The organism is Paenibacillus sp. J22P15, from assembly GCF_056269345.1.
Genome location: NZ_JBWDNT010000001.1, coordinates 922,121 through 979,791 on the forward strand (window position 1 = coordinate 922,121; position 57,671 = coordinate 979,791).

Genomic DNA, 57,671 nt, shown 5'->3' on the forward strand with positions numbered 1-57,671 from the left:
CACGCGACCATCTAACGTCGGGTAAGTATCACCCGTTCTTGTAAAATGAACTTTGATCTTGCTTTCTTTCTCAAGCAAAGTTTTCATCTTCAATGCAACGTTTAGATTGAATTCCTTCTCCCACTTGTTCAATACGCTTTTCGCTCCTGGGTCAGAACCGCCATGTCCAGGATCAATCACAACATCATAAACAGTGTTGGATACTGGAGGTTCAACAGGAACAGAAGGGTCAACAGGAACTTCAGTAAGCGACATCAAACTTAATTGAATTTTGCCAGTCTCCTCACTCATCTCATATCCCGTGTTCTCGTTGATGAGCAGAACTAGACGAGCCGTTGTTGGCGAGTTCGAAAACAATGAATAACGATAGCCTTGCAAGTAAGTGCTGTCTGCTACACTAACCTCTACTTGGCCATTCACAAACTGCGAAGATAAATAGGATGAAAAACCAGCGTTCGGAAAATCAAATACGATACGCTTCGGGTTTTCTAGTACCATTGGCTTGTTCGCTTTGACTTCGCCATCATAATTGATGGTCAAGATGCTGTCGCCTTCATAGGAAACGTTAGTGATCGTACCCTTTGTTTCCGTTGGTACACTCGGATCAACAGGATCTGTCGGCTCTGTGGGTTTCTCGTACATATGTACTTCTTTCTCGACAGATTTCCATTCAACATCCAAACCGAACTGTTCGCCTATAAAGCGCAATGGAACTAATGTTGAGCCCTTAATGATGGAAATTGCGGTATCCATTTTTACCTTTTTGTCATTCACCAGCGCCATATTGTCATTCAAAGTTAGCTTAATGACGTTACTAGCGTGAGTGACTATCGCTGTTTTGGCCTTATTATCCCATACGATATGGTAGCCTAAGCCTTCTGATACCGTCCGGACGGGTACAACCGTCGAATTATTAATAATTTGCGGATTGACATCAGATTTCAATTGCTGACCATTCAAAAAAATCTTTGGGACGACCTCTGCAGCTTGTCCTACAGTGGCGAACAACGTGAAAAAAATCGACATTAACAACAACATGGATAAAAACTTCTTCATTTCCCACCTCGATGACTGAAATTGCCCGCATCGAATGTGTGCATTCGACTTTTACAGACGCAAATATAGACGCAGCTTGTCAGAAAAAGTTGCGTTTAGAGGAAAAAAGAGGACGATTAGCCTACAAGGCTTAATCGTCCTCTCTTTTTGTGTTAATTAAACAAGACGAGCGATATGTTTTTGCTCGTAAGCTGTGATTTTGTCTTCATGTTGAAGAGTCAAACCGATATCGTCAAGCCCTTGCAGTAAAAATTGGCGACGGTGCTCATCAAGCTCAAATGCGATCGTCAGACCATAATCATCGGAAAGCTGTTTGTTTTCCAAATCAACAGTAAGCTTATAACCATCATGTTTTGCTGTGTTTTGGAAGATTTCTTCCACTTGCTCTTCACTGAGCTTGATCGGAAGAATTCCGTTTTTGAAACAGTTGTTATAGAAAATATCCGCATAAGACGGAGCAATAATTACTTTGTAGCCATAATCAAGAATTGCCCAAGGAGCATGCTCACGGGATGAGCCGCAGCCGAAGTTTGCGCGAGAAACGAGAACAGAAGCTCCCTCGTAGCGCGGTTTGTTCGGTTCGAAATCCACATTCACATCGCCATTCTCGTGAAAACGCCATTCAAAGAATAGAAATTGGCCAAAGCCGCTGCGCTCAATGCGCTTCAAAAATTGTTTAGGTATAATTGCATCAGTGTCGACATTGACCCGGTCGACCGGGGCGACGATGCCTATAAGTTGTTTAAACGGTTCCATATCGGATATACCCCTCTCTTGCGTTCAATTCGTATTAAACTACGGATTTAATTTCCCAATCGCGTACATCTGTGAAGTGTCCTTTAATTGCGGCAGCAACTGCCATCGCAGGCGATACAAGGTGCGTACGTCCGCCGCGTCCTTGACGGCCTTCAAAGTTACGGTTAGAAGTCGAAGCGCAGCGCTCGCCTGGTTTCAATACGTCTGGATTCATCGCAAGACACATAGAGCAGCCTGCATCACGCCATTCAAAGCCAGCTTCAGTAAAGATTTGATCCAAGCCTTCTTTCTCAGCTTGAATTTTTACACGGCCTGAGCCTGGAACGACGATAGCAGTTACACGATCGCTAACTTTGTAGCCTCTAGCGATTTCAGCAGCAGCGCGTAAGTCTTCGATACGTCCGTTTGTGCAAGAACCGATAAATACATAATCGATAGCAATTTCGTTCATTGGCGTTCCTGGCTTAAGATCCATATATTCTAGTGCTGCTTCAGCCGCTTTACGCTCATTCTCTGTTGGAAGATCAGCAGGGAATGGAACCATTGCAGTAATGTTAGTACCCATGCCTGGGCTTGTGCCCCAAGTTACTTGCGGGATCAGAGCGTCAACGTCAAAGTGAACGACAGTATCGTACTCTGCACCTTCGTCAGTCGTAAGCTGTTTCCAAGCTTCAACCGCTTCATCGTAGTTAGCAGGCGCATATTGACGGCCGCGAAGATAATTGAATGTTGTTTCATCTGGAGCGATAAGGCCTGCGCGAGCGCCAGCTTCAATCGACATATTACATACAGTCATACGTTCTTCCATTGTCAAGCTGGTGATTGCTTCGCCTGTAAACTCGATTACATAACCTGTTGCGAAATCCGTTCCGTATTGCGCAATAACGCCAAGAATCAAGTCTTTCGCTGTTACGCCTGGTTTACGTGATCCGTTAAAGCGAACCTCGAGCGTTTTTGCTTTCGATTGCTGCAAGCATTGTGTCGCCATAACGTGCTCAACTTCACTCGTACCGATACCGAACGCCAACGCGCCGAATGCACCGTGAGTGGATGTGTGGCTGTCTCCGCAAACGATAGTTTTACCTGGGTGTGTAAGACCAAGCTCTGGTCCCATAACGTGTACGACACCTTGGTCAATACTGTCTAGATCAAATAGCGTTACGCCGAAATCTTTACAGTTTTGCGTAAGTGTATCGATTTGTTGCTTCGAAATCGGATCTGTAATGTTGAAACGATCCTTCGTAGGAACGTTGTGATCCATCGTTGCAAAAGTAAGATCAGGACGACGCACTTTGCGGCCTGATAGACGCAAGCCTTCAAACGCTTGCGGCGATGTTACTTCGTGAACAAGCTGCAAATCGATATAAATAACGCTTGGCTTGCCCTCTTCTTGATGAATGACGTGATTATCCCAAATCTTCTCAAACATTGTCTTTTTCGTCATTATATTCACCCCACCGTTTCATTGAATCTTCTGCTTTTCTTAACTGAATTCACTATACCATTTCTTTCTTCATTGAACCAAGATATAATATCTATAACGTCTATAGGTAATAACTATAATGATAGATTTCTTGCAGAATACACAATAGAAGGGAAAACTAATATGGAATTAAGACAATTGAACTATGTAATTCAAATTGCTTCAGAAAAAAACTTTTCCCGCGCTGCAGAGAAACTTCATATCGCTCAGCCCTCACTTAGCCAGCAGCTTTCTAAGCTTGAGCAGGAGATCGGTGTACTTTTGTTCCGACGTACAACTAATTCTGTTGAGCTGACACAAGCAGGTCAAGTGTTCGTCCACAAATCACAAGCGATCCTCGATGCTGTTGAACAGCTGAAGCAGGAGATGGATGATATGGCTCAAATGCGGCGCGGCCGTCTTGTCGTCGGTACGCTTCCTCTGACAGGCTCACATATTCTGCCTCTTGTATTGCCTGTTTTCGGTGAACAGTACCCGCAAATTGAAGTCGTGCTCGTCGAAGAAACTACAGCTAAGTTGGAGCAGCTTACAGCAAGCGGCGGTACCGATTTAAGTTTGCTTTCGCTGCCTCTCATCGATAACTCTCTTTCTTGTGAACCCTTTTTGGAAGAAGAAATTTGTTTAGCTGTTCCTCCTCATCATCCGCTTGCTCAAAGAGCAGGTGCGGTCGACATTTCAGAGCTCGATAAAGAGCCGTTTATCGGTCTTAAGCGAGGACAAGGCTTCCGTCAAATCACCGTCGAATTATGCGAACAGTCAGGCTTTACACCACAAATCGTATTTGAGAGCAGCAACATGGAGACCATTCAATCCTTAGTTGCCGGCGGAATGGGAATAGCCTTTGTCCCGCAAATGCTGACGCGAGTCAAAGGCTCAGATTTTACTCCTATATATCTCCCGCTGCATCCAAAACCAACGAGAACCTTAGTTGTAGCAAGCCGAAAGGGCCGCTATTTATCTAAAGCAGCTGAAGCTTTCATTCGAACACTAAATCTAACGATGAGTAATTATCGATAATTACGCTTCATAAATAGAAGGTCTGCGATCCTCGAACACTGGGATTTTCGTGCGAACAGCATCAACTACGGATAAATCAATGTCAGCGTACAGGATCGTTTCATCTTCCCCAGCTTCAGCAACCGTCTCTCCCCATGGATCGAGCACGAGCGAGTGACCGAAGAAATGTGCGTCACCGCTCGAACCCATCCTATTGCATGCGACCACAAACATTTGGTTTTCAATTGCGCGTGCCGTCAGAAGTGTACGCCAATGATGAAGACGTGGATGAGGCCATTCTGCAGGAACAAACAGCAGCTTCACTCCATCCAGTGCTAGCTTCCGTGCGAGCTCAGGGAAGCGAATGTCATAACAAATCATCATCCCCGCGCTTGTCCCTTCAATCTCCACCTTGCCGAGCTTATCACCAGCTGCCAAATACTTCTCTTCATCCATAAGTCGGAATAGATGAATTTTTGAATAGTCAGCAACGACATTACCCGAACGATCAAAGACGTACATTGTATTCAATACTTTATCATCCTTATGCTCCGCAATCGATCCTCCGATAATGTGAACTTGATGCTTTCGGCTGAACTCAGACAAGAAAGCTCGAGTACGCTCACCTTCATTGTCTGCAATCGTTTGAATTTCCGTTAAGGCATAACCTGTATTCCACATTTCCGGAAACATAATGACATCCGGTTTGTTCGTTTGACTGACGGCCTCTTCAAGCATGCTTGCAAGCTTAGAGAAATTAGCTTCTGGATTTCCTGCTTCTATATGCATTTGCAGCAGCGCTAGCCGCAAAGATTGAGTCATTTGGTTTTCCTCCTGAAATTGCTTTTTTTCCTAATGATACCGTGTCATGGTTCTGTGTCAAGTTGGGAATCTTAACAACGAGGTATTTAACTATTCAATAAAAAGGAGAAATGTCTGTTATGCTTCCAAAACGATTTGCGGCAATGCTTCTTGCTTGCTGCTCGCTATTCCTGTATGCGCAAATCGCTTCTGCCCATCAAGGGATGAGCGCTCCAACCCCTGAGACAAGCCTTAAGCCGATACAGGTATTCGATGTAGCCGCGGGCAAAGTAACAAATACGATCCCTAATGATGCCAAGTTTCAGGAAATGGCTTCATCATGGATTGGTTCCATCACAAGTCTTGCTCCTCAAATAACAAATGATTCGAGCTGCAGCTATGTTTATCGTGTACCGCTTGAGAAGGCTGTTACCATTAAATCAAATGACGTTTCAGTCTCTACTGATGATCTATTTCTTTTTTACTGCAAGGACAAGCCTCCGCTCTTGCTCGTATTTGATGAGAAACGCAGACCTTATTTGTTCCTCTTCAAGGCTGATATTAAGCCGTTTATTGAAAAGGTGGGCATTCCAGCTGCTTAATCAACAGCTTCTCTTCTCCCCACATTCATGCTACATTAAGGCTATTGCCTAAATAGATAGCGATTTTGTCATGTGGAGTGTGAGGTTATGGAAACGCAAATCGGTCAACACCTTATTCAACCTGCGGAACGGATGAATGGACTTCCGACGCAATTTTTTGCCAAGCTGGTCGCCAAAGCGAATGCGCAAACGGCCAAAGGACGCGATGTAATCAATTTGGGACAAGGCAATCCGGATCAGCCGACTCCTCCCCATATTGTTGCGAAGCTTCAAGAGGCAGCAGCTAATCCGTTATATCATAAGTATCCACCCTTTAGCGGCTACCCTTTTCTCAAAGAAGCAGTAGCGAAACGGTACAAAGAGGATTATAACGTGGATGTAGATCCCGCTACTGAAGTAGCTATCCTTTTCGGAGGAAAAACAGGACTTGTTGAAATTAGCCAGTGCTTGCTTAACCCAGGCGATGTTTGTCTCGTTCCCGATCCAGGTTATCCAGACTATTGGTCAGGTGTTGCGCTTGCAGGAGCCGAGATGGCTTTCATGCCGCTGACAGAGGCTAATAGCTATTTGCCTGATTATGAGGCAATTAATCCTGAACTTGCGGCGCGGGCAAAGCTGATGTTCATGAACTATCCGAATAACCCGACTGGCGCTGTTGCTAATGCTGAGTTTTATGCAAAAACGGTGGAATATGCTGAGAAGCATGGGATCGTTATAGCCAGCGATTTCGCTTATGGCGCAATTGGCTTCGACGGCAATAAACCGATCAGCTTCTTGCAAACACCAGGTGCGAAGGAAGTCGGCGTTGAGTTCTATACACTATCCAAAACCTATAATATGGCTGGCTGGCGTGTTGGCTTTGCCATCGGAAACGCTCAAATCGTCAAGTTAATCAATTTAATGCAGGATCATTACTATTGCAGCCTCTTCGGCGGTATACAAGAAGCTGCCGCACTTGCTTTAACTGGCCCGCAGGATTGCGTAGTTGAATTAAAAAACATGTACGAAAGCCGCCGCGAGGCATTGTTTGCTGCACTCGATCGTATTGGCTGGAAAGCGGCGCGTCCCGGCGGTTCCTTCTTCTGCTGGCTGCCTGTAGCCAAGGGATACACTTCTGAAACATTTGCTGATTTGCTGCTTCAGGAAGCTGATGTTGTCGTCGCACCAGGAGTTGGATTTGGTACACATGGCGAAGGGTTTGTTCGCCTTGCTCTGCTAACGAGTGAAGAGCGACTTCAGGAAGCGATTGAACGGGTTGGAAAACTGAATTTATTTTAGTACAATCCCGCCATTTGCCTTGCTTTACAGCAGCTTATGATCGTGATATGCTTGTAAGAATTGAACATGAAACGTGATGACGGGACAATTAAGCAAGAAGGGTCGCGATCAGAGAGTAAATTCCATGGGCTGCAAGAATTTACCGAAGGCCGCTTGCTGAACCTACCTCCGAGCGGCCGGTGATGAACCGGACAGCGCCTTCTGTTATAGGCTTAAGCTGGATAATTCTATTTAATTAGATTATCAACAAAGGTGGTACCGCGGAAGCTAAGACTTTCGTCCTTTATGGACGGAAGTCTTTTTTGTTGTCACCAAACAAGCATAGGATGGGATTAATGATGACAGAACGAATAGTCGTAAAAATTGGAAGCAGCTCTCTTACCTCAGAAGAAGGCGGTCTGAACCGCGAGCGTATACAATATTTCGCATCAGAGCTGGCTTCCTTACATAAAGAAGGAAATAGTGTGATGCTCGTAACCTCTGGCGCTGTTGCTGCAGGCTTTCGTCAGATCGGTTATGCCGTGAAACCAAAGATCGTACACGAGAAGCAAGCTGCCGCTGCTGTAGGTCAAGCTCTGCTTATGCAAGCCTACCAAGAAGCATTTAGCGGTTATGGAATTGTTGCAGCTCAAATTTTGCTGACACGCGCAGATTTCTCCAATCGTCGCCGTATACAGAATGCTCTAATGACAATAGAAGAGCTGCTGCGGCTCGGAATTATACCAATTATTAATGAAAATGACACAGTAGCAACCGATGAGCTCGTACCGAAATTCGGTGACAACGACAGCTTATCCGCACTAGTTGCAGCGATGACCAAAGCAGCAAAACTTGTTATCATTACCGATATGGACGGCTTATACACGGAGGACCCACGCAAAAACCCGCAAGCGGTCAAAATCGAACGTGTAGACCAAATATCAGAGGATATTATGAAGCTCGCTGGTGGCGCTGGCTCTTCCGTTGGTACTGGCGGCATGCGCTCCAAAATCGAGGCGGCTCGCATCGCAATGCGTGGCGGCGTGCATGCTTTCATCGGCATCGTAAAGCAAGAAGGTGATCTGAGGCTTGCAGTTGAAGGCAACGGCCGAGGAACGTACTTCGATACGAAACTGCACAGTTTATCTATGAAGAAGCAATGGCTTGGCTTTCACTCTATGCCGCTGGGCCGTGCAATCGTGGATGAAGGCGCTGCTCTTGCATTGCTAGAAGGCGGTAAAAGCCTGCTCCCTGCCGGCGTCAAAGAGACTCAAGGGGAATTTCTGCCGGGTGATGTCATCGAGGTTACCAATCAACAAGGCGAGACGATTGGCCGCGGTGTCGTCAACTACGCTGCATGGCAAATTCAAGCGGTAGCCGGTCTAACTACAGAAGAAGTAAAACGCAGAGTTGACGTTTCTCGTATCGAATTCATTCATCGCGATGAATGGATTACATTAAAATAAAAGGAGGCTTCCTGCTATGACCAGTGAAGTCGTAAAAAAAGCAACATTAGCTCAAGAGGCATCTGCCATTATGAATCGTTTAACTACGGAGCAAAAAAATACGGCCCTCAGCCACATGGCTGAAGCATTGCTCGCGGAGACGACTGCTATTATTGCCGCAAATGAACTTGACCTGCAGCGTGGACGCGAGCAAGGCACAAGCCCTTCCCTGCTCGATCGTCTTGCCTTGAATTCTGATCGTGTCGCTTCTATTGCAGAAGGACTTAAGCAAATTGTTGAGCTGCCTGATCCAGTTGGAGAGCTGCTTGAGCATTTCGATCGTCCGAATGGACTTAAAGTAAATAAAATAAGAGTTCCTCTCGGTGTTATTGGCATGATCTACGAAGCTCGTCCGAATGTAACCGTTGATGCAGCTGGCTTGTGTTTAAAAACCGGCAACAGTGTTGTGCTTCGCGGCGGCTCAGCAGCCATCGAGTCCAATCGCAAAATTGTAGAAGTATTACAAAATGCGCTTGCCGCTACAGCGATGCCAGCGGATGCAATTCAACTGATCGAGGATTCAGATCGCGCTTCCGTCAACGAAATGCTTAAACTTAACGGACTGCTGGACGTTGTCATTCCCCGCGGCGGCGCGGCGCTTATTCGCAATGTAGTCGAAAATGCTACCGTACCTGTCATCGAAACGGGCGCTGGTATTTGTCATACGTTCATAGATGCCAGTGCTGACTATAACATGGCAGTCGAGATCGCTTTTAATGCAAAAGTACAACGGCCGTCCGTTTGCAATTCCATGGAAACGCTGCTTGTTCATGAAGCTTTTGCTGAGGCACACCTAACTACCCTTGCTGATCGCTTTATTCAAGCAGGTGTTGAGCTTCGCGGCTGCGAGAGAACAGCAGCCCTTCTGAATGGCATCAACGCTGCATCAGATGAGGACTATAGTACAGAATATAACGACTACATTATGAATATACGCATCGTTCAAACTCTTGACGAGGCCCTTGCACATATCCGCCGCTTCAGTACTAAGCATTCCGAATGTATTGTAACGGAACAGACTGAAAACGCCGAACGATTTATCCAAGATGTGGATGCGGCTGCCGTCTATCATAACGCCTCTACTCGTTTTACGGACGGTTTTGAGTTCGGATTTGGCGCGGAAATAGGCATCAGCACGCAAAAGCTGCACGCTCGCGGTCCAATGGGGCTTCCTGCTTTGACATCGACTAAATATCTTATTTATGGGAATGGTCAAGTAAGGGGTTAATACGAATCCTACACGATTAGAAAAAATCAGAAGGAACAACGGAGGAATGCAACTATGACTCAATTAACACAAACCGCCATCGCTAGCCAGCAGCTTTGCTTCTATGGTGCTGGATCGATGGCTGAGGCTATCGCTAGAGGATTAATAAATAATAAGCTAATTCCAGCAAATCAGATTTCAATGCTTAATCGTCAAAACGCTGAACGTCTAAACGAGCTTAATGAGCGTTATGGCGTACAAACCATCGTACAAGGCTCTACGAATGAAGCTTTTCTTCGTGAAGCAGACATTATATTTCTTGCAATGAAACCAAAAGATGCTGCAGATGCAATTGCTTCAATTAAACCGTATATTTCATCGAAGCAGCTCGTTATCTCTGTCATCGCAGGCTTATCGATTAAGGCAATCGAAAAACTTCTTGGAGGCGCTGCATCCGTTGTACGAGCAATGCCAAATACTTCAAGCTCGATCGGACTCGGAGCGACAGGTATCAGTTATTCGGACAGCGTGTCGGCGCAGCAAAAGGTGCTGACGGAGGCCATTTTCAGCTCAGTCGGCATTAATGCCGTCGTAGTCGAATCGCTCCAGCAAGCTGTTACTGGCGTATCTGGAAGCGGCCCTGCTTATGTCTATTACTTTATGGAAGCAATGATCGAGACAGCAGTCCAATTAGGCTTTTCGCAAACAGCCGCGAAGGATCTTGTCGTTCAGACTGTTCTTGGCGCAGCAGAGATGGTTCGTCATACTGGCGAAGAGCCGGCTGAGCTTCGCCGCAAGGTGACCTCCCCTAATGGCACGACGCAAGCCGCTCTTGAACTGATGGCTGACAATAAATTTTCAGAAACGATTACAAAAGCTATTCATCGCTCTGCTGATCGTGCTGGCGAATTGGGTGAAGCTATCGAGAGGAGCATTGCAGAATGAATGGAGTTTGTATCGCTACATATCGTTCATATGACGATCATGCTGATTTTAATAAAAAGGCCCTTTCGATCGCTGTTGGTTTAACCGTTGGCAGCTGGACGGAGCTTCCTGAAGCGCAAAAGGCGAATATGGAGAAACACCTAGGTAAAGTAGTATCTGTCACTGTCCATGAGCCAGCGAACGTTGCAGCTGGCGAGCGTTACGCCGATATTAAAATTGCTTATCCGGACATTAACTTCAGCCGTGATCTTCCCGCCCTGCTTGTAACTGTGTTTGGAAAGCTGTCAATGGACGGAAAGATCAAGCTTATGGATCTCGATGTGTCCGAAAATTTCGCCTCCGCGTTTCCTGGACCTAAGCTCGGACTAAATGGTGTTCGCGAGCTGCTTGGCGTACATGATCGCCCGTTACTGATGAGCATTTTTAAATCGGTAGTTGGGTATGATCTCGCAAACCTGCAGGATCAATTCTATAAGCAAGCGCTTGGCGGTGTTGACTTAATTAAGGATGATGAGATTTTATTTGAGAATCCACTGACTCCGCTTGAGAAACGTGTGGAAGCATGTATGGACGCAGCTCGCCGGGCAGAAGCAGAAACCGGACAAAAGCTGCTTTATGCTGTCAATTTGACGGGACCTACCTCTTCGCTTGCAGCGAATGCTCGAAAGGCGATTGACGCAGGCGCAAATGCGCTGCTATTCAACGTTCTTGCTTATGGCTATGATGTACTGCATGAGTTAAGCAGTGACAAATCCATTAATGTACCGATCGCAGCACATCCAGCAATGGCCGGAGCCATGTATCCTTCGCCTCACTATGGCATTAGCGCTTCGCTTCTGCTGGGTAAGCTGATGCGCCTTGCAGGTGCCGATCTGGTACTCTTCCCTTCACCTTATGGATCGGTTGTTATGCCGAAGGAAGAGAATTTAGCAGTTAAGGATGCGTTGCTAGAGCCGCTGCATGGACTAAGAACGAGCTTCCCTGTTCCATCTGCTGGTATTCATCCAGGGCTCGTACCTTTAATATTGAAAGATTTCGGTACTGACGTAGTCGTCAATGCCGGCGGCGGCATCCACGGACATGCTATGGGCACTGCTGCTGGCGGACAAGCATTCCGTCAAGCCATTTCAGCCACACTTAACGGAGTACCGCTTCGCGAAGCAGCTGAGCAATCTGGCAATGAAGCGTTGTTGACCGCAATAAACGCATGGGGGATCAAAGAATAATGACAGAAAATATAACAGCTAAGAAACGCATCGTGTTCTGTGATTTCGATGGAACGATTACGGTTAACGACAACATTATTGCAATTATTAAACATTTTAATCCCGAAGGCTGGGAGAAAATTGCCGAGCAAACGATTGCCCAAGAGCTGTCCATCAAAGATGGCGTGGGGCAATTATTCCGTCTTCTTCCCGCTTCATTGCAAAAGGAAGTTGTTTCGTTCAGCATTTCTAATGCTCGCATTCGTGAAGGCTTCTCTGATTTCCTTAACTATTGCAAAGAACAGCAGATCGAATTTTATGTAACAAGCGGCGGAATTGATTTTTTTGTATATCCGATTCTAGAAGCATTTGACATACCGAAAGATCATATTTATTGCAACGGCAGCGATTTTACCGGTGAGCGCATTGAGATCCTATGGCAAAATCCATGCGATGCTCATTGCACTAACGATTGCGGCATGTGCAAAACGACGATCATGCGTCGTTTCCCCAAAGAGCAATACGAGCGGATCATTATTGGTGACAGCGTAACTGACTTCGAGGGTGCAAAGCTTGCTGATGTGGTATACTCCCGCTCCCACTTAACAGTAAAGTGCAATGAGCTCAGACTTCCGCATCATGAATATGAAACCTTCCATGATATTATTAATATTATGAATGCCGAAAGGAAGACATCCAAATGAGTTTTCAACAAATCGCATTAGAAGATAAACAACGTGCCCTATCCGAATTGCGTGACGTCAAGGAGTTGTTCGCCTCGCGCGGCTGGTTTCCTGGCACAAGCGGCAACTTATCGATTCGAGTCGGCGATTTCAACCCCGACGATTTTCAGTTCGCTGTTACCGCAAGCGGTAAGGACAAAACGGTTCATACCCCTGAGGATTATTTATTTGTTGACCAAGACGGCAAGCCGTGTGAAGCAACACGATTGAAGCCTTCGGCTGAAACACTTATTCATTGCGAAATTTATAAACTAACTGGCGCTGGCGCCATTTTTCACGTTCATACCGTTTTCAACAGCGTCATTTCGGAATATTTCTGGGATCGTAAATCTGTGCCTGTCGACGGCGTTGAATTGATCAAAGGATTTAATATTTGGGATGAAGAAGCACAGATCGAAATTCCGATCGTTTCCAACTTCGCGCATATCCCTTCTATCGTTCCTGAGATTACAGAGCGCATCGTAAAGAACATTCCGGGCATTGTGCTGCGCAAGCACGGTATTTATGCTTGGGGAGCTAACGCTTTCGAAGCTAAACGTCATCTGGAAGCGTTCGAATTTATTTTCGAATACGTGTACCGTTTGGAAATGCTGAAGCACGGTAAGGTCTAACTTTACCATCTTCACTGTTACTCGGTGCAGTTACTGAAGGTTTTACTCCCGTTAATTCGAGCAGTATGAGGCGCTTAAAGCTCATATGTTCAAAATAACGGGAGTTTTTCTTGTTCGTTCAGTTCTCTAACTTTACATCTTAGATTCCCTCTATTGCAGTACATTTCCGCCAGCATATTCACGTCTTTGTCTTGACGTTTCACTGATCCAATTCTGGAGCTCACCTTTGCTAATATAAAAATTCTCATCGATTTTTATGTATGGAAACATAACGCCAGAGAAACTCCCCGTGCTATTCAGCTCATATTGCTCAGATTTTATGATTTGATTAACTTCGGTTACAGATAAATGCAAGTAGTCTGCTGCTTCTTCTATTTTTAACAAAGGCTTCTCCAAGCTTACAGTCACATCGGACTGCTCTTTATTAGGCACCACGTTATTATCCAAAAACATACAACCAACTATAAAAGATACACCTAAGATGCAGCTTGCTATTATCATTGATTTACCGTTAGAAATAATTTTCATCCTCCTTTAAATATAGAACACTCATTAATTTCCATAATAATAATAATAATAATAATATACCTGCCCTACTGTTTGCGCTACCACTTCATTTTTAAAGTAGATCCCCGAGGCATCATCGATACCATATCCTATTGGCAAATCTTCATCATATCTTAATGGCATAGTATTATATAGTATTGACATTACCGTAACGTAAACGTTCATAATAGCATGTGGAGGCGGGTCGTTTGAAAGTGCATGAGGCAGCAAAACTGCTCGGTGTAACACCGCGCACACTGCGCTTTTATGAAGAAAAGGGATTGATTACCCCTCATAAAGCAATAGAAAATAAGTACCGCGATTATTCTGAGGAGGATGTTATTCGTCTCCGCTGGATCATTTCGCTGAGAGAATTAGGTTTATCCGTATCTGCTATACAGGACGCGATATCAACTATTCATGAACCAGAAGCTTTCATCCGAACGATTGACGGTGCTCGTGCATTATTGTACGAACAATGGATTACAGCTACGAAAGCGCTTCAAGCGCTTGATGAAACGATATCAGGATGGCAGAGTAAGGGAACTGCTGAACTGACACAAGCCGAACATATAGCTGAAGAGATCAAGCAAAACCGCATCTTGCGAGCTTCATGGAGCGACCAGTGGAATTATGATGAAATCGCGCTTCGGCATGGCTATAATGCTCCTTTCATCACACTCAAAGGTGTTCTGTCTCAAGAGCAATACAATTATGCGCTATTACGGACCGTAGAATGGCTTGATCCAAGGTTTGAAGAGCTGGGCTTAGAGCTTGGAGCCGGGAGCGGAAATCTCTCCATTTTACTTGCTGCAGCGGGTTCAAAGCTAACCGTCATTGAGCAATCGTCAGAAATGCTCTCGATCATTAGAGAAAGACTCCCTGCCGTTGATGCGAAACAAGGCAACTTACTTGCTCTGCCGCTCGTCGCAACCAGCTATTCCTACATTGGGTGCAGCTTCGCAATGCATCACTTAAATCATTCCCAGCAGCTGCTGGCTCTTGAAGAAATGGACCGTGTATTACTCAAGGGCGGGCGAATTGTCATAACGGGACTCATGGATGAGGTAGAGATTAATGGTGAAATACCTGTTTCCTGTGAAATTAATGCCCATTGGCATCCCTCCTCTGCTTCTCAACTTGTTAATTGGTTAAAAGAGAAAGGATATTCTACAGTAACCGATCGTCTTAGTCCCCAAATCGGTTTACTTTATGCAATTAAGCCATAAACGCTTACGTTAAGGCAGCCTTTCCTCAAAAAAAAAGGCTAAGCCGGTTGGCTTAGCCTCTTCCTCCACGAAATTTTTGCGCATGTGCGCGTGCTTCGTCCGCATTTGTTACTCGGTTGCGGGCCCAGTCGATCAGTATTCGATCAATGTATCGCAAACTTAGCTTACCTGCGAATACAGCTTCCTTCAGCGCAAAACGAATAATCTCATCTGTATATCGATCATGATCAAGCCAGCCTGTTATCGTATCGCATTCTAAAGGAGATAACAAGCGTCCAAACTCTTGCTCGAATACAGTAAATATATCCGATGATGGCGCCGCAGGTGCCTTTATCGGTTGACGCTCAGCCTTCCGCGTTTCACGCTTTTGCTCTGCCGTCAGTGCAGCAGCCTTTAACAGCCAGCCCGTCCAGTTGTAACGCTCTGACTGCATTCCTGTACCGCTGTCCACGTAATCATCAATCGTCAAAAAATCATCTTTTATTAGCCGGCCAAGTACTTGACCTATTTCTCTGACGTCTAAACCCATCCGTTCAGCCAATTGCTCAGGCGTAGGGAAATCATTCATGTCTGCTTCCATATAAACCATGATTTGCAACAGCAGCATTGCTTCTGTATCTGACAAATCAAGCTGACGGTATGTACGCAGCAGCATAGCCGATACAAAAACTCCGCCTTCCTGCAGTGCAGCTGCCATACCATGCGAGTAAGCTTTCCATATCTCGTTGTTCAATGCCAGCTGCCTCCTAAACGATTACGCCTGCAATGACGTATTCTTTTGCGTTACGATATTATACGTATCTCGTGCAATGAGAAGCTCCTCATTCGTTGGAACGACCAGTACTTTCACACTGGAACTGTCTGTACTAATCTCCCGAACATCCTTGCGACGTTCCGCATTGCGCTTGTCATCCAGTTCAATGCCAAGGAAGGAAATGCCTTCACATATTGCTTTACGCAGAGCAACAGAATTCTCCCCCACTCCAGCTGTGAAAACAATCGTATCCACACCGTTCATCGCAGCTGCGTATGCGCCGATATATTTTTTGACACGATAAGCGTACATATCAAAAGCAAGTTTCGCGTTTTTGTCGCCTTCCTGCATTGCTTCAGTAACCTCTCGCATATCGCTGCTTATACCGGAAATCGCCAGCATGCCGCTATGTTTGTTCAGCATTGAATTTACTTCGTTTAATGTCAATTCCTCTTTGTTCATTACGAACGGTACTATCGCAGGGTCAATATCTCCGCTTCGCGTACCCATCATTAATCCCTCTAGAGGTGTCATTCCCATACTTGTATCAAAGGATTTCCCATCCAAGATAGCCGTACAGCTAGCGCCGTTACCAATATGGCAAGTAATCATTTTGAGCGATTCGAGCGGCTTCTCCAAATATTCCGCTGCATGTGCACTTACATAAGAATGCGAAGTTCCATGGAAGCCATATCTGCGAACCTTATGGCGGCGATACAGAACAGTAGGAATAGGATATAAATAAGAAGTGTTCGGCATGGACTGGTGGAAAGCTGTATCAAACACAACCACTTGCGGAACATCAGGCAAATTCGTTTCAACCGCGGCGATTCCCATCATATGCGCTGGGTTATGAAGCGGCGCTAAATCAAATAGTCTGCGAATTTCCAGTTTCACCTCTTGTGTTACGAGAACGGAGCTGCTGAATACCTCACCGCCGTGAACAATACGATGCCCGACAGCTTGAATTTCGTTCAAGCTCGTGATTGCTCCGAATTCAGGATTAGTAAGCATATTAATAACCTGCTTAACAGCGGCAACATGATCAAGAATTTCACTGACTTTGCGAACCTCTGGCTTATCAACCGGTTCATGAGTAACAATCGAAGAATCCATTCCGATTCGTTCTACACGTCCGCTTGCAAGCACCGATTCGTCTTGCATATTATAAAGCTGATATTTTAAAGAGGAGCTTCCTGCGTTGATGACTAGTACTTTCATTAAATCCGATCCCCATCCATATCATATTTGAAGAAGCCGATTCCTGACTTGGCTCCAAGATGTCCGGCACGCACCATTTTTTTCAGTACGATCGACGGACGGTATTTCAGCTCGCCATACTCACGGAACATACGTTCAAGAGCTGCCAAGACAGAATCCAGACCAAAGCGATCACACATCTCGAACGGTCCATGTTGGAAGGAATAGCCGATACGCATAGCGCTGTCAATATCCTCAGCTGAGGCAACGCCTTCTTCCAACACATGCAGTGCTTCGTTTATAAATAGGCATATTAGGCGAGTGGTTACATAACCAGGAGATTCAAATACCATGACTCCTTTTTTGTTAATAACCTCTTCCACGAAATGTTTCGTACGTAAGAAGGTATCCTCTGACGTTTTTAAACCCCGAACAATTTCAACAAGATCGATTTTGGATACAGGGTAAATAAAATGTAATCCGATAACACGCTCTGGCTGGTTTGTTACGCTGGCAAGCTCAGTTAAGCTAAGAGTAGATGTATTGCTTGCTAAAATAACATTAGATCCGCAAATTTGATCAATTTTTTCGAAAATAGCTTTTTTCGAATCCAAATCCTCTGTTATCGATTCAATAACAAGCTCACAGCCCGCTAACTTCTCAAAGCTTGTAGATCCCTCTATTTTATTCATAATAAGCTTCTTCTCCGAATTCGTGAGCGCCCACTTCTCAATTTGTTTGTCCAAGCTTAGTTCAATCATTTGTTTACCATAAGCAAGACGCTCGTCCGATTGCTCGATAATAATAACATCCAATCCTTTGGATGCCAGCATTTCCGCGATCCCTTGACCCATCGTGCCTACTCCTACAACTCCAACTGTTTTGATATGCAATTTATTAGCTCCTTTAGTGTGGGGAGAGTCCTTCTTATAATGTTATTAGAAGCATTCTCTGCAAAGATAGTTCATTATTATTATAACGTTTTTCATCAAAAAAAGAAGGCGGACGACGACTCCGCCTTCAAATTGTAATATTGTAAACGCTTCATGCTGCTGTATTGGAAGAAAAGAGCTTTCTAAACTCCTCACCGCTCAATGTTTCCTCACGAAGAAGCGTTTGAAGAGACTTGTTGAACACTTCTCGATTCGTTTCGAGCAGTCCTTTCGTTTGCAGCATCAGATCATCCAAAATGCTTCGATTAATGGTTGCCCACCCTTCCTTAGTCATCATCGAAGAATCGATAATACCAAGCTCGGTCAATCCAGATTCTACTAACGTTTTGACAATATTCATCGATTGCTCGAAATCGCCTCTCGAACCTGTGCTGCGATCACCATAAAACATTTCTTCAGCCGCAGCCCCGCTAAGCGCAATCATAATTTGACCGTTCAGAAATTGCTTCGTATACAAATATTGATCCTGCTGCGGATTATGACGAACATACCCCAGTGCTTGTCCACGCGGCGATAGTGCGACCTGTGATACACTGCCAGGACGCATAAGCTCTGCCATGATGGCATGTCCCAGCTCATGAAGCGCAATCCGCTCACGCTCTTCCTTCGATGCTTCACGATCCGTTTTCTCACCCATCATAACTTTATCGATGGCCATCGACAAATGCTGTTCAGCAATCGTTTCATTATCATCACGCATAGCGTAGATTGCTGCTTCATTCATAACACTCTCTAGCTGTGCGCCAGAGAAACCAAAGGATTCACTTGCGATACGTTCCAAGTTCACGCCAGTCCGAATCGGCTTGTTTTTCGCATGGATATTCAAAATATGCAATCTGCCCTTCTTATCCGGCAGCTCGACACCAATGTGCCGATCAAAGCGGCCTGGACGCAATAAAGCACTATCAAGCATTTCCTTGCGGTTAGTTGCTGCAATTAGCAGAATACGCGGCGCTTCGTTTGCATAAATACCATCCATTTCTGTCAACAGCTGATTTAACGTTTGATCATACTCTCGCTGCTGGCCGCCATCCCTTTTGCCGCCAATGACTTCAATTTCATCAATAAAAATAACAGCACTGCTTTTTTTCGCCTTATTCGCTTTCGTCCGAGCCTCTTTGAATAGGTCTCGTATACGCCCTGCCCCAACACCGACATACATTTCAACAAACTCACTGCCAGATGCAGTTAAATAAACCGAATCTGTATATTGAGCTGCTGCCTTTGCGAGCAGTGTCTTCCCGGTTCCCGGCGGACCTGATAACAAAATACCTTTCAACGGCCGAATGCCAAGCTTAGCGATTTTTTCTTGATGTACAAGAAAATCTAGTGCTTCTATAAGCTCCTGTTTCGCTCTCTCTTGACCTCCGATTTCTTCAAAGGTTAGTGGTGCCAACTTCTCTTCAGAGCGTCGCTTCTGGCTAGATAACGCTGTTAGCTTCCCTCTTCCTTTGGTTGCAAAGACCACGGTAAAGGCAAGCAAGCCAAGCAATACAATGGGTACAATATTTACTCCAATAAAAATTAAAAAAGCTAAAACAACGGGTAAAAAACCTATCGCAATTTCTTTCCCATATTTCAACATATTACCATGCCTCCATTTGAACTGGCTTGCGTGGCAGTACGACATATTTCACCGCTTCAGTATTTTTAATTGTGATATATACATTCGTTTCATCCATTTCTGTCGTCACTGTGACATCCTTCATGGATTTAGTTGCTTCCTTCAATGCTTCTGGAATGTCGGAATAAGCTTTCGTCTCCATCGCTTCAGCAACTTCGAACAACGAAGCATACCATATATCTTCGAGCTCTTTGCTCGATTTATCTTTAATATTAAGCTCAAGCTGACGGTCACCAAAAACGTCCTTGCCGTTAGCAGCAATACTTTCATATATATCACGTAGATTCGCATTCGGCGCTAACTCTAATGAGATAGACACCTTGTCACGATTCATCATTGGTTTTTCTGAACTTACAACGCCTTGGATGTTATTAGTTACTTTCTCTAAAGGTGCAGCTACAGCAACTTGATTGTAGATTGCCCATCCACCGAATAAAATGGAAGCTGTAATTGCAGCAGTAATAACAATGGGTATCACACGTGGTTTCATCATTATGAAAATCCCTCCCGCAATTTTTTATGATAGATCCGTATATCAACTCCGCTATACGAAAGTATATCATGTATTGCTGCGAGAATCGTCCTGCAATATAAGGAAACGGGGCCTCACGGCCCCGTTTTTGCTGGTAATGTATAAGAATCAATAAAAGCTCCGTTATCAAAACGATAGAAATCATATTTAAAGCGCTGCGCTTCCTCGCCATCACTATAATAAATTTCCCAGACTGGACTATCATCTAGCAAGCCCGGCTGAATTCGCTTCACGACTGCCTTTGGTTTCTTACTATTGAACGTATTTTTCAATGTTTTTTCGGATATTCCATATGTGGCTTTTGTTACAGTTGGCGATTTGCCCTCCGTCATCCATACAAATATCTCTTCATCTTGTTGATTAACACCTTCAACGATCCAGCTGCTTTTTTGCCAAGTATGATGGGTAACATTTGTTACCTCTACAAGGTCAGCCGCTTCTGCAGCTTGTTCTTTCACGGCTTTAATTGCAGACCACTGCTCTTTCTGAACATCTCGGAAATAAATAAAGGAAACTGTGATAAGCAGCAAGACGCAAACAATGATTAAGAACAACCATCGCTTAAATGTCATAAATGGAGGACGTTTCCTTGCTGTTGCTCGCATTAGGCTTGCAGCAAGCGATCAAAGCTCGCTTGTGCCTCGTAACGAATTTTCTCCTCATCCAGCCATGTACATTCACCATTCTTGAGCACTTGGCGGCCATCAATCCATACATCCCGTACATCTCGCCCTGATCCCGAGTAGACCAAATGCGATATGATATCCGTCTGCGGATAGAAATGCGGTTGTTCAATGTTAATCGCGATGAAGTCCGCCTTCATTCCTACTTTGAGACTTCCTAGGTTATCTTGCTGCCAGATGGATTTGGCTCCATTGACTGTACCTAGCTTCAAAGCTTCCCAAGCTGGAATTGCAGTAGGATCTCCCGATATGCCTTTGTGAAGCAACGCCGAGAATCTAATTTCCTCGAATAAATCAAGGTTATTATTACTTGCGACGCTGTCTGTTCCAAGAGATACGGTTACACCTGCGCGAATCAAATCAGGGACACGAGCAATGCCGCTCGCAAGCTTTAAATTGCTGACAGGATTATGCGATACCGCTACCCCTTTCGCAGCAAGCAGCTCGATTTCAGCGTCATTCAGATGCACCGCATGCGCAACGAGAGATGGACGCGAGAAGAAGCCAAGACGATCCAAATGCTCAACTGGACGCAAACCGTAGTCACGTACGTTTTGTTCCACTTCAGCAATCGTCTCCGACATATGCGTGTGCAATGGCAAGTCATAATCATGGGCAGCTTGTACAAACCGCTCAATGTATGCCGGCGGACAAGTATATGGCGCGTGTGGAGAAATCATCGTTGTAATACGTCCGTCAGCTTCACCATTCCAGTCGCGTGCAAAGGTGATTGCCTCTGCAAGCTTAGCTTCTTGCACATCTGGAGGACAAAGTCCGATAACTCCTCTTGTCAAAACACCGCGGATGCCGCTTTGTTCGACCATCTGAGCTACCTGATCCATACGATCATACATATCGACAAAAGCCGTCGTACCGGATTTCAGCATTTCCACGATGGCTAGAGCGCTGCCCGCACGCGTATCCTGATCAACATATTTACCTTCCATCGGCCACATTTTCTCTTCCAGCCATACTTGTAAATTTTGATCATCCGAATAACCGCGAAGCAAGGTCATTGCTGCATGACCATGCGTATTAATAAGCCCAGGCATATAGGCGAGCTTGCTGCCGTCGATTTTTGTAACCTCATCGGAAAGCTGCTGAGGGATTTCTGTACCTATGTACGTAATCCGATCATCTGTAACGACCATATGTCCTCTAAATGATGGATTCTCATCATCCATCGTAATAAACAAACCATTTTCAATCCAAAGCTGACTCATCCTGCGTCTCTCCTTCTCTAACTAAATAATAGGCTAAGCTAAGCAATTCCCTAGTGAAATCAGCATTATGTATCCGTATCTCATCCGGTACTCGCAAAATAGCAGGCGCGAAATTCAGAATGCCTTCTACGCCTGCCTCCACAAATTGATTTGCTACATTTTGAGCTTCGAAAGCCGGTACAGTAATAATACCAATGCGAATTTTTTGTTCGGCAACAATGGAAGGAAGTTCGCTCATGGGCATCACGATCAAATTATTGATACTCGTCCCGATCTTACTCGGATGTTCGTCAAACACAGCAGTAATTTGCATGTTATCCTTCGAATACTTATTGTAATTGCATAAGGCATGCCCCAAATTACCCGCTCCAACCAAAGCCACCTTTATCGTCTGATCGACCTTCAAAATTTGACGGATCTTCTCAATCAAATAGACCACATCATATCCTACACCTTTTCGGCCGAAATCACCGAAATAAGCAAGATCTTTACGAATCTGAGCAGGATTCAAATCAAGCTTAGTGCCTAAATCCTGCGAAGAAATGGTTTGAATCTCACGATTAAGCATTTCATTCAATACTTGCAAATAAACAGGAAGTCTTCTGACGACTGCTTCTGATATTTTCGTTTGCTTCATCGTTTTTTCTCCTCTTCGCTTAACACAGCTTGATTTTCCTGATTTCCCTGCAGCTCAGTTGTTTTATCATCAGACAACCACTCCCTCATACGAACGACCATTTGATCCGTATGCATCGTTTCGATTTTAGGGCCTGGCAGCGAATATAAGAAATGCTTCCCGTAGTAAGTGTCGATTACCCTAGTATCATATATGATTACGATCCCTTTGTCTTGCGACGTTCTTACAAGTCGTCCGAAGCCCTGTTTAAAACGAATAACCGCTTGAGGGATGGACAACTTCATAAACGGATTTTGCTTCTGACGCTGCAGCATTTCTGCCTTTGCCTCAACGAGTGGATGATTAGGAGGCTGGAATGGTAAGCGTACGATTGCAAGACATATTAAAGCTTCTCCCGGAATGTCTACACCTTCCCAGAAGCTGCTCGTTCCTAGCAACACAGACTCCGGCGTTTGCCGAAAGCGTCTAGTCAGCTTCGTTCGGTTGCCGCTGTCTATCCCCTGACCAAGCACTTGAATACCTGAAGCACTCAAGAGCGCTTTGAGCGGCTCATACACCTGTCTTAGCATACGATAGGAGGTGAATAGGACAAGCATTCTGCCCTTTGTTTCCTTCGCTGCGTCAGCTAATGACTTAACTAGCATATCGAGATAGGTATCATCTACGGCTGCTCCTTTTAGAACAGGGAAATTACGCGGTATGACAACTAATGCTTGTTCCCTATAGTTAAACGGGGATGGCAATTGAACTGTTTTGAGTCTTCCCTGCTGTTCATAGCCAAGCAGACCGAGCTGTTCCTCTGCGTATTGAAATGATTTTTGCACCGATAACGTCGCAGAAGTAAGCACAATACTTTCTTTCACATCGAAAAAATACTTTTGCAGTTGGGCGCTTACATCAACTGGAACACCATAAAGCTGAACAGATCTATAGCGATAAACGCTGCTTGCTTCAATCCAGAACACAGAATCCTTCAGTTCTAAGGTAACGAAGGTTCTCAATTCATCCTTCAGACGTGATAAATCTCGAACGGCTCCATTTAAATCTGTAATAATCGCTTGCACACCGGAATCGTCAACACGATCCTTGATGTCCGTGACCATTTTATCAACTGTTCGGATGACACGATTAAGCTCTGTATGAATATTGCCTTCAACCGTCACGCCATCCTCCCAGCTTTCTGGAAGCTCATTCTTTTTAAGCCTGCATACGGATTGACCATTTTCGGTCGGCCCGTCGGATGAAGTAGAAGTAAAGCTGTAGAACATTTCAAACAGCTTATCCCAATGTTCCTTTATCTCTTGAAATATAGGAATTACCGTGTCAATGGTCTCCAGCCATGAAGCCTGATGTGCGTCATCCTCATACAAAAGTTTTTGACGAAGACCTGGCAACAGCCCAGAGCGTGTATCTTTATATAGTCGAAGAACGGCCTGCGTTAATGAGAAATAATTGATTTGCATGCCAAGATGCTTCCCAGCCACTTCTTCAACATGATGTGCTTCATCAATAATTAAATGAGTATAAGAAGGCAATAAGCGATGATCCGCTTGTACATCAGTAAACAGCATGGAGTGGTTGGTAATTGTAACATCAGCAATGTTCGCTTCATGCTTCGCCCGATGATAGAAGCATCTCTTGAACCATGGACAAGCGCGATTCAGACAAGAATCTGTGTCACTTGCTACCGTTGACCAGAAATCAGCACCTTTGTTGCCAAAGTTAAGCTCCTCTTGATCACCTGTCTCCGTCTCTCCAAGCCATACGACCATCTGTGCAGCGGTTACTGTATCTTCAATAGGAGATACAAGATCTTTGGTGTTAACTTTACCTTCGAATTTACGCAAACACAAATAATTACCTCTGCCTTTAAAAATAGAAGCTCTGAACTCGAATGGCAAAATTTCCTCTAACAAAGGCAAATCACGCTGCCTAAGCTGCTCCTGCAAATTAATCGTATGTGTGCTGACTACAACTTTTTTGCCGTTTTGAATGCCATAATAAAGTGCGGGGATTAAATAACCGAGCGACTTGCCAGTACCCGTTCCTGCTTCTATAAGTAAATGCTGATTTTGACTCAGCGCGCTGTATACTTCTTGGAACATGGCTACTTGCGCTTCTCGTTCCTCATAATTATCAAATTTCTGTATAAAACGATCTCTTACATCAGCCAAATAATTGTCAAATGATACGTCCGTTAGCGGCATGGTATTTGCACTGCTTGCTCGCGGCGGCTGTTCCTCGCTCCATTCGCGTACCTTCAATGCAAATTGATTAAAATAGTCGTATTCATTGGATTCAAATACAGTACTATACTCCATTTGCTGCTGAGTATGCTTAATAAACCAGCTTAAATCGCTGCCGTCATCTACAAGCGTGGAAAGCCGCTGCAAAGTGAGCAGCGGCATTTTGCGAAGCTTTTTTACCGTTTCAATCAACAATAGCGCGGTTGCCCTTGCATCACTGTCTGCACGGTGATGCTGATCATGCGGAATACCGAAGAGCTCAGAAACCGCTCCGAGCTGATACGTATTTATTGTAGGATATAATATTCGAAGTAGTTCAATTGTATCCAGCCTACGACCCGCGAAAGGACGCAAGCCGCATTTCGATAATGCTTGGTTCAGAAAGCCGGCATCAAAGCCAACGTTATGAGCAACCAGAACAGCATCATCCAGTAACGGAACAAGCTTGGTGATGACCTCTTTGAGTGTTGGAGCATCCGCTACAACCGTTTCATCTATGCCTGTTAATTGTGTAATGAAGGCTGGTATCGGAATGTTAGGTCGAACAAAGGAGCTAAACGTATCGATAATATCAAGCTCCTCGGAAACGATAACAAGCCCAACCTGCAAAATATCATCCTCCGAGCTATGTCCCGTCGTTTCTAAATCCAATACAGCAAATTTCATGTATTCCCCGATCCTCTCACAAACAGCACAGCTCCGTGCTTCCGAAATATAATGATAAGTGCTTAGGTGTTTCTTGGCATGATTTCAAATTGTTTAACGGATCCTTAAAGCTTGGACATACTTCATAAGCTTTCATAAATAATTGCTCTGCTTGTGCCAAGTTCATTCGCACAGCTTGAATGCATCCTAGCGCATTATAGCCCATTGCAAGCCATTTGGGAAAGTCCGTTAATACAATCAGCAATTGAAAATGCCGCTGAGCCTCACTCCAATTTTGGAGATGCATCTGAGTCATACCCAAAAACAGTCTAGCCAAATTACATTCCGGTGCTTGTAGAATAGCTGATTGAAATTGCACTGCTGCTTGCGAAAACATAAATAACTTATAATAGCCCTGCCCTTTGGAAATAATCGCAGCAAGCTCGTCCGAAATTTCAAAATCGGCCTTATTATTAGAAGCTGCTACATTTAAAGGCGATTCTGGAAGAGGCGCTTCTACCGAAGCCGACTGAGCTTGCTGTGTCTGCAATGCGCCTGCATTGTCGCATTGATGCTCCTTAAACTCAGTAAACTTCTCCTCAAATTCAAGCCATTGCTCAATAAACGTATCACTTACTTTTTTGAGCTCATTCATTTGTTCTTGGAAATGCTGCTTTTCACTTGCTTCTGCACCATCGTACTGTTCAATAATTTGATCAAGCATCTGATTCATGGATGAAAACATATGTTGGAACATACCGCATCCCGCCTTCGCCAAAGAATTAAGGAGTGTTATGTTCATTTTCTGTTTCTTCGCCGTTTTTCATACAGCATCCCATTCGTTACATAATGAAGGGATTAACGTTGTAATTGATCAAATTACAGGATAGTGGCATGCAGCTCTTCGTTAATTATTTGCAAGGGGCGATTGTAGGCATCCAAAATGGTAACAATCGGTCTATGTTCCTTAGCGTCGGCATCCGTCATCATAGCATAAGAAATAATAATCACTTGATCACCAGGCTGAACCTGCCTCGCTGCTGCTCCATTCAAACAAATAACACCTGAACCACGTTCGCCTGTAATGACATAGGTCTCAAACCGCGCTCCATTATTATTATTGACGATCTGAACCTTTTCGTTTTCCCATATGTTAGCTGCATCCATAAGATCTTCATCAATAGTAATGCTACCTACATAATTCAGGTTCGCTTCTGTAACCGTTGCCCGATGCAACTTGGATTTCATCATTGTTCTGAACATGTTTGCTCACCTCCGTAAACTGTAATATACAATTGTCAATTAGCCTAGTCGTGCCAAACTTCACTGCTAATGCCAATATTAGTGGTTGATGAATCGTGTTTAGAGAAGCTTGCGCCTCCGGCACCTGCAAAGAAGGATAATGAAGCAGCTCAACGTAATCAATAACAGCTTCACTCGCTTTAGAGATCTGAACTTTTACCTTTGCTTCTAGACGTTCAACCGTCATCTCAGGCTCGTTCATCCATTCAGATGCCTGCTTTAACGTTTTGGACAATATAACTGCTTGCTCACGCTGCTCGGCGCTCAGAAAGACATTGCGCGAGCTTAGTGCGAGACCATCTGGCTCTCGTACAATGGGACTTGGAACGATTTGCAAAGGAAAGTTAAGATCATCGACCATTTGTTGAATAACTGCTACCTGCTGTGCGTCCTTCATGCCAAAATAAGCACGATCGGGAGAAACCAAATGAAACAACTTGCTAACAACTGTTCCTACACCGTCGAAATGCCCAGGTCTGGAGGCTCCGCATAAACGATCCGTTACTTGATTAACAATGACCGTCGTAAGTGGTTTGACAGGATACATCTCTTGGACCGATGGGATGAATACGATGTCGATACCACATTCTTCTGCGAGTGCTAAATCACGCTTCTCATCACGCGGATAACGATCCAAATCCTCGTTAGGTCCAAACTGCAGCGGATTCACAAATATACTCAGAACTGCAGCATCATTCTCAGCATGAGCCTGACGCATTAGGGAAGCATGGCCCTCATGCAAATAACCCATCGTCGGAACAAAACCGATACTTTTATTCTGTTCGCGCATAGTAGATAATTGCAGCCTCAGCTCTGCTTTTGATCGACAAATGATCATTTCAGCTGAACCCCCTTATCTGCCTTGCCTTCATTCTCAGCTTGCTTTTCATTACTGCTAGCATCTGTGCCGCCATATAAAGACGAAATACTCGATGTTTGTGGCGAGAAAACATGCTCCTCAGCAGGAAATTGCCCTGTTTTCACATCATCAACATAAGATTGGATAGCATCTCTAATTGTCGTACCGATATCAGCATAGGTTTTCACAAATTTTTTCTCAAAGTAAGGCGATGAATATTGCAAAATATCATGATATACAAGTACTTGACCATCACAACCGCGTCCTGCCCCAATGCCGATTATAGGAATCGTCAGCATTTCACTGATCATGGTCGCTAGAGGCTCGGTTACAAGCTCAAGGACGATACTGAAAGCGCCTGCTTCTTCCAATGCTTTCGCATCTTGGATAAGTCGTTCCGCCTCCGAGTCTAGTTTACCTTGTACTTTATAACCCCCGAGCTGATGTACGGATTGTGGTGTAAGCCCGATATGGCCCATAACAGGAATTCCTGCTTTAACCAGCGCAGCTACATCAGATGCAATGTCAGCACCACCCTCCAGCTTTACAGCTTGGGCACCGCCTTCTTGCATGATTTTTGCAGCATTACGAAGTGTCGATTCACGGCCAATGCCGTAGGTCATAAAAGGCATGTCAGCAACGATAAACGTTTGCTGAGCGCCTCTCGCAACCGCTCTTGTATGATAAACTATGTCGTCGATCGTCACGGGTATAGTGGTGTCATAACCAAGAACTACATTCCCAAGTGAATCTCCAACAAGAATGACATCAATTCCAGCTTCTTCAGCAAGCTTGGCTGAAGGATAATCATAAGCTGTCAAAACGGAAATCGCATTGCGGTCCTGCTTCATTTTTTTTAGTTTAGTAATCGTCAGTCGTTTCCTCATCAGCTTCATCCCCCGTTCAATGTTAGGATAAACACAAAAAAACCTTTTAGCCGCTGCTAAAAAGGTCCCCAAACTGAAAAGGAAACGTTTGCTTGTTGTGCTTCCTTCTGTCTCGGTCCCTACGGCTCAGAGCAGAGTGTGCATTCCCAATCATTTACATAGTAATATTCCTCATCAGTGCAGCTCCCTTAGAATACCGCCTGATAGCTCTAGTTTATCAAACTTTTAGCAATACGTAAACGAAATCAATTATAGCGGCTCGCCCATCTCAGCTGAGAAAACAGGCTTTACACTTCCATCATCGAGCTTAATTCGAATAGCGCCGCTCTCATCAAGACCAATTGGCACTCCAACGATGTCTCCCTGAGGCGTAATCAGTCGCACTCTTTGGCCAAGCGAGACAGACAACGCTTCCCAAAGTGTTACAATTGGGCTAAAGCCTTGCTCTTGATAAAGGAAATACAGCTGCTCCCATTCTTTCAGGAATTCAGCAATGACATCCTCTCTTGACCACTTTTTCCCGCCATTAATACGAAGCGACGTTGCTTTCTCCAGCAATTCCACCGGATAATCAGCTTCCTCTAGGTTAACGCTGATCCCAATTCCAGCAATAACATAGCGCAGTCTTTCGTCTTCTGCTGCTGATTCAAGTAATATTCCGCTAATCTTCTTCCCATCAATGAGCAAGTCGTTAGGCCATTTAATTCCGATCGGCAATGACGTAAGACGCTTTAAGCTTCGGCATAGCGCAACAGCTGTCAATAAGGTGAGCTGAGGTGCAAAATGAATCGGCACGGATGGACGCATGACCATGCTCATCCAGATCCCTTTGCCCCGAGGTGAGATCCAACCGCGCCCCATTCGGCCGCGACCCTTGACTTGCTGCTCTGCAAGAAATAGTGTTCCCTCTAAAGCACCTTCTTCAGCAGCTGCTCGAGCAAGATTCTGGGTGGACTCCACCGTTTCAAAATAATGGATCTGCTGACCAAATACTTTTGCGTCCAGCTGATTTGCAATTGTCTCGATAGAAAGGTTATCCGGTATACTAATTAGACGATAACCAAGTCGCCTTGAAGCTTCAAAATGATAGCCCGCTGCTTCAAGCTTGCGAATTTGCTTCCATATTGCCGTCCTGCTAACTCCGAGCTCTTGGCTAATGTTTTCCCCTGATACGTACTCACCTGTCTTGTCTAAAAACAATTGAAGCAAAATCTCATGTTTCATTTAAAATTTCCTCCTAATGTATTGCAAAGCAAACTTAACGGCGTAAACGATCTTAATGCCACTGCGATGCTTGCTCAAGCAATACACGTTGATCGTTCTCAAGCTCACCTATCGCTACAAGTAACAGCAGTTTGCTCAAAGTCTCACTAACCCAAGGTCCTGCTTCACTCTGCAAATGAATTGTTAGATCCTTACCTGACACCTTAAGCTGTTTGAGTGATGACACGATCATTTCTGCATGCCAGTCTTTCAAACGCGTTAGAAAGGCAGTAGAGAAGCCCTCCGATGATGCTTCGAGTATTTGCATAACATGAATCCATTCACTGCAAGCTCCCTTGCCAAAACGAATAACGATGCTAAGCCAGCCAGATTGAAGCTCCGTTTCATTTGTTATTTTCGAAATGATCTGCATTTCCTGTTGAATCGCTACAATAGATATAATCGTTTTGATCCGTGTATTTGAAAATTTCAGCACCTGCAGCGCTTGCTGCGTTGCAGCGACAGATATATTTATTGCTATGGCAAGTGCAGCCCAGCGTGAATCGATAGCATCCAGTTCATGCAGCCGTGAGAACAATCCTATTCCTTTGCCTGCGTGATCTAGTCCTTTTAAGGACATGGCTGTTTCTTCAAGAAAGGACTCCTTCAAATGAAACAACAATCCGCTCGCAGCTAGAAAATGCAGTGCTCTTTGCGGAGCTGAGCCTGCGATCATTTTATCAAGCTCGACTTGCACTCGCTCCATTGCAATAAACTTCAATAATTCACGATAACGTATCACTGCTTTCCATGTTCTAAGCGACGGAGTAAGCTCATACACCCCAATGAACCGTATTGCTCTGAGCATCCGAAGCGCATCCTCTTGAAAACGTGCATTCGGATCACCCACGGAGCGAAGTCTTTTAACCTGCAAATCATGTATACCGCCATACGGATCATATAGCTCGCCGTCACTGCTCAGCGCCATTGCGTTCATCGTGAAATCGCGCCGTAACAAATCCCCATCAAGCTCTGTAATATATAGAACACTCTCAGGTTTGCGATGCGCTTCATACGCCGATTCGAGTCTAAAAGTAGTTACTTCATAGGTGATACCGTCATTAATGACGGTAATTGTCCCATGCTGCAAGCCCGTAGGTATGCAGCGCTCGAATAGCGCAAGCACTTGCTCTGGACGAGCTGAAGTAGCAATATCAACGTCTTTGATCGGCAATTCTAAAAAGGTATCTCGAACTGCGCCGCCCACAAAAACGGCTTCGAAATGTTGCTCTCGAAGCCGCTCAATGACGGGCAATGCAGCTATGATTGGTTCTGAAAATGTAAGCCGCATTTGATACACCTCTCTTTAGAAGCAGACGTTATAAGTTAATCGCTGCTGCAAACAGTAATTGGCAAATCCGCTTCAATGCCGAGTACCCGATAATAGATCTGCTCATATTGCGTTGTAATTACATCATTACAAAACTCGTTTCTCGCTCTAAACATACATGCTTGCTTAAACTGCTCATGAAGCTTCTCATCGGTGAGCAGTCTCTCCGCGTTTTGTGCCATATCATCAATATCGCCAATCGCAGACAAAAATCCGGTTTCCCCATGGGTTACAAGCTCTGGAATTCCTCCAGCATTAGAACCGATAGTCGGTACTCCGCACGCCATTGCCTCGAGAGCGACTAAGCCAAAGCTTTCTTTCTCTGAAGGAAGCAGCAGTACGTCAGCCATTGAAATGACTTGAGCAACATCCTCTTGCTTGCCCAGAAAATGAACGCGGTCTTCAAGTCCAAGTTGACGAATTCGATATTGAATTTTTGAAAGCTCGGGTCCTTCTCCTACTAAGAGAAGCTTTGATGGAACTTTCTGCGATACGCGAGCAAAAATCTCTACAACATCTCCAACCCGCTTGACTGGACGGAAATTAGAAATGTGCATCAAAATTTTCTCATTTGGGGCTGCGTAATCCGCACGCAAGGAAGCGGCATCCCGCGGATAATACACTCGTTTATCGACAAAGTTATACGTTAAATCGATCGGTGTTGTAATATCAAGCAGCTGCCTAGTCTCTTGAATAAGATCCTTTGAAACTGCTGTCACCGCATCGCTTTGATGAATTGCGAGACGGATTAAATTTTTTAACGATTCATCCTGAGCAAGTACAGTGATGTCAGTGCCATGTAGGGTTGTGACCGTCTTAAGACCGTCGCCATTCATCTGCTTCGCCAAATATGCGCAGACCGCATGAGGTACCGCATAATGGACGTGCAGCAGGTCGAGCTGCTGCATTTTGGCAACCTGTGCCATCTTACTTGCTAATGCTAAATCATAAGGCGGGTACCGAAACACGTAATAATCGTTAACCTCAACCTCATGATAAAATATATTTTTATTAAAGTGGCCTAAGCGAAATGGTATGCTATGCGTAATAAAATGAATTTCATGACCACGTTCTGCAAGCAGCTTACCTAATTCGGTAGCTACGACGCCTGACCCGCCCAAGGTAGGATAACAGGTTATGCCAATTTTTAATTTTCTCGTCACTGATATCGCACCTCCTGTGTTCGTCACGTATAACTATTGTATTACACAAGAGCTGTACGAATTGTCAAAAATATTGTATCGCGTGTGGACGCTTGAGAGCAAAGCCCTCAGCATAAGCCCAGCCCCTTGCTTGGCCCAGCAATGAATCACGCGCTTCTACTCGTTCTATGTAATGATTCGTTAAAGGTGTAGCTACGCGATCAGAGCCAGCTGCTGCATCGAATTGAGAACGATAAGCCAGCAGCGATTTACGTTTTATCGTTTGGAATTCGCTTATATCCACCGTTAAGGAAACTTGATCCACATCATTTATATAATAATAAACAAGTTGTGATACTTGAACGGCAGGAAGCTCCGGCATATAGCGGCGCAGCTTAGCGTTAAACACAGCCTCTTCAATTAATCTGCTGCACGCCACATGATCAGGATGACGGTCTACCCAATAAGGAGCAAAGACGATTCGAGGCTTGAAGTAACGTATCTCAGCCACAATACGTTCAATCTGATCCCGAGTAGGCTCCAAGCCACGATCTGGCAGACCAAGATTAGTACGAGCATGCAGACCAAGAATTTTGGATGCTGCATCCGCTTCTTGCATACGCAGCTCGACCGTACCGTTTGAGGACATTTCAGCCATCGTTAAATCACTTACTCCAACTTTATACCCTGCTTGTACATGTTTGGCGATCGTACCGCCCATACCTATTTCAGCATCATCCGCATGAGCACCAAAAACAAGGATATCCAGTTCCGTCATCATTCAGTAATACCTGGTTTATATTTATGAACGAGCTCACGCCAAGCAAAATCGCCGCGTTCCAGAGCTTTAACGAGCAATTCCGCTGTCGCTACATTGGTTGCAACCGGTATGCCTTGTACATCACACAAGCGAAGTAATGCAATGATATCCGGCTCATGCGGCTGTGCCATCAATGGATCACGCAAAAAGATAATCAAATCCATTTCATTTTGTGCTACCATCGCGCCGATTTGTTGATCACCACCAAGTGGACCTGACATAAACCGATGAATGGATAAATTTGTTTGTTCCATAATACGAGTGCCTGTCGTGCCAGTTGAAAATAACTGATGCCCTGCAAATACTTTCTCGTATGCGATAACAAAGTTAACGATTTCCTCTTTCTTCCGATCATGCGCAATAAATGCTATGTTTAACATGCCGTTCCCCTCTCCTGATGCCCGATAATCTAATCCATAATATGTTCAAATCCATAAATTAAACCGCTGTAGGTCATAACCTTCTTCACAGCTACGTTTACACCAGGCATATAACCCGCTCGATCATAAGAATCATGACGAATCTTGAGCGTTTGCCCATAACCTCCAAACACAACCTCCTGCTGAGCAAATACGCCTGGAAGTCTCACACTATGTATACGGAAACCGTTGTAATAACCGCCGCGAGCACCTTCAATGACTTCTTCCTCTTGCGGATTACCTTGACGAAACTCCTTACGCACTTGTGAAATCAATTCTGCCGTTTTAATGGAAGTGCCTGAAGGGGCATCCAACTTTTGATCTCCATGATATTCAATGATTTCAACATGTGGTAAATATTTCGAAGCTTCAGCAGCAAATTTCATCATCAAAATAGCGCCGATTGAGAAGTTAGGTGCGATTAGACCGCCAATTCCTTTTTTCTGACAAAGCTCGTCCAATTCCTCGATCTGTTCAGGCGTAAACCCAGTTGTCCCCATAATAGGACGTACTCCCGCTTCAATTGCTGTTTTGGTATGACCGTAGGCCATATGCGGAACTGTAAAATCAACGAGAACATCTGCTACCGCACTTTGAAGTGCTTCCTCCAGCGTTGCGCTAACTACAACTCCTGTATTTGCTTTTCCTGCAAAAGAGCCAGCGTCAACTGGTCCAGCAGATGGAGCGACGGCCGCTACCAATTGAAGCGACTCGTCCTCCAGCACCATTTTTATAACTTCGCGTCCCATTCGGCCACTTGCACCAGCAACGGCCACGCGTATTTTTTGTGTCGACATCTTATCACCTGTTCCTTTTTCTTTTTGTTGCATCCATTTGAGCGCGCAGCATCCGACGCTTGCGGTTAACGTCAGCAAATAGCCTTCTCGCTGCTGAATGGCTGGGATCAAGCCGCATCGCTTCTCTTGCATTTATAACTGCTTTGTCATATTGCTTGAGAGTAGCATACAAAACACCTAACGTATAAAACGCATCAAAGCATAAAGGGTCAAGCAGAGCTGCAGCTTCCAGCAGTTCAGCAGCTTCAATTAGCTTTGGCGGTACTTTCGCTAACAAAATATCCGCTTCGGCCTGCAATAATCCTGCTTCGACAGTTTGCAGATGATACCTATACTCAATAAGCTCAGGATCGATTCTAACCGCCATCTCGGCATACTGCTTAGCTTTTGTCCATTTACCACTTCTCGCGCATGATACAGCGCATGTATGATAATAGAACGCATTGTCCGGTTCAGCCTCTATAGCTTGCTCGAACCAATAGATCGCTTGCTCGAAATCACTATTAAAGATAAATTCATAAGCCTTTTTGATGCAACTCTCGCCATCCATACGCCCATCCTCCTTGTACACAGGTTGATGGTACAGCATATGTTCGGAGCTTGTTTACTGTTCGGTTATTTTCTTCGTCCACCGGTTCGCATCGCGAGTAGCAAACTTATGCATAACCTTATTATGCGCTTCTGTTAAATCTATATTGAGTGAATTAGCAAAGCAAGAAAGAATAAATAAAATATCGCCAAGCTCCATTTCAACGGAATTTTCCGCTTCATCGGCTTTTTTTGGTTTTTCCCCATAAAAATGATTCACTTCACGAGCAAGCTCGCCTACTTCTTCAGACATTCTTGCCATGAGGGCAAGCGGACTGAAGTAGCCTTCTTTAAATTGAGAAATGTAATCATCAACTTCTCGCTGAATATCTGACAACGTTTTTTCTGACATCGATACATTTCCTTTCTATCTATAGCTATACATTCCTATGTTAACGTAAGTTGCTTAACAAAATCAATGTTTTTCAAAAGCTTTCTCTAGACAGCAAAAAAGTCGCCTATTGCGTCGTCCAGTGGCAAGAAATTTGCCATCTAAAAACGAATATACGCAATATCGACTTCTGAGCTTTTATCACAACAAAAGATGTGAAGATGATCGATGCAAACGTATAGATTCCATGTGTTTTTTCAAGAAATCGGTTTGACACCAAAAGGATTGTCCTTGTATTTTCTCCATCCTGAATAAGTAAGAATCCCCGAAATGAAAGCTCCCAGAAAGAACGTCCAGCGAAGAGGATTTGCAATAGGAACAGCAGCCACAGCAGGAATGCCATCTTCAGCATGATTCTGATCAAACAATCGAATCAATGTTTCCTTTAACGCAAGCAAAGAATGTTCTATCCGCGCATTATTATGGATGTTGTTAGCTTCTAATAGTCGGTTAGTGTATTGAATCCGTTCTTCCAGCTCTATTTCGTGATAACTACCATAAAGCATACTCACAGTAGGTTTAATCCGATCGGCATGCTTCTCCAAGCTAGTCATTACCGCACGCGCAGCCACCGCTCCATCATTCGATTGACGCTTCCACGCTTTCTCTACACGAGAAAGATCGTCCAGCATAACTTTTTCATATTGCAGCCACAAAGCGTGATCCGGCCTTATGAGCGCATCAGCAGCCAATCTAATGCGTGCTGCTTCAAGAAACCAGCTTGTCCCTGCATTGCCTTTAATAAGCGCTTTCTCAATAGTGCTCGCATCCTGTTCTACTGCCAACCAACCATCGGCATTTCCAAGCGAATACTGAAGTTTACCGCTCACAACCTGCTGAAGCTGCTGGACGTATTGATATGCGGCTTGTCTATTATTTGTATATGCTGCTTCATATAATAAGCCTGCAATATCATCCATTCGTTCAAGTTGATTTGCCTTATCTGGTGATAACAGGCTTGCATTTGTATTAAGCCACATACTGCTTCCCCATACTGTACTAGCACAACCTATCGTCATGACGATACATATGACGAATGGAATAATAAAACGTATCTTCATGGACATCCCCCCATAGTAGACTTTATGAGGGGATGTCCAACCTTATGCCTTCTTTCTGTAACGCCAAACGAGCAGTGCTGCCCCAAAGCTAAAGAGCGACAAACCAAATGTAAACGTACGTACAGCTGTTAGATCGTCGTATAATTCGTTTGCAAGATACGGAAATATACCAAATGTGTAATCAACCGTATCGTTCATAAGAAGCCAGCCAGTTGCAATGGCTAAAGAGAGAACTCCTGCTTTCATAAAACGGAAAAAAAGCAAGGCCTCAAACGCCATACCTAAATGTGAGGCAATAAGCATATAATGCTGCCAATTCAACTCAGCCCCCTGCCATGCTCCCGCTACGATCATCGATACTGCCCAAATGCCATATTTAACCGAGCATACAACAGCCAAAGCTTCTATTATATATCGTCCAATTATCGCAAGGCCGTTAGGGCGTTTAGGCGGAAACAATAAATAAAGTAGTGCAATTGTAAAGAACAGACTTGCAGTTGGTGAATCAGGAACAAAAACGATTCTCCATAACGGATGCTCGTTTAGCGTTTTCAATAGCTGATCTTCATACCATATGTATCCATAAACCGTACCAAAGAAATTGACAATAAAAAGCATCCACAAAAATGATCGGCTGAGCAAAAATTCACGGCTCCAAAAAAAAGCGAGCATGACGAACCACTTCTCCTTCGCTTTATCTTTATAAGGTCTTATATTCAAAGAAAAACCTGACCGCGTAATACGATCAGGTTTCCTCCAACAATTTATTCAGCGGAAGCTTTTTGTTTGGACAGCCATGTTGTTAGCTGGTCAATTTCTTCAGCAGATAAAGTTTCAGCAAAAGCAGGCATACCGCCACGACCGTTCGTAACGATTTCTACAAGCTGTTCTTTCGACAAAACGTCACCAACGCCTACCAAGCTAGGAACAGATCCTTGGCCCTTCAGATCAGCAGCGTGACAAGAAATACATTTTGCTTGCTCAGCAATCTTCATTGCCGGATCATTCGCATCTACAAGGGATGCCTCAACGGCTGGCTTCGTGTAGTTCGGACGTTCTTGACCTGCTAAAGCAGCTTCACGAGCCTTCTCTTCACGTTCATGATGCTCTGGCACTTGACCGTTAATTTCAAGTTGATGTTGGTAGTGATCCCAAGATACAACTGTCAAGTAAACACATGCTACAAGTGTTAGGCCCATCAATGAAGAAGCGATTGGACGACGGTAGAAGCGGCGCTCCTTGCCTGTGTCCAAGAATGGTGCAAGCATCAATGCGCCAAACATAATTCCTGGAATACCAACCGTACCAAGCAAGATGTAATCTTGCGAAACGTACGGATATTTCAAAAATTGATACAAGAACAAAAAGTACCAGTCAGGCATTGGTATAAATGCCGCATTCGTAGGATCTGCTGGATAGCCAAGCGGTGCCGGCTCAGCAATAACCCATACTAGAAATCCAACTAATACCACACAGCCAACCATCCATTCCTTAAGCAGGAAGTTCGGAATAAATGCTTCCGATTTACCTGGGAATGACGTGTAGTCAGGTGGGATGTTTGGATGGTTGTTTTTCTTAACACGCGAGTCGCCTACATAGACAACCTTCTCATTCGAATTATGACCATGCGCCATAAGTAAGCCTCCCTTCGCTTAAAGTGGTCCCGAAATACCTTGTTTCCGAATCATGATAAAGTGTGCCGCCAACATTGCAATCAAAGCGCCAGGCAAGAAGAATACATGGATCGCAAAGAAACGAGTTAGTGTTTGCGCGCCTACGATATCGCCCCCGTATAGGAATGAAGCAAGATACGGTCCGACTACTGGTACGGATTCAGCAATTTGGACACCAACTTTTGTTGCGTAGTAAGCTTTGTTATCCCAAGGAAGCAGGTAACCTGTGAACCCTAGGCCTAACATGATGAAGAAGATCAGCATTCCGACAACCCAGTTCATTTCGCGCGGTGCCTTGTAAGAACCGGTAAAAAACACTCGAAGGGTATGTAAGAACATCATAACGATAACTAAGCTTGCCCCAAAATGGTGCATGCCTCGAACGATTTGACCGAATGCGACCTTATGCTGCAGGTAGTCAACACTTGCGTACGCGTTGATAATGTCTGGAACATAATACATAGTCAAAAACATACCGGACAAAATTTGAATAACTGTGATGAAAAACGTCAAACCGCCGAAACAATAAACGAATGCGGAAAAATGATGCGCTGGGTTAACGTGCTCAGGCACTTCATGGTCAGCTACATCTCTCCACAGAGGCGTAATGTCGAGACGCTCGTCGATCCAGTTGTAAACACTTTTAAACATCTGTCATACGACCTCCTTATTTCGTTCTCGTATTCGGCATTACTGGACCCAAGTAAACGAAGCCGTTTTCAATCTTTACTTCGTACTCATCCAGTGGTGCCGGGGAAACTGCAATGTTTTTCCCGTCTTTCGTGTAGCGCGCATCGTGACAAGGACAATCGTATTCATTTTGACCTTTTGTGTTCCATCCGATCGTACAACCTAAGTGCTTACATACTGGTGAAAGTGCAAAAATTTTGCCATTTGCATCCTTCGAGATCCAAGCTGCAAGCTCCGGGTCACTTACGTACCAACCATCGATCTGATGAATTTTAAATTTAAATTCTTGTGGCTCGTTCGTAATTTTGCTCTCTTCCGCTACTTTTACGTATGTCCCCTCACCCTTCTTTACAAGGAGTGGATCCACTGCGAAACGAACCATTGGTAATACTGCGCCGCCCATCATAAATGCGGTTGTGCCGCCAAGCGTATATGACAAAAACTGACGCCGGGACATTTCTTTGCGCTGAACCGGTCGATGCGCGGTCTCGTGTTGTTCATGGTTACTCATCTTCTGTTCTAACCCCCTTTGCCAACCATATCTCGCGTCTTGCCGCAGGGCAAAAACACATGACGAACTAGGACATAACTTATAATAGCTTAGGTGCTTGGGAGCGTCAAGAATATGGCTTCATATTTGAACATTTATCAAATTATCGTTCAATAATTTGTTATCATTTTGTCACATTTGTCCTTGTCTGGCATTATTTTTTCCCGAAATTCATTAATAATATACGACAATTTTATGAATTTCATGTAGCCTGTCCGCTCCATAAGTTTCGAATAGCATTTGAAACATCGGCTTGAAGTGGCAGCTCGCCTTCCTCGTTAGGTCTAAACCATAAATCAACTTCTTCACAATCAATATTTAATTGTTTATTTGCGGTTACCGCAATGACATAACGAAATCCACCGCGCTTCGCAGCAGTGCACCATTCATTTAATTGCTCCGCAAGACGCTCACTATCGGCTATGTAATGCCAGGCAGGATAGGTAACCACTCGTCCTTTAAAAGGTATTTCTATTAAATCCATTATGTCCCTGAGCGCCTCCAGCCATTCTGTCGCCTCATAAGGCTTTGCTGAAGACGGCATTCCAGTCACCGGCAGCAGACAGGTATCCAAGTACGGACTTAATTCCTCCCATTGCTCTCTCGATATTTCACTAAATTTCATCGCTTTACTTCTCACTCCTTAACATAATTGCAGCATTTGTCAACAGCACAGCTTCTATGTTAACTCCATTTTCAATAATTGCCAAACCTTAATATTCAAAAAAAAAAGCTCCCCAGTATCAAACCCGAACTCAATCGTCCGTTTTTGATTGGAAAGCTTCTTGCCAGCATCGTCATTCAATTGAAAAGAACGACACTCGCTATCTTCTTAAAGCATTTAACTGTTTCGCAAGACGGTAAAACGTATCCTCGTCACCTGCGGCCAGTGCTTTGTCAATTGCCGTATAAATCTGGTTGGTTTGAAATTTCAAAACCGCATCATCAAGCACAAACTCCGCGGCCAAACCTAGCATTGCTTCATACGTTACTTTCATTTTGTCCATAGGATACACCTCCAAACCGGCGTTAAGAGATCCTATATTCTACTCCCTTTGTCACGTAGCTCTCCATCGTTTTTTTCATACGCAGTAGATCGTCCTCTGTTAACTCTCTTACGACTTTGGCGGGTGAACCGATAGATAGAGTATAGGATGGTATTTTTTTATTCTCTGTAACAATCGAACCGGCTCCTATTAAAGCATATTCACCAATGTCTGCGCCGTTAAGTACGATTGCCCCCATTCCAATTAATGTGCCTCTGCCTATCGTACAGCCGTGTATTATAGCAGCATGCCCGATAGATACCTCATCAGCTAGAATTAAAGGTTGATTCACATTTACGTGACCGACGACACCATCTTGAATATTGCAGCTATGACCGACTTGTATAGGTGCAAGATCTCCTCGCAGAACAGCATTAAACCAAACGGTGCTATTTTCTCCGATAGACACGTCACCAATTAATTTTGCACCGTCTGCTATGTATACATCTTCATGAATTTTTGGCATGACACCTTTAAATGGTATTAACATTTTCGCTTCCGACCTCTTTCGAACGATCAAATATAGCAAGTCTTTTATCATCTTATACTATTACTGTAGCTTATATTTGACCGCACTCCAAGAGCTTAATAGCAAGTTAATGCAACACGACAGAGCCTGACTCTTCTAAGCTGACACCCTCAACGATGGCGCGCCCCGCCTTCGTCATTCTGACTACGGCACCATGAACTGGATGCTCACCAAGCCGCAGCAGTCCCAGATGAACCATCATCGTCATAATTCGCTGCTCCAAAATCGTATTGGAATCGTCATAAAAGTAAGGCTTGATAAAAGGAACAAGCACATTTCTTAACGACTCAACCGTAACCCATTCCACTGCTAGCGTATTGATCCAATGCACCAGCGATAACAGATGTGTAATCGGTCCCTTATAGAGCTTCAGCCAAAATCGATAAATTTGATCCGCTTCAACTGAAGGCCTACTATTCAAACGTTCCTCACCTGTACTTGTGACTGTCAATAAAGTTTGGTTCTCGCTGATATACTTAGTGTGATAACAATAATCGTATACGAACGAGAATCGATTCGGATATTGATTGAAATGTCTGCCGTATCCAAATCGCCAAGCACCTTTCGCAGGAAGCTCCTCCTGAACACCAAAACGGTCAAGCAGCTGTAGTGTAAATCGTTTGTACATCGAGCCGTCTGCTGTTAGCTGTACTTCATTATGAAAGGTGTAATGTAGCAGATGTGTAATGTCGTCATGAATAAGCATCTGCTCATCACGATACACTGGCGGCTCATCCGTATATTGCAGATCAGCAGCAAACCTTCTGGCAAGTGTATCGCGAAAACGTTTCTTCAAATCGTTTGGCACTTGAAACAAATACCTGCTAGGACCGCTAAAACCGTTAAACAACCAGCCTTGATGTTTAAATTTGGCTATCATTTCTCGCGGAGTTAGTGACTTGTCTGCTGCTTCTTCCTTCTTTTTCGTGCGTTTTGTTTTTTTCGGCGAGTCTAACTCCGGCTTGATGACTTCTTCCCCGAATCTGCTGTGCTGTACGCGAGCAAGCAAATCCTCCAGACTAAAGGAGTTTCGTGCTTCGAACAGCAATGAGTTAAGGAAACGTAAATCCTCCATCTTCATGCTGCTTATTTGCGCTTCAAAAACATCATTTCTACTTACGGTAGAGAGAATGGATTGGATCAAATCGTTTTTGGAATGCCCGTTGCATTCGCAGCGGTAAACATCTGCAATTCTGCTAAGTTGTTGTATATCTGCATAACCTAGCATATCCGATAAATTCATAGCTCTCTCCTTTCTACAGAAGCCGCTTTTACTTGCTAAGCGCCCCGCTTCGTAAGGGTATTGTGTAATGGATAAGCGTCAGTTGATATCATTATGGGAAAATATCTATCGTTTTATAACCTAATTTGTAAGGGTTTAAACAAAAAAAAGCTCCGCCCCTACAAAATAAGGGCAGAGCTTTGTTCGGTGAATCTTATGCTTCGTTTAAATGAATGGTGCAATTATATAGCTTAGGATGCCACTTCTCATCTTGCAGCTCCAGAATAGAGTATGACAGGTTTGATAAATATTGGTCCTCCAGCCCCGAACATATTTCTTCAAGCACCTGCGCTAGAAAGCTGCCATGAGAAACAACGAGTAAATTACGAGTTGGGTACTTCTGCTTCCATTCGTTTATAGCATCTAATCCCCGTGCTCTGACCTCAGCGTTAGGCTCAACACCCTTGGCGATATCACGCCATTCTGTCCCCCATCGTTCATGCCTCTCTTGCTCAATTGTCCCCTCAACCTCGCCAAAATATCTCTCACGCAACCGCGGATCACCCTCAAGCAGCGGGATTTTCAGTTTCTCAGCAATAATTTGTGCGGTAGCACTCGCTCGCTGCAAGTCACTCGATACAACTGCGTCCCATATCCGCTCTTCGCAGCTCAATCGCTCAGCTAAAGCCATTGCTTGAGCAATACCTACTTTATTCAAAGGAATATCCGTCTGACCTTGAATCTTTCCTTCTGCATTCCAATCTGTCTTTCCATGGCGTACTAATCCAATTAACAAACAGCTTCCAGCTCCTTTATATATAGTAGATACAACAAAAGCTCCCTAGGGAGCTTTATTATACATCTGCATTAACTTCGTGTTCTAGATAGCCAATTTAAAATAAGCAGCGTCATGATCAAACCAAGTAATGATAATGCAACATAATATTGCGGGAAGGCTGGCATTACCTTTAAGACGAATGGCTCGCTTATACTGGCAACCGGAACCTCTGCATAAAAGCCAGCTGTTATTATCCCGTCGCCTGAGGCATTTGCCGTATCCATCAAGCCGCTAAGCTCGGCAATTTCTGCTTGAGATGCGTTGCCTTGATTATCAAATATGAATACAAAAAAAGCACTTGCAAACAAAGCCATACAGGCAGCAACGATCAACGCAATATTGCGACGAAACGACTTGGAGAACTGATAGCTTTTGTGTGGAACGGGCATTAGCCAAGATTCCTCAGCATATATGCGGTTCATTACATTGCGATTCACATGCTCAATAGGACCGAGATTCTCATCTTCCTCTGAAAGGAATCGAATGATGTCCTCACTCTCTTCCCATAGCTCAAAGTGTTCCGCACATGACTTGCATTCAAGAAGATGCTTATCAATGGCTATCCGATCTTCATCATGCTCAGATAAATCCCAATAATCGCCGAATTTGTCTTGCGCATCGTTGCAATTCATCTCGTATTCATCCCTTCGAATTCATCCATCAGCGGCGATTGACCGAAATACGGCTCCAGCTGCGTTTTTACGCTTGCTCTAGCTCGGAATAGCAGCGATTTAACGGAACTGACCGTCTGTCCTAATATGTTAGCAATTTCTTGATAGTCGAGCTGGTCATATTCCCGAAGAATTAGAGCTGAGCGTTGTTTCTCTGGTAAATTATTTATCGCCTCTCGCACCATGGCCATCCGTTCATTCCGCAGCACATGCTGCTCAGGAACCGCATCGAGAGCAGCAACAGGCTCGAATCCAGATTCATCGAGTGACACATGCGCTGATTTCTGTTTGCGAAGCTCGCTAAGTACAGTATTTCGCGCTATCGTATATAGCCACGTCGAAAAAGAAGCATCCAATTCACGGAACGAATGAAGGCTGCGATATGCTTTATAGAAAGTTTCGGAGCACAAATCCTCGGCTAACAGCTCAAGCTTTGCACTCTTTAGCATGTGATAGATAAAAGCTAAAATTTTTCGTTGATAGCGCCGCATCAGCTCAGAGTACAGCTCGACATTGCCATCCTTTATCTCTCGTATCAATTGGGAATCAGTCAAGACAGGCGAACCTCCTCCACCTGCGGATTATTCCCGGACCGCCATATAGCATTGTACCGTCTCGGGAACGAAAAGTTGCGGTGTTTATCTTAATTAATTCAAAAAACACGAATATACTTATAATTCGTGTTTCGAGAGCAAATTCCTGCCCATTTCGACAACAGGATATAATACAATTTTTTTACAAAATTGGGTACATGGTAGTATCAACTTATATATATGTATTAGCTGCTTATTAATAGATATGTATTCTGAGCGATCTGCAGTGCGTTACACACAGCTACAATAATAGTCCTAATTGAGCAGCAGTATTCGTTCTATTAAAGAAATTTAATAATAATGTCCTCGTTCTGAGCAGTGTTTCTCCCTTATCTCTAACCCTTCACTAGACTAAAAACAATGAATATATGACTCTGTAACAAACACACAATCAATAAAAGATAACCAATCATATGTTATACAGTAGTCAAAATAGAGGAGGTTTTCGAATAATGTCTCATAATATCGGTACGATTTTAGTTCTCTTCATTTTATTGGTAATAGTCGTTTGTGGTAGTGGCATTTTAGGCCGAAATGAAAGAAACGATGAAAGAAGAAATGAACGCAACGACGAGAATAGAAACGATAGAAACAATGTCAGAGGCTATAACGGCGGTTGCGGCGCAGGCTACTAATACAGTATCCAGAGCTAGTGAAGCTCTAGCAATGTTTAAACTTACTTTTTTAGAAAGAAACAAGGAGGTGAATGTTTAATGTCTGATGGAAATAAGAGCATTGGTTTTATTCTCGTACTGTTTATATTGTTGGTGATTATTGCTTGCAGTTGCCGCGATTAGCGTAAAAGCTACTAAAGACGTTTGACACTGAGTATATGACTCTGTAACAAACACACAAGCAAACTAACGATAAAAATCATATTTTATATAGAACTCAAATAAGAGGAGGTTTTCGAATAATGTCCAACAATATTGGTGTGATTTTGGTTCTCTTTATTTTATTGGTTATTATCGCTTGTAGCTGCAACTCGCGCGCTTAGTTTCACATCTGATTATAACCTCACCAAATTTATAGGCTAATGATACGGGTAAAATGTCTCTACGAGACATATATCCAGTCACTGCACTCATGTTATGCATAACTTACAGTGTAGTCAAGTCGCAAGGAGGTGAATGTATATGTCAGGTTTTGTTGGTGGTGCTAACAATAGCATCGGATTTATCCTTGTGCTGTTTATTCTGTTGGTGATTATCTCTTGTAGCTGTGGCGTTTTCGGCGGCGGTTACTAATAAATCATAATAAAAGGGCATAATGTAAACTTTATCACTGCATTGTGGCGAAGCTCGTTAATGCCCATCAAAAAGACCCATTCTATGGGTCTTTTTGGTTTCTTATTCGTTCCCTATTGTCCCTGCTGCATTAGCGCGCAAAAAATGTAGAGAAGTATACCCTAGAGCCAGTTTGGCGAATTTAGATCTAGCTTCTAGATCTAATCCCTCAACGCATGAGCTTTTGAGGCACATTCGAGGCGTGCGCGATTTGATTAGTCTAGTTTCTAGATCTATTTGTGCAGATTTGCCTTGTTTGGCGAATTTAGATCTAGTTTCTAGATCAAATCCTCAACGCATGAGCTTTTGAGGTACAATCGAGGCACGCGCGATTTGATTAGTCTAGTTTCTAGATCTATTTGTGCAGATTTGCCTTGTTTGGCGAATTTAGATCTAGTTTCTAGATCTAAATCCTCAACACATGAGCTTTTGAGGCACAATCGAGGCGCGCGAGACTTAATTAGTCTAGTTTCTAGATCTATTTGTGCAGATTTGCCTTGTTTGGCGAATTTAGATCTAGTTTCTAGATCTAATCCCCCACTCGTCTCACTCATCTCATCTCATCTAACCTCATCTCTACTCCATTGAGGCGATTTCGTGACAAGCGCGATGTCTATGAACCAGCACATTATTTTATTTTCATGCATAAACACACATCATTCTCACAAAATTTGGTACACAATAATTAAAAATTGTTTTTAAGAGGATGATGACCATGTCAGATCATAATAACCGCGATGATCTCGCTGATCGACGCCGTAGTTAAGCTGAAGGTGCTGCGCTTGTTGTTTGTAAAGACATTCGCGCCAAAAGCTCTTCCAGCACTACATCAATATTTTCGCAAGTTTCGTTATACACTTTAGCTACCGCAGGACAAGTCATTCTTCCGTCTATCATATTTACTCCTCTAGCTAATGCCTTGTTATTCGAGACGGCTTGCATAAACCCATGACTCGCCACATCGAGCGCATACGGAAGCGTCACATTCGTCAAAGCGATGGTTGAAGTGCGCGCTACGGCGCCAGGCATATTCGCTACAGCATAATGAACGACGCCGTGCTTCGTATAAGTAGGGCTGCTGTGCGTCGTTATGCGATCAATCGTCTCGATTGAGCCTCCTTGGTCGATAGCAACGTCAATAATGACTGATCCCGGCTGCATGGTTCGTACCATTGCATCCGTCACGAGGACAGGAGCTTTTGCTCCGGGCAGTAAGACAGCTCCGATGAGCAGGTCTGCGCTTTTAACCGCTTCGGCGATATTATAGCTGTTAGATACCAACGTCTTCAAACGACCCTGGAACTGGTCATCCAACTGCCTCAAACGATCACAATTAATATCAAGAAGGGTGACATCCGCGCCTAAACCAACAGCCATTTTCGCCGCATTCGACCCTACGATACCGCCGCCAATAATGACTACTTTGGCGGGCGCAACACCCGGTACACCTCCTAGAAGTACACCCTTGCCGCCTTTTGAGCATTCTAGAAACTGGGCGCCAATTTGCACTGACATCCGTCCAGCAACCTCACTCATCGGAGTAAGGAGCGGAAGTGATCCGTTGTCCGCTTGAATGGTTTCATAGGCGATCGCAACAGCCTTGCTTTCCTTTAGCGCACTGGTAAGGGCAGGCTCCGCCGCTAAATGCAAGTATGTGAAAAGCAAAAGCCCTTCCCTTAAATATACAAATTCTTCAGCTAACGGTTCTTTCACTTTCATCACAAGTTCAGAGGCCCACGCCTCCTTAGCCAGCGGCACAATCCTTGCACCTGCTTCTATATAATCCTCATCCGTAAATCCACTCCCAAGGCCTGCACCTGTCTCCAGCCACACCTCATGACCTTTATTAATGAGAGCAGCGACACCTGCCGGCGTGATTGCCACTCTATTCTCATTGTTTTTGATTTCCTTCGGTACGCCAATAATCATGTTATGTCATCTCCTGTAGACGGAATTTAAGTCTGTTTAGTTCTTCAGGAAGATAGGAAGACGGTCAAGCCGCCTTCCCTCCCTTTTTTTTGCTAGGCAAAAAATAATCCTTTAATTATTCCAATTCATGATCAATCTAGCCAACTCAACCAGATCGAGAATATCGATAATTTTGTCATTATTCAAATCACCGGATTTAACCATATCCCAGTTGCTGTCGCCTTCTTTTGCTCCGTACGATTTTACGAGAATCGCCAAGTCGACGATGCTTACCTTGTCATCATGATTGTTATCACCCGGAACCTTTGTAATTTCAATAGCATGAGAAGTATTGCCTATCGTTTTCTCTTCCACGCTGTCAGACAAAATAACATTTTTGACCTTCACTTCCGTTTGCCCGACTGAAGCACCCGGTTTAACTTGGAACTTGAGCTTCATCCAATCGCCATTTCCGTTTGCTTGTGCTTCATTTAATTGAACAGTTAGCAGCCTTAGCTGTCCATTCGTATCCTGATATTCGGGAATAAGGAAATTTTCTTCATGCATGGAGGCTGCCGAGACAAAGGTTAATTTAGAAGGATCATATTCGAGCGTAATGTCTTGAGCAATGACTGTGTCCGAAATATTTTCCAATCCGTAAGTCAATTCGATAGAACTGCCAGTTGAAGCCTTCACATCGCCTTTCAGCGTTGTCTTTGCTTCTTTTGCGACTACTTCTGCACCTGTAAAATCAATTTCACTCATGCTCGTGAAGCTGCCTGTCGTATTGTAGGTGCTCTTTACAATAAATTTGATATACCTGCCAGTAATTTGTTTGTTTAACGGCGTAAAATCTTTATAAGTGTTTCCTGTCCAAGTTTTTCCGAAAGAGCCAACCGCTTTATTTGCATCATTCCCAAGGAAGGCTTCATCACTCAAATCGGATAAGCGATCCGAGGCATAAATCTCGAAATCCTTCGGAAATTCCAGAGCGGATTGACTTAGCCTGCTCGTTCTTTGAATACCGCTCAAGCTGTGGCTTTTCTTTGTGTCCAAAATAACCCAATGCGGGAATTCTGCGGCAGGAGCTTCCCATTTGGAATGCCAAATGGTCGTCTGATCGCCATCTAGGATGTTGGATGCAATTGCGTTCTCATTTGCTGCATAAGAGCTGAAGGAATCGATTGAAAATGACGACTTTGGAATAAAGTTGTACTCTGCAGACTGTTCAACTGCTTCCAAGGCAAGCATAAGGCTCACATAAACTTCATTTATTTCGTTAGCAGGGCTGCTGGACGTAAGTGCCGATGCCATGTTTAATGCATCACGAAGCTCGCTCAGCTTAGCAGCCGGATACGATACGCCGACAATTGAATGAATTGCAGCTTCAAACGCCAAAGCTTCAGCTTTGAGTGCGGTCAATTGTTCAAACGTATACAGATTGATGACCTTGTACGAATCAGAAAGAGCTTTTGCTTCCACCCCAGAAAGCGTCCTCTTCCAAATTTTCAAATCATCCATTGTAATCGTTGCTCCACCGTTCCCCTTGTTGCCATCCGCACCGATAATCGTGTTAAACGCAGTGTCAATACTATTTACGCCAAGTGCTGACATATCTTTCGACGCTTTCTCTACGCCATCCACATACACTTTGCCTACATTGTTCGTTCTGTCAACAGTGATGGTAAACAGATGCCACTCCTTGCCTACACTGCCCGCCGAAGTATCCATTCGTTTCGAACCATCCGCAATGTTAAGCGTCATTGCATTCGCCACGGCTGGACCGATATACCAACCGATGTTAGCGCCGCTATTCCAGTTTTTATTGGAAATCACCGTCTGATCCCCAGCTAAATTGCCTGTATGCCAGAACGATACCGTAAAGCTGCCGTTTCCAAACTTCAAGTCACTGCGATTGCCAAGATCGATATGGTTCCCATTTCCTGCTGGAATGGACACAGCATTATTCCCTTTTCCTTCAACGAATGTAACACTGCCGCGTGAAATCGCTGATCCTGTTACTCCAGCTGCTTCATCATTTAGATTGTCATCGAACTTCATGTCGACAACAAGCTCCTTCCACATCGTTTCAGGATCGATTGGCGTAAGCACTGGAGGTGTCCCTCCCGTTCGAAACGCTTGCTGAATCGAAGAAGATTTATTGCCATAGCTGTCTACTGCAGTAATTAGTGCTGTGTATGGCGTTTGTGGATCAAGTCCATCTAACGGAATGTTCATCGCATTCGGAATAGGTGTGAAAAAATAATCCGAGAAGACGTTAACCGCTTTAGCAGCAACTCCCGTCAATCTATTTGTAATGGTAATCTCATAATGATGCATATTCTGGTCATCCTTTGCTTGAAGGAAGGACAGCTTAGGAATCGCATCGAGATTCGTCACTTTCAGTTCTGGATCTGCTGGGAATTTTGGAGCCACTTTATTTCTGTTCGCTGCGGTATACTTGAAACCAGCTTTGATTTCCTCGTTAGTTGCTCCATTTAGATTAATTACCCATTTCTCACCAGCCAATGTTCCTGTACTGTTGAAAGGAGGCACAGGCGTCCAATTCGCCATAATATCTCCTGAATCGGCGTTAAATGCGACTCTGTCCACTTCAACTCGATCCGCATATACTTCAATAAATTGAGCTTGCGATACTGGAAATTCAAATCTGCCAACTAGCCCTGCATCCGTTACGGCAGAATAACCATGCTCCGTTTCAATGTAAGACATCGAACCCAAGTTCAGAGCGGTATAATCCTTTTGAAAAATGGATCTTTCATCGCTGTTCGTCAAATGGGAATGCCCTGACAATGTGATAACCTGCGGGTATCCCGCTAAGTCGCTGTTTAAGTTCGGATTAGATGCCTGCTGACCATCCATAACCGTATTGGTGATCGGCTGATGTATACCTACAAAGATCGGTTTGTTCTTGCTAAGCGGATCAGCCGTAATTTCAGCTAATCTTCCTTTAAGCCAATTTCGTTGGCCAGTGTCCGAATTGTAATTGTTGCCGTTTAGAAAGAAGAAATAATAGCCGCCGATTTGCGTTTCATAATAGCCGTTCTTCTGTGTTGTAAACCATTCAGAAGGATAATGTTCTTCTACTTTCGCCACAGTCGCGTCATGGTTACCCATCGCTATATGCACTTTCGTGTCGTTCATATTTTTTCTAGCTAGATTAGCCTGGAATATTTCTTTTACCATTTTGTGATCGTTCGGCTTGTCTCCTCCGTTGTCGTTGATTAGATCCCCAACGAGCAGAATGGCATCAGGATCAGGGAAGATGGAAGAAATCGTATCAAAATAACTTTCATATCGCGGATCACCCGTTTCGCGAGAGCCCACATGCACGTCGGACATCGCTACAAATTTCAGCAAGGGCTTCTCAGCAGTTTTTATAATGTAACCGAACGTTCGAGCATTACTGAACTCGCCGTCCTTCATTGCTACGACGCTAAGATTCGTTGATTTCGAAATAAGAATAGGTTTGTTATCGAATTTCAAGCTTTTCTCGTTTGGCTGTGTACCGTCGAGTGTGTAGTAGATGCTAGCATCAGGGGTAGCGGAGCTTAACAGCACTTCCTTCGCTTCCTCATAACGACCGCCAGCAACCGAAGCTACAGGTGCTTGTACTTTATCAGCCGCACTCACTGACCGAATGAAACCCTCTGCATTGGAACATAGCACTGCAATAACAACCATTAGCGCTAAACGACTTCTCCACTTCCAAAACAACACGATCACTCCTCTAAAATAGTAGTTTCATGTGTATTATATAGTTTTTAGTTGGTTGTTTTGTTAAACGAGCATCATAATAGCATTTGTTTATTGTAAAGATAGAAATAAGCTTAACCATGACAAATCGCCTCAAAATGCAAAAAAAGCTGACAATGTGTGGTCATCTCTGACCTGTCAGCTTTTCTTTGTATTAATCGCTACTTCGTCATCAGCTTAAGAAGAAATGATTTTAAATCTATAATCCTCAAGTATTCCGGCCTCTGATCTGTTCCACTTATGATAAGGGGAATTAATGATTCCGCTTGTCCAAGTGATCCATGTCCCCCGCCCCCTTTGTGCGTTGGGGAACCGAGATCTGCCAATTCATAACCCGGCTTAGCGGTGACCACCAGATATTGACCGGAGTGAGATTGTAATGCTCCTGATAGTCGTTGCAGTGCATCAGGGTATTTACCATAGTTCAAATGATGATGCAGCGCGTTTATTTTCAAATCCAATACCTCTGCATCTTGCTCGACCGTCCACTTTTGCTGATATGGATCGATCAACTTTCCTTTTGCTTTAAATCTTAGCTGTTTAGCGGATTCCGCTTGAATGACGTAAAACCATTCTTTTTCCTTCCATGAAATGAAATCAATACGTGGATCGGTTTTTAATACATTAGCGATGTTTTTTAGCGGTATTTTTCCTTTGAGTGTATAGACATAAGCCATCGTTTCATTGACTGCGAGCACGATTTCCGTTTCATCCGTTACTTTCTCGCCTTGACGATAAACATTATACTCCTTGAACATTGAAGCAAGATCAATAACCGGATGATCACGCTCAGGCAAGATTTGGGTCATCCCACTATCTCCAACCGTAATAAAAATTACTTTTTTCAAAGCTTCTTCTAGCGAGCCAAAGCTTTGTAATAGAGATTGAAGCTGACTATCCGCTTCCTTGACTCCTTCTAATTCCGATGGGCCGTGTTTATGAATTTTTTGATCTAAATCAGCTAAGTAAATGTACAAAAAATCGGGCAGCTTATTTTCCTTGATTAAATAATTGGCGGTTTCAATAGAATAGCGATTGTTTAAACCGAGTCGTTCAGTTAAGCTATCTGGACGTTTTTGAACGCCTTTAAGCGGATCTGACAAGGAGCCGAATGCAAAAAAATCCGGGCCTTTAACTGTAATTTTTTTCGGAAGAAGCCCTAAAATCAACGGAGGAATAGTTAAAGAATGATCAACAGTACCCCGATAAATTAAACCGTTAATACTGCCGGATTTCATGCCGCGCTTAGCTAAATCCTCATATATGGTAGGCAGTTTACGATTTAAATGGCTGCCATTCATGTCGATTAATCCATCAATTAATACCGTGTCTACCCCGTTTTTAATAATCTCCATTGGCCCAGTACCATAATTAATGAGTTTCTTCTCATCTGTCGAATACCATATCAAGCCAGGTACGTGATGACCATTCGGATATGATCCTGTAAATAGTGAACTATCAATCGTCACAGACATAGTTGGAAAAGAACTGACCATATCCTTATAGTACTTACCATGTTCGATCAGAAATTGAAAAGCTGGAAGCTCTTTTTGGGCTATCCCTTTGTCAATTGCTTGTGCCATTAAAGAATCGATCAGCACTAATATGACTTTTTTTTGATTTTCACCGTTTAAAGACTTTACACGGACTAAATCCTGTTCTTTATTTGTTATTTTCTTTCCTTGGCATCCAGAAGCTGCAATGAGTATGAAGATAATCAGAACAATCAGACCTGTTTTTTTTCGCATAAATGTAATTCACCAACCTCTCAGTCCTTGCTAATAATGTCCTTGTCATAAATTTACCTTAGTAGAAGCAGTATTAGGCCAAACAACATCTTTACCCATTTCAGTACATTCTCCTTTTTTTCCAATTTATATTCCTAACTGCCTTTGGAAATAGTCATCGGAAGTCAACCCTTAAATAACAAAAAGCACACCTAGCGTGGCTAGCATGAAAAATTAATTTCACAGCTAACCACTAGGTGTGCCTTTATATAGTTGATTGATAATCCGTCATGCGGTTCACGCTTTATTGTTATTCGTTATTGCCCATCCATTGAAAATGGAAGCTTCCCTCTTTATCTAGACGCTGGAACGTATGTGCTCCAAAATAGTCCCGTTGCGCTTGCAGCAAATTAGCTGGCAGTCTCTCTGTACGATAGCTGTCATAATAAGCTAGTGCGGAGGAAAAAGCAGGAACTGGAATACCTCTAGTTATGGCAATGGAAATTACTTTTCTCCAAGCATCCTGATAGTTCTGAACGATATCACTGAAATATTCGTCCAAGAACAGGTTGTTCAGAGCCGGATTCCGATCATAAGCATCCTTAATATTTTGCAAGAAGCCTGCACGGATAATACAGCCTCCGCGGAAAATCATCGCGATACTGCCGTAGTTTAAATCCCAGTTGTACGCATCAGACGCCGCTCTCATTTGTGCAAAACCTTGCGCGTAAGAAGCGATTTTGCTTGTGAACAACGCTTTACGCACGGATTCAATGAATTCCTTCGCATCACCGTCATAGCTGGATACCGCTGGACCCTTCAATTGCTTGCTTGCAGCAACACGTTCTTCTTTCATTGCGGAAATAAAACGTGCAAATACGGATTCCGTAATGATAGACAATGGAACGCCCAAATCTAATGCACTTTGGCTGGTCCACTTGCCTGTACCTTTTTGCCCTGCTGAATCAAGAATGACATCAACCATCGGCTTGCCAGTATCCGGATCGATTTTGTTGAAAATATCAGCTGTGATCTCGATCAAATAGCTGTCCAGCTCACCGTTGTTCCATTCCGTGAAAATCTGATGCAGCTCGCTTGTGTTCAAGTTTAGTACATCTTTGAGCAGGTGGTATGCTTCACCAATGAGCTGCATATCGCCGTATTCGATGCCGTTGTGTACCATTTTAACATAGTGGCCAGCACCGTCTGCTCCAATATAGGTGCTGCAAGGATCACCGTTTACTTTGGCCGAAATAGCTGTCAGAATTGGTTCTACAAGCTCATATGCATCTCTTTGACCGCCTGGCATAATTGCTGGGCCGTTAAGTGCTCCCTCTTCGCCGCCAGAAACGCCTGCTCCGATAAAACGGAAGCCTTGTGCTTGAAGGTCTTTATTTCTACGTTGTGTATCAGGAAAATAGGCGTTTCCGCCATCAATCAGAATATCTCCTTGATCAAGGAACGGAACAAGTTGATTAATGGTATCATCCGTCGGTTGACCTGCTTTAACCATGATTAGAATTTTGCGCGGTGTTTCCAGTGATTGAACGAATTCTTCCACACTATACGTGCCTACAAAATCTTTTCCTTGTGCTTCAGCCAATAGTTCATTCGTCTTCTCAGCTGAACGGTTAAATACTGAAACCGAGAATCCTTTGCTTTCGATATTCAAGGCCAGATTTTTACCCATTACGGCCAGTCCGACCACGCCAATTTGTTGTTTTTTCATGATAACTTCCTCCTTGTAATTACTGTCCTGCTTTTTTCCAATCCGCAGCGAATTTCTCCATGCCTTGATCCGTAAGCGGATGCTTGGATATTTGTTCGATCACAGAGAAAGGAATGGTGGCAATATGGGCGCCAGCCATAGCTACGCGTGTCACATGATCAGGATGACGAACCGATGCTGCAATGATTTGAGCATCCAGATTATGCGTGCGGAACAATTCAGCAATTTTCGTAACCAGCTGCACGCCGTCTTCCGAAATATCATCCAAGCGTCCGAGGAATGGAGACACATAAGTCGCGCCGGCGCGCGCAGCCAAAAGAGCTTGGTTTACTGTGAAGATTAGCGTTACGTTTGTTTTCACGCCTTTTTGGGTCAAATAACGGCAAGCCTCCAGGCCAGCTAGCGTCATTGGGAGCTTAATCGTAATGTTTTTGTCATTGTTATTTATTTTGATTAGTTCGTTTGCTTGTGCGATCATTTCTTCAGCAGTCTCTGCATCCGGTGTGACTTCGGCCGAAACGGATTCAACCTCTGGCACTTCCTTTAAGATCTCAGCGATACGGTCTTCAAATTTCACGCCTTCTTTAGCAACCAAGGATGGATTCGTCGTAACACCGGACAGCACACCGATTTTATAAGCTTTCTTGATATCTACCAAATTCGCAGTGTCTATAAAAAATTTCATAGTTATTACCTCCGATTTTTTTTGGTTTTACAATATTTAGCTTGTAAAGGTCTACTTGCTTATGAAGAAATGAATCGCCTAAGCTTGTTCGTACTTTATTTGATGTTTATAGTAAATCTTTCGCCAGTCTAACCACATTATCGACGGAGAAACCGAAGAATTCCAATACCTCATTACCTGGTCCAGAAGCGCCGAACGTATCAATAGACAATATGTTGCCTTCAAGTCCTACATATCGCTCCCAGCCTAGAGAAATACCAGCTTCAATAGCTAAGCGCTTCGTAACGGAAGCCGGCAGCACCGATTCCTTATATTCAGCGGATTGACGGTTGAACAATTCCCGGCTCGGCATAGCTACGACGCGGACAGAAATGTTTTCCTTCTCCAGCTCAGCCTTCGCGTTTACTGCCAAGGAAACCTCCGAACCCGTTGCGATTAGGATTACGTCAGGCTTGCCATTCGTTTCAGTTAACACATAAGCCCCTTTGAATACCGCTTCAATATTACCTTTTGTTGCTTCATATATAGGCAGGTTTTGTCTGCTCAGTACTAGAGCTACTGGACCTTCATTTTGCTGCAAGGCATAAGCCCAAGCGTTAGCCGTTTCATTAGCATCCGTTGGACGAATAACTGTAAGTCCAGGAATGGTACGCAGTGCAGTCAAGTGCTCAACTGGCTCATGTGTAGGTCCATCCTCACCTACAGCGATGGAATCATGAGTAAACACATAAGTTACAGGCAGTTTTTGAAGTGCAGCCAGACGAATCGCCGGGCGTAAATAGTCACTGAACACGAAGAACGTACTCACGAATGGTTTGACACCGCCGTGAAGCGCCATTCCGTTGCCTGCTGCGCCCATGGCGTGCTCGCGAACGCCGAAGTAAATATTGCGTCCTGCATAAGAATCAACAGCAAACACTTGCTCCCCGCTAATATCAGTCATCGTTGAATGCGACAAGTCTGCACTTCCGCCAAAAATCGAAGGAACCGATTTTACAAAATGATTGATCGCTTGACCGCTCGCAACACGAGTTGAAATCGTCTTGGAAGGATCAAAAGTAAGGATATCTGCTGAATCGATCACGACGGAGCCTTCGATCACTTGCTTCAGCTCCGCGCCAAGCTCTGGATGCTCTGTGCTATAAGAAGCGATTAATTGATTCCACGATGCTTCCTTTGCCTCTCCATTTTGTTTTAGCTGTTCAAAGTGGGCTTTGACTTCTGCTGGAACCGTAAATTCTTCATCATAATCCCAGCCGTACACTGCTTTCGTTGCAATTGCCTCTTCCTTGCCAAGCGGATTGCCATGTGCCTTATTCGTTCCGGCTACCTTGCTTCCGAAACCAATAATTGTCCGAACTTCGATAATCGTCGGTTGTGATTCATTTTGCTTGGCAGCCTCGATCGCTTTAGCGATTTGCTCGATATCGTTGCCATCTTCCACGCGCAAATAGTGCCAGTTCGCAGATTCCGCTCTCTTCTGGATGTTTTCCCCGAAGGATAGATTGAGGTCACCATCTAAGGAAATGTCGTTGGAATCATACAATACAATGAGCTTATCCAGCTTCATATGTCCAGCCATGGACATTGCCTCGTACGAGATCCCTTCCATTAAGCAGCCGTCCCCTACAAGCGCGTAGGTGTAATGATCAACTACCGAATACCCGTTTTGATTAAATTTCGAAGCCAGATGCGCTTCAGCCATCGCCATGCCTACTGCCATCGCAATTCCTTGACCTAGAGGACCGGTTGTTGCATCTACGCCATCGGTATGACCAAATTCCGGATGGCCCGGTGTTAAGCTGTTTAGCTTACGGAACTGCTTCAAGTCATCGATCGATACGTTATAACCGGACAGATGCAGAAGGCTGTAAAGCAGAGCTGAACCATGACCTGCGGATAAGACGAAACGATCGCGGTTGAACCATTTTGCATGAGCTGGATTGTGATTAAGATGTTTCGTCCAAAGTGCATAGGCCATAGGTGAAGCTCCCATCGGAAGCCCCGGATGTCCGGAATTGGCAGCGTTGATAGCATCGATAGATAATGTACGAATCGTGTCGATAGATAGTTGTTCAATGGTTTTTGTATTAAGCATATTGTTCTCCTTTTATGGTTTTGATTTGTGTGGATTGCTCCGTCTTTTCATCGAACCACCAATGAAAGCCGTCTTGTGCGAGCAGATCATCAGACGCGGCAGGTCCGTTCGAACCGGCTGAATAGTTATGCAGTGGAACGAGGTTCTCTTCGTATGCATCCAAAATGGGTTGAACCCATTTCCAAGATGATTCAACTTCGTCCCAATGCGCGAAGAAAGTTGCATCTCCGTGCAAAGCGTCGTGAATCAAATTCTCGTACGCCTCAGGCACATTGTCTCTCATCTCATGAAAGTCGATTGTCCAAGGCTTGAATTTCCCCTTGTGCTCTGGGTCACTCGAATTTAAATGCA

General features: G+C 44.1%; 58 protein-coding genes (2 of these 58 running past the window's edge). 13 read left to right on the forward strand and 45 right to left on the reverse strand.

Annotation, left to right across the window (positions count from 1 at the left end):
* From AC0YN6_RS04300 to leuC, 3 genes are all read right to left on the reverse strand, one after another.
* Nucleotides 1–1,056, reverse strand: partial view of an N-acetylmuramoyl-L-alanine amidase gene (locus tag AC0YN6_RS04300; protein ID WP_475745381.1) — the 5' portion only. 342 nt of this gene lie to the left of the window's left edge; the window shows 1,056 of its 1,398 coding nt (coding positions 1–1,056); its start codon is at nucleotides 1,054–1,056; its stop codon lies beyond the left edge, outside the window.
* Nucleotides 1,057–1,212: 156 nt separating this feature from the next.
* On the reverse strand, nucleotides 1,213–1,812 hold the full coding sequence (gene leuD / locus AC0YN6_RS04305; protein WP_475745382.1) for a 3-isopropylmalate dehydratase small subunit: 600 nt from the start codon (nucleotides 1,810–1,812) through the stop codon (nucleotides 1,213–1,215).
* Between the two features lie 34 nt (nucleotides 1,813–1,846).
* On the reverse strand, nucleotides 1,847–3,256 hold the full coding sequence (gene leuC / locus AC0YN6_RS04310; protein ID WP_475745383.1) for a 3-isopropylmalate dehydratase large subunit: 1,410 nt from the start codon (nucleotides 3,254–3,256) through the stop codon (nucleotides 1,847–1,849).
* Nucleotides 3,257–3,418: 162 nt separating this feature from the next.
* On the opposite strand from leuC, the gene AC0YN6_RS04315 reads away from it, so the two are divergent.
* Nucleotides 3,419–4,312, forward strand: coding sequence for a LysR family transcriptional regulator (locus tag AC0YN6_RS04315; protein WP_475745384.1), 894 nt, complete (start codon nucleotides 3,419–3,421; stop codon nucleotides 4,310–4,312).
* Here AC0YN6_RS04315 and AC0YN6_RS04320 read toward each other — a convergent pair whose 3' ends face one another.
* The gene (locus tag AC0YN6_RS04320; RefSeq protein WP_475745385.1) at nucleotides 4,313–5,113 is read right to left on the reverse strand and encodes a carbon-nitrogen family hydrolase; all 801 of its coding nucleotides are present in this window, start codon (nucleotides 5,111–5,113) and stop codon (nucleotides 4,313–4,315) included.
* A gap of 119 nt (nucleotides 5,114–5,232) precedes the next feature.
* On the opposite strand from AC0YN6_RS04320, the gene AC0YN6_RS04325 reads away from it, so the two are divergent.
* The 8 genes from AC0YN6_RS04325 (at nucleotide 5,233) to mtnB (ending at nucleotide 13,167) form a co-directional block, all read left to right on the forward strand.
* On the forward strand, nucleotides 5,233–5,694 hold the full coding sequence (locus tag AC0YN6_RS04325) for a hypothetical protein (protein ID WP_475745386.1): 462 nt from the start codon (nucleotides 5,233–5,235) through the stop codon (nucleotides 5,692–5,694).
* 87 nt (nucleotides 5,695–5,781) lie between these two features.
* Nucleotides 5,782–6,972 (forward strand): aminotransferase class I/II-fold pyridoxal phosphate-dependent enzyme, encoded by a 1,191-nt coding sequence (locus AC0YN6_RS04330; RefSeq protein WP_475745387.1) that lies wholly within the window; start codon nucleotides 5,782–5,784, stop codon nucleotides 6,970–6,972.
* A gap of 338 nt (nucleotides 6,973–7,310) precedes the next feature.
* Complete coding sequence (gene proB, locus AC0YN6_RS04335) at nucleotides 7,311–8,417, forward strand: glutamate 5-kinase (RefSeq protein WP_475745530.1); 1,107 nt, start codon at nucleotides 7,311–7,313, stop codon at nucleotides 8,415–8,417.
* Nucleotides 8,418–8,433: 16 nt separating this feature from the next.
* Nucleotides 8,434–9,684 (forward strand): glutamate-5-semialdehyde dehydrogenase, encoded by a 1,251-nt coding sequence (locus tag AC0YN6_RS04340; RefSeq protein ID WP_475745388.1) that lies wholly within the window; start codon nucleotides 8,434–8,436, stop codon nucleotides 9,682–9,684.
* Between the two features lie 54 nt (nucleotides 9,685–9,738).
* On the forward strand, nucleotides 9,739–10,608 hold the full coding sequence (gene proC / locus AC0YN6_RS04345) for a pyrroline-5-carboxylate reductase (protein ID WP_475745389.1): 870 nt from the start codon (nucleotides 9,739–9,741) through the stop codon (nucleotides 10,606–10,608).
* Complete coding sequence (locus AC0YN6_RS04350) at nucleotides 10,605–11,834, forward strand: 2,3-diketo-5-methylthiopentyl-1-phosphate enolase (protein ID WP_475745390.1); 1,230 nt, start codon at nucleotides 10,605–10,607, stop codon at nucleotides 11,832–11,834. Before proC ends, AC0YN6_RS04350 begins: the two co-directional genes overlap by 4 nt.
* Complete coding sequence (locus AC0YN6_RS04355) at nucleotides 11,834–12,517, forward strand: 2-hydroxy-3-keto-5-methylthiopentenyl-1-phosphate phosphatase (protein WP_475745391.1); 684 nt, start codon at nucleotides 11,834–11,836, stop codon at nucleotides 12,515–12,517. The genes AC0YN6_RS04350 and AC0YN6_RS04355 overlap by 1 nt, the downstream gene beginning before the upstream one ends.
* Nucleotides 12,514–13,167, forward strand: coding sequence for a methylthioribulose 1-phosphate dehydratase (gene mtnB / locus AC0YN6_RS04360; protein ID WP_475745392.1), 654 nt, complete (start codon nucleotides 12,514–12,516; stop codon nucleotides 13,165–13,167). Before AC0YN6_RS04355 ends, mtnB begins: the two co-directional genes overlap by 4 nt.
* Nucleotides 13,168–13,317: 150 nt before the next feature.
* On the opposite strand, the gene AC0YN6_RS04365 is transcribed toward mtnB, so the two are convergent.
* The gene (locus AC0YN6_RS04365; protein ID WP_475745393.1) at nucleotides 13,318–13,695 is read right to left on the reverse strand and encodes a hypothetical protein; all 378 of its coding nucleotides are present in this window, start codon (nucleotides 13,693–13,695) and stop codon (nucleotides 13,318–13,320) included.
* A 233-nt stretch (nucleotides 13,696–13,928) separates the two neighbouring features.
* Here AC0YN6_RS04365 and AC0YN6_RS04370 point away from each other — a divergent pair, with 233 nt between their 5' ends.
* Nucleotides 13,929–14,942 (forward strand): MerR family transcriptional regulator, encoded by a 1,014-nt coding sequence (locus AC0YN6_RS04370; protein WP_475745531.1) that lies wholly within the window; start codon nucleotides 13,929–13,931, stop codon nucleotides 14,940–14,942.
* Between the two features lie 52 nt (nucleotides 14,943–14,994).
* On the opposite strand, the gene AC0YN6_RS04375 is transcribed toward AC0YN6_RS04370, so the two are convergent.
* From AC0YN6_RS04375 to AC0YN6_RS04535, 33 genes are all read right to left on the reverse strand, one after another.
* Nucleotides 14,995–15,675 (reverse strand): DnaD domain protein, encoded by a 681-nt coding sequence (locus tag AC0YN6_RS04375; RefSeq protein WP_475745394.1) that lies wholly within the window; start codon nucleotides 15,673–15,675, stop codon nucleotides 14,995–14,997.
* 21 nt (nucleotides 15,676–15,696) lie between these two features.
* A complete protein-coding gene (locus AC0YN6_RS04380; RefSeq protein ID WP_475745395.1) occupies nucleotides 15,697–16,917 on the reverse strand; it encodes an acetate/propionate family kinase in 1,221 nt (406 codons plus the stop codon).
* Nucleotides 16,917–17,789 carry a 3-hydroxyacyl-CoA dehydrogenase family protein gene (locus AC0YN6_RS04385; RefSeq protein ID WP_475745396.1) on the reverse strand — a complete coding sequence of 291 codons (873 nt, stop codon included), beginning with the start codon at nucleotides 17,787–17,789 and terminating at the stop codon, nucleotides 16,917–16,919. Before AC0YN6_RS04385 ends, AC0YN6_RS04380 begins: the two co-directional genes overlap by 1 nt.
* Before the next feature lie 151 nt (nucleotides 17,790–17,940).
* Nucleotides 17,941–19,434: an AAA family ATPase gene (locus AC0YN6_RS04390; RefSeq protein ID WP_475745397.1), complete on the reverse strand. Its 1,494-nt coding sequence runs from the start codon at nucleotides 19,432–19,434 to the stop codon at nucleotides 17,941–17,943.
* A gap of 1 nt (nucleotide 19,435) precedes the next feature.
* A complete protein-coding gene (locus tag AC0YN6_RS04395) occupies nucleotides 19,436–19,966 on the reverse strand; it encodes a hypothetical protein (RefSeq protein ID WP_475745398.1) in 531 nt (176 codons plus the stop codon).
* A 113-nt stretch (nucleotides 19,967–20,079) separates the two neighbouring features.
* The gene (locus AC0YN6_RS04400; RefSeq protein WP_475745399.1) at nucleotides 20,080–20,577 is read right to left on the reverse strand and encodes a cell wall elongation regulator TseB-like domain-containing protein; all 498 of its coding nucleotides are present in this window, start codon (nucleotides 20,575–20,577) and stop codon (nucleotides 20,080–20,082) included.
* A 32-nt stretch (nucleotides 20,578–20,609) separates the two neighbouring features.
* On the reverse strand, nucleotides 20,610–21,911 hold the full coding sequence (locus AC0YN6_RS04405) for an amidohydrolase (protein WP_475745400.1): 1,302 nt from the start codon (nucleotides 21,909–21,911) through the stop codon (nucleotides 20,610–20,612).
* On the reverse strand, nucleotides 21,892–22,548 hold the full coding sequence (locus tag AC0YN6_RS04410; RefSeq protein ID WP_475745401.1) for a redox-sensing transcriptional repressor Rex: 657 nt from the start codon (nucleotides 22,546–22,548) through the stop codon (nucleotides 21,892–21,894). The genes AC0YN6_RS04405 and AC0YN6_RS04410 overlap by 20 nt, the downstream gene beginning before the upstream one ends.
* Nucleotides 22,545–25,460, reverse strand: coding sequence for an ATP-dependent DNA helicase DinG (gene dinG, locus AC0YN6_RS04415; protein ID WP_475745402.1), 2,916 nt, complete (start codon nucleotides 25,458–25,460; stop codon nucleotides 22,545–22,547). The genes AC0YN6_RS04410 and dinG overlap by 4 nt, the downstream gene beginning before the upstream one ends.
* A gap of 16 nt (nucleotides 25,461–25,476) precedes the next feature.
* Entirely contained in the window at nucleotides 25,477–26,196 is a 720-nt protein-coding gene (locus AC0YN6_RS04420; RefSeq protein WP_475745403.1) for a hypothetical protein, read from the reverse strand.
* A gap of 122 nt (nucleotides 26,197–26,318) precedes the next feature.
* Entirely contained in the window at nucleotides 26,319–26,702 is a 384-nt protein-coding gene (gene panD, locus AC0YN6_RS04425; RefSeq protein ID WP_475745404.1) for an aspartate 1-decarboxylase, read from the reverse strand.
* Nucleotides 26,629–27,579, reverse strand: coding sequence for a pantoate--beta-alanine ligase (gene panC / locus AC0YN6_RS04430; protein WP_475745405.1), 951 nt, complete (start codon nucleotides 27,577–27,579; stop codon nucleotides 26,629–26,631). The genes panD and panC overlap by 74 nt, the downstream gene beginning before the upstream one ends.
* A complete protein-coding gene (gene panB / locus AC0YN6_RS04435) occupies nucleotides 27,576–28,487 on the reverse strand; it encodes a 3-methyl-2-oxobutanoate hydroxymethyltransferase (RefSeq protein WP_475745406.1) in 912 nt (303 codons plus the stop codon). The genes panC and panB overlap by 4 nt, the downstream gene beginning before the upstream one ends.
* Nucleotides 28,488–28,736: 249 nt before the next feature.
* Nucleotides 28,737–29,711 (reverse strand): biotin--[acetyl-CoA-carboxylase] ligase, encoded by a 975-nt coding sequence (locus tag AC0YN6_RS04440; protein WP_475745407.1) that lies wholly within the window; start codon nucleotides 29,709–29,711, stop codon nucleotides 28,737–28,739.
* Nucleotides 29,712–29,763: 52 nt separating this feature from the next.
* Nucleotides 29,764–31,041 (reverse strand): CCA tRNA nucleotidyltransferase, encoded by a 1,278-nt coding sequence (locus AC0YN6_RS04445; RefSeq protein WP_475745408.1) that lies wholly within the window; start codon nucleotides 31,039–31,041, stop codon nucleotides 29,764–29,766.
* Between the two features lie 35 nt (nucleotides 31,042–31,076).
* The gene (gene bshA, locus AC0YN6_RS04450; RefSeq protein ID WP_475745409.1) at nucleotides 31,077–32,243 is read right to left on the reverse strand and encodes an N-acetyl-alpha-D-glucosaminyl L-malate synthase BshA; all 1,167 of its coding nucleotides are present in this window, start codon (nucleotides 32,241–32,243) and stop codon (nucleotides 31,077–31,079) included.
* Between the two features lie 64 nt (nucleotides 32,244–32,307).
* Nucleotides 32,308–33,003, reverse strand: coding sequence for a bacillithiol biosynthesis deacetylase BshB1 (gene bshB1 / locus AC0YN6_RS04455; RefSeq protein ID WP_475745410.1), 696 nt, complete (start codon nucleotides 33,001–33,003; stop codon nucleotides 32,308–32,310).
* The gene (locus AC0YN6_RS04460; protein WP_475745411.1) at nucleotides 33,000–33,422 is read right to left on the reverse strand and encodes a methylglyoxal synthase; all 423 of its coding nucleotides are present in this window, start codon (nucleotides 33,420–33,422) and stop codon (nucleotides 33,000–33,002) included. The genes bshB1 and AC0YN6_RS04460 overlap by 4 nt, the downstream gene beginning before the upstream one ends.
* A 29-nt stretch (nucleotides 33,423–33,451) precedes the next feature.
* Entirely contained in the window at nucleotides 33,452–34,258 is an 807-nt protein-coding gene (dapB, locus tag AC0YN6_RS04465; protein ID WP_475745532.1) for a 4-hydroxy-tetrahydrodipicolinate reductase, read from the reverse strand.
* A 4-nt stretch (nucleotides 34,259–34,262) separates the two neighbouring features.
* Complete coding sequence (locus tag AC0YN6_RS04470; protein WP_475745412.1) at nucleotides 34,263–34,808, reverse strand: tetratricopeptide repeat protein; 546 nt, start codon at nucleotides 34,806–34,808, stop codon at nucleotides 34,263–34,265.
* A gap of 54 nt (nucleotides 34,809–34,862) precedes the next feature.
* Nucleotides 34,863–35,198 (reverse strand): nucleotide pyrophosphohydrolase, encoded by a 336-nt coding sequence (locus AC0YN6_RS04475; RefSeq protein ID WP_475745413.1) that lies wholly within the window; start codon nucleotides 35,196–35,198, stop codon nucleotides 34,863–34,865.
* A 236-nt stretch (nucleotides 35,199–35,434) separates the two neighbouring features.
* A complete protein-coding gene (locus tag AC0YN6_RS04480) occupies nucleotides 35,435–36,298 on the reverse strand; it encodes a sporulation protein YpjB (RefSeq protein WP_475745414.1) in 864 nt (287 codons plus the stop codon).
* 42 nt (nucleotides 36,299–36,340) lie between these two features.
* Nucleotides 36,341–36,970 (reverse strand): DUF1405 domain-containing protein, encoded by a 630-nt coding sequence (locus tag AC0YN6_RS04485; protein WP_475745415.1) that lies wholly within the window; start codon nucleotides 36,968–36,970, stop codon nucleotides 36,341–36,343.
* A 92-nt stretch (nucleotides 36,971–37,062) separates the two neighbouring features.
* Nucleotides 37,063–37,932: a c-type cytochrome gene (locus AC0YN6_RS04490; RefSeq protein WP_475745416.1), complete on the reverse strand. Its 870-nt coding sequence runs from the start codon at nucleotides 37,930–37,932 to the stop codon at nucleotides 37,063–37,065.
* An 18-nt stretch (nucleotides 37,933–37,950) separates the two neighbouring features.
* On the reverse strand, nucleotides 37,951–38,622 hold the full coding sequence (gene qcrB, locus AC0YN6_RS04495) for a menaquinol-cytochrome c reductase cytochrome b subunit (protein ID WP_475745417.1): 672 nt from the start codon (nucleotides 38,620–38,622) through the stop codon (nucleotides 37,951–37,953).
* A 16-nt stretch (nucleotides 38,623–38,638) separates the two neighbouring features.
* Complete coding sequence (locus tag AC0YN6_RS04500) at nucleotides 38,639–39,172, reverse strand: Rieske (2Fe-2S) protein (RefSeq protein WP_475745418.1); 534 nt, start codon at nucleotides 39,170–39,172, stop codon at nucleotides 38,639–38,641.
* 241 nt (nucleotides 39,173–39,413) lie between these two features.
* Nucleotides 39,414–39,836, reverse strand: a complete 423-nt coding sequence (locus AC0YN6_RS04505) for a DUF2487 family protein (protein ID WP_475745419.1) — start codon at nucleotides 39,834–39,836, stop codon at nucleotides 39,414–39,416.
* A gap of 199 nt (nucleotides 39,837–40,035) precedes the next feature.
* Nucleotides 40,036–40,218, reverse strand: a complete 183-nt coding sequence (locus AC0YN6_RS04510; protein WP_475745420.1) for an IDEAL domain-containing protein — start codon at nucleotides 40,216–40,218, stop codon at nucleotides 40,036–40,038.
* A gap of 22 nt (nucleotides 40,219–40,240) precedes the next feature.
* Nucleotides 40,241–40,747 carry a gamma carbonic anhydrase family protein gene (locus AC0YN6_RS04515; RefSeq protein ID WP_475745421.1) on the reverse strand — a complete coding sequence of 169 codons (507 nt, stop codon included), beginning with the start codon at nucleotides 40,745–40,747 and terminating at the stop codon, nucleotides 40,241–40,243.
* A gap of 106 nt (nucleotides 40,748–40,853) precedes the next feature.
* Nucleotides 40,854–42,029 carry a hypothetical protein gene (locus AC0YN6_RS04520; RefSeq protein ID WP_475745422.1) on the reverse strand — a complete coding sequence of 392 codons (1,176 nt, stop codon included), beginning with the start codon at nucleotides 42,027–42,029 and terminating at the stop codon, nucleotides 40,854–40,856.
* Between the two features lie 193 nt (nucleotides 42,030–42,222).
* Complete coding sequence (locus tag AC0YN6_RS04525; protein WP_475745423.1) at nucleotides 42,223–42,804, reverse strand: histidine phosphatase family protein; 582 nt, start codon at nucleotides 42,802–42,804, stop codon at nucleotides 42,223–42,225.
* A gap of 71 nt (nucleotides 42,805–42,875) precedes the next feature.
* Nucleotides 42,876–43,478: an anti-sigma factor gene (locus tag AC0YN6_RS04530; RefSeq protein WP_475745424.1), complete on the reverse strand. Its 603-nt coding sequence runs from the start codon at nucleotides 43,476–43,478 to the stop codon at nucleotides 42,876–42,878.
* Nucleotides 43,475–44,071: an RNA polymerase sigma factor gene (locus AC0YN6_RS04535; protein ID WP_475745425.1), complete on the reverse strand. Its 597-nt coding sequence runs from the start codon at nucleotides 44,069–44,071 to the stop codon at nucleotides 43,475–43,477. Before AC0YN6_RS04535 ends, AC0YN6_RS04530 begins: the two co-directional genes overlap by 4 nt.
* Nucleotides 44,072–44,562: 491 nt before the next feature.
* Between AC0YN6_RS04535 and AC0YN6_RS04540 the strand changes: the two genes are divergently transcribed.
* From AC0YN6_RS04540 to AC0YN6_RS04550, 3 genes are all read left to right on the forward strand, one after another.
* Nucleotides 44,563–44,745, forward strand: coding sequence for a hypothetical protein (locus AC0YN6_RS04540; RefSeq protein WP_475745426.1), 183 nt, complete (start codon nucleotides 44,563–44,565; stop codon nucleotides 44,743–44,745).
* A 78-nt stretch (nucleotides 44,746–44,823) separates the two neighbouring features.
* Nucleotides 44,824–44,907, forward strand: a complete 84-nt coding sequence (gene yjcZ / locus AC0YN6_RS04545; protein ID WP_475745533.1) for a sporulation protein YjcZ — start codon at nucleotides 44,824–44,826, stop codon at nucleotides 44,905–44,907.
* A gap of 339 nt (nucleotides 44,908–45,246) precedes the next feature.
* A complete protein-coding gene (locus AC0YN6_RS04550) occupies nucleotides 45,247–45,357 on the forward strand; it encodes a YjcZ family sporulation protein (protein WP_475745427.1) in 111 nt (36 codons plus the stop codon).
* Between the two features lie 801 nt (nucleotides 45,358–46,158).
* Here the strand turns inward: AC0YN6_RS04550 and ald are convergent.
* The 7 genes from ald to zwf form a co-directional block, all read right to left on the reverse strand.
* Entirely contained in the window at nucleotides 46,159–47,325 is a 1,167-nt protein-coding gene (ald, locus tag AC0YN6_RS04555) for an alanine dehydrogenase (protein WP_475745428.1), read from the reverse strand.
* 111 nt (nucleotides 47,326–47,436) lie between these two features.
* Nucleotides 47,437–51,042, reverse strand: coding sequence for a chitobiase/beta-hexosaminidase C-terminal domain-containing protein (locus tag AC0YN6_RS04560; protein WP_475745429.1), 3,606 nt, complete (start codon nucleotides 51,040–51,042; stop codon nucleotides 47,437–47,439).
* Nucleotides 51,043–51,242: 200 nt separating this feature from the next.
* On the reverse strand, nucleotides 51,243–52,829 hold the full coding sequence (locus tag AC0YN6_RS04565; RefSeq protein ID WP_475745430.1) for an alkaline phosphatase family protein: 1,587 nt from the start codon (nucleotides 52,827–52,829) through the stop codon (nucleotides 51,243–51,245).
* A gap of 289 nt (nucleotides 52,830–53,118) precedes the next feature.
* Nucleotides 53,119–54,537, reverse strand: a complete 1,419-nt coding sequence (gndA, locus tag AC0YN6_RS04570) for an NADP-dependent phosphogluconate dehydrogenase (protein ID WP_475745431.1) — start codon at nucleotides 54,535–54,537, stop codon at nucleotides 53,119–53,121.
* Nucleotides 54,538–54,556: 19 nt separating this feature from the next.
* A complete protein-coding gene (gene fsa, locus AC0YN6_RS04575; RefSeq protein ID WP_475745432.1) occupies nucleotides 54,557–55,222 on the reverse strand; it encodes a fructose-6-phosphate aldolase in 666 nt (221 codons plus the stop codon).
* A 106-nt stretch (nucleotides 55,223–55,328) separates the two neighbouring features.
* A complete protein-coding gene (tkt, locus tag AC0YN6_RS04580; protein ID WP_475745433.1) occupies nucleotides 55,329–57,320 on the reverse strand; it encodes a transketolase in 1,992 nt (663 codons plus the stop codon).
* Nucleotides 57,313–57,671, reverse strand: partial view of a glucose-6-phosphate dehydrogenase gene (gene zwf, locus AC0YN6_RS04585; RefSeq protein ID WP_475745434.1) — the 3' portion only. It continues 1,156 nt past the right edge of the window; 359 of the gene's 1,515 nt are visible here — the last part of the coding sequence; its start codon lies off the right edge, out of view; the stop codon is at nucleotides 57,313–57,315. Before zwf ends, tkt begins: the two co-directional genes overlap by 8 nt.

What these genes read in the sequence shown, in the direction of transcription:
- leuD (WP_475745382.1), bottom strand. Translation starts at nt 1,812, where the DNA reads ATGGAACCGTTTAAACAACTTATAGGCATCGTCGCCCCGGTCGACCGG.
- leuC (WP_475745383.1), bottom strand. Translation starts at nt 3,256, where the DNA reads ATGACGAAAAAGACAATGTTTGAGAAGATTTGGGATAATCACGTCATT.
- AC0YN6_RS04315 (WP_475745384.1), top strand. Translation starts at nt 3,419, where the DNA reads ATGGAATTAAGACAATTGAACTATGTAATTCAAATTGCTTCAGAAAAA.
- AC0YN6_RS04320 (WP_475745385.1), bottom strand. Translation starts at nt 5,113, where the DNA reads ATGACTCAATCTTTGCGGCTAGCGCTGCTGCAAATGCATATAGAAGCA.
- AC0YN6_RS04325 (WP_475745386.1), top strand. Translation starts at nt 5,233, where the DNA reads ATGCTTCCAAAACGATTTGCGGCAATGCTTCTTGCTTGCTGCTCGCTA.
- AC0YN6_RS04330 (WP_475745387.1), top strand. Translation starts at nt 5,782, where the DNA reads ATGGAAACGCAAATCGGTCAACACCTTATTCAACCTGCGGAACGGATG.
- proB (WP_475745530.1), top strand. Translation starts at nt 7,311, where the DNA reads ATGACAGAACGAATAGTCGTAAAAATTGGAAGCAGCTCTCTTACCTCA.
- AC0YN6_RS04340 (WP_475745388.1), top strand. Translation starts at nt 8,434, where the DNA reads ATGACCAGTGAAGTCGTAAAAAAAGCAACATTAGCTCAAGAGGCATCT.
- proC (WP_475745389.1), top strand. Translation starts at nt 9,739, where the DNA reads ATGACTCAATTAACACAAACCGCCATCGCTAGCCAGCAGCTTTGCTTC.
- AC0YN6_RS04350 (WP_475745390.1), top strand. Translation starts at nt 10,605, where the DNA reads ATGAATGGAGTTTGTATCGCTACATATCGTTCATATGACGATCATGCT.
- AC0YN6_RS04355 (WP_475745391.1), top strand. Translation starts at nt 11,834, where the DNA reads ATGACAGAAAATATAACAGCTAAGAAACGCATCGTGTTCTGTGATTTC.
- mtnB (WP_475745392.1), top strand. Translation starts at nt 12,514, where the DNA reads ATGAGTTTTCAACAAATCGCATTAGAAGATAAACAACGTGCCCTATCC.
- AC0YN6_RS04365 (WP_475745393.1), bottom strand. Translation starts at nt 13,695, where the DNA reads ATGAAAATTATTTCTAACGGTAAATCAATGATAATAGCAAGCTGCATC.
- AC0YN6_RS04380 (WP_475745395.1), bottom strand. Translation starts at nt 16,917, where the DNA reads ATGAAAGTACTAGTCATCAACGCAGGAAGCTCCTCTTTAAAATATCAG.
- AC0YN6_RS04390 (WP_475745397.1), bottom strand. Translation starts at nt 19,434, where the DNA reads ATGTTGAAATATGGGAAAGAAATTGCGATAGGTTTTTTACCCGTTGTT.
- AC0YN6_RS04395 (WP_475745398.1), bottom strand. Translation starts at nt 19,966, where the DNA reads ATGATGAAACCACGTGTGATACCCATTGTTATTACTGCTGCAATTACA.
- AC0YN6_RS04400 (WP_475745399.1), bottom strand. Translation starts at nt 20,577, where the DNA reads ATGACATTTAAGCGATGGTTGTTCTTAATCATTGTTTGCGTCTTGCTG.
- AC0YN6_RS04405 (WP_475745400.1), bottom strand. Translation starts at nt 21,911, where the DNA reads ATGAGTCAGCTTTGGATTGAAAATGGTTTGTTTATTACGATGGATGAT.
- AC0YN6_RS04410 (WP_475745401.1), bottom strand. Translation starts at nt 22,548, where the DNA reads ATGAAGCAAACGAAAATATCAGAAGCAGTCGTCAGAAGACTTCCTGTT.
- dinG (WP_475745402.1), bottom strand. Translation starts at nt 25,460, where the DNA reads ATGAAATTTGCTGTATTGGATTTAGAAACGACGGGACATAGCTCGGAG.
- AC0YN6_RS04420 (WP_475745403.1), bottom strand. Translation starts at nt 26,196, where the DNA reads ATGTTCCAACATATGTTTTCATCCATGAATCAGATGCTTGATCAAATT.
- panD (WP_475745404.1), bottom strand. Translation starts at nt 26,702, where the DNA reads ATGTTCAGAACAATGATGAAATCCAAGTTGCATCGGGCAACGGTTACA.
- panC (WP_475745405.1), bottom strand. Translation starts at nt 27,579, where the DNA reads ATGATCATTTGTCGATCAAAAGCAGAGCTGAGGCTGCAATTATCTACT.
- panB (WP_475745406.1), bottom strand. Translation starts at nt 28,487, where the DNA reads ATGAGGAAACGACTGACGATTACTAAACTAAAAAAAATGAAGCAGGAC.
- AC0YN6_RS04440 (WP_475745407.1), bottom strand. Translation starts at nt 29,711, where the DNA reads ATGAAACATGAGATTTTGCTTCAATTGTTTTTAGACAAGACAGGTGAG.
- AC0YN6_RS04445 (WP_475745408.1), bottom strand. Translation starts at nt 31,041, where the DNA reads ATGCGGCTTACATTTTCAGAACCAATCATAGCTGCATTGCCCGTCATT.
- bshB1 (WP_475745410.1), bottom strand. Translation starts at nt 33,003, where the DNA reads ATGATGACGGAACTGGATATCCTTGTTTTTGGTGCTCATGCGGATGAT.
- AC0YN6_RS04460 (WP_475745411.1), bottom strand. Translation starts at nt 33,422, where the DNA reads ATGTTAAACATAGCATTTATTGCGCATGATCGGAAGAAAGAGGAAATC.
- dapB (WP_475745532.1), bottom strand. Translation starts at nt 34,258, where the DNA reads ATGTCGACACAAAAAATACGCGTGGCCGTTGCTGGTGCAAGTGGCCGA.
- AC0YN6_RS04470 (WP_475745412.1), bottom strand. Translation starts at nt 34,808, where the DNA reads ATGGATGGCGAGAGTTGCATCAAAAAGGCTTATGAATTTATCTTTAAT.
- AC0YN6_RS04475 (WP_475745413.1), bottom strand. Translation starts at nt 35,198, where the DNA reads ATGTCAGAAAAAACGTTGTCAGATATTCAGCGAGAAGTTGATGATTAC.
- AC0YN6_RS04480 (WP_475745414.1), bottom strand. Translation starts at nt 36,298, where the DNA reads ATGAAGATACGTTTTATTATTCCATTCGTCATATGTATCGTCATGACG.
- AC0YN6_RS04485 (WP_475745415.1), bottom strand. Translation starts at nt 36,970, where the DNA reads ATGCTCGCTTTTTTTTGGAGCCGTGAATTTTTGCTCAGCCGATCATTT.
- AC0YN6_RS04490 (WP_475745416.1), bottom strand. Translation starts at nt 37,932, where the DNA reads ATGGCGCATGGTCATAATTCGAATGAGAAGGTTGTCTATGTAGGCGAC.
- qcrB (WP_475745417.1), bottom strand. Translation starts at nt 38,622, where the DNA reads ATGTTTAAAAGTGTTTACAACTGGATCGACGAGCGTCTCGACATTACG.
- AC0YN6_RS04500 (WP_475745418.1), bottom strand. Translation starts at nt 39,172, where the DNA reads ATGAGTAACCATGAACAACACGAGACCGCGCATCGACCGGTTCAGCGC.
- AC0YN6_RS04505 (WP_475745419.1), bottom strand. Translation starts at nt 39,836, where the DNA reads ATGAAATTTAGTGAAATATCGAGAGAGCAATGGGAGGAATTAAGTCCG.
- AC0YN6_RS04510 (WP_475745420.1), bottom strand. Translation starts at nt 40,218, where the DNA reads ATGGACAAAATGAAAGTAACGTATGAAGCAATGCTAGGTTTGGCCGCG.
- AC0YN6_RS04515 (WP_475745421.1), bottom strand. Translation starts at nt 40,747, where the DNA reads ATGTTAATACCATTTAAAGGTGTCATGCCAAAAATTCATGAAGATGTA.
- AC0YN6_RS04520 (WP_475745422.1), bottom strand. Translation starts at nt 42,029, where the DNA reads ATGAATTTATCGGATATGCTAGGTTATGCAGATATACAACAACTTAGC.
- AC0YN6_RS04530 (WP_475745424.1), bottom strand. Translation starts at nt 43,478, where the DNA reads ATGAATTGCAACGATGCGCAAGACAAATTCGGCGATTATTGGGATTTA.
- AC0YN6_RS04540 (WP_475745426.1), top strand. Translation starts at nt 44,563, where the DNA reads ATGTCTCATAATATCGGTACGATTTTAGTTCTCTTCATTTTATTGGTA.
- yjcZ (WP_475745533.1), top strand. Translation starts at nt 44,824, where the DNA reads ATGTCTGATGGAAATAAGAGCATTGGTTTTATTCTCGTACTGTTTATA.
- AC0YN6_RS04550 (WP_475745427.1), top strand. Translation starts at nt 45,247, where the DNA reads ATGTCAGGTTTTGTTGGTGGTGCTAACAATAGCATCGGATTTATCCTT.
- ald (WP_475745428.1), bottom strand. Translation starts at nt 47,325, where the DNA reads ATGATTATTGGCGTACCGAAGGAAATCAAAAACAATGAGAATAGAGTG.
- AC0YN6_RS04565 (WP_475745430.1), bottom strand. Translation starts at nt 52,829, where the DNA reads ATGCGAAAAAAAACAGGTCTGATTGTTCTGATTATCTTCATACTCATT.
- gndA (WP_475745431.1), bottom strand. Translation starts at nt 54,537, where the DNA reads ATGAAAAAACAACAAATTGGCGTGGTCGGACTGGCCGTAATGGGTAAA.
- fsa (WP_475745432.1), bottom strand. Translation starts at nt 55,222, where the DNA reads ATGAAATTTTTTATAGACACTGCGAATTTGGTAGATATCAAGAAAGCT.
- tkt (WP_475745433.1), bottom strand. Translation starts at nt 57,320, where the DNA reads ATGCTTAATACAAAAACCATTGAACAACTATCTATCGACACGATTCGT.